This window comes from Amycolatopsis samaneae (assembly GCF_039541975.1).
Classification (GTDB): domain Bacteria; phylum Actinomycetota; class Actinomycetes; order Mycobacteriales; family Pseudonocardiaceae; genus Amycolatopsis; species Amycolatopsis samaneae.
Genome location: NZ_BAABHG010000002.1, coordinates 740,617 through 797,138 on the forward strand (window position 1 = coordinate 740,617; position 56,522 = coordinate 797,138).

At 70.9% G+C, this 56,522-nt stretch carries 52 protein-coding genes (2 of these 52 only partly in view); 24 read left to right on the forward strand and 28 right to left on the reverse strand.

The genetic code is table 11. The annotated features are described in order from the left end of the window. Positions 1-175: the start of a Xaa-Pro dipeptidyl-peptidase gene (locus ABD987_RS06725; protein WP_345388110.1), read on the reverse strand. It extends 1,634 nt beyond the left edge of the window; 175 of the gene's 1,809 nt are visible here — the first part of the coding sequence; its start codon is at positions 173-175; its stop codon lies beyond the left edge, outside the window. 90 nt (positions 176-265) lie between these two features. Between ABD987_RS06725 and ABD987_RS06730 the strand changes: the two genes are divergently transcribed. Beyond that, positions 266-1,807: a mucoidy inhibitor MuiA family protein gene (locus ABD987_RS06730; RefSeq protein WP_345388112.1), complete on the forward strand. Its 1,542-nt coding sequence runs from the start codon at positions 266-268 to the stop codon at positions 1,805-1,807. A gap of 12 nt (positions 1,808-1,819) precedes the next feature. Here ABD987_RS06730 and ABD987_RS06735 read toward each other — a convergent pair whose 3' ends face one another. Further along, complete coding sequence (locus ABD987_RS06735) at positions 1,820-2,251, reverse strand: CBS domain-containing protein (protein WP_345388114.1); 432 nt, start codon at positions 2,249-2,251, stop codon at positions 1,820-1,822. Between the two features lie 335 nt (positions 2,252-2,586). Here ABD987_RS06735 and ABD987_RS06740 point away from each other — a divergent pair, with 335 nt between their 5' ends. Next, on the forward strand, positions 2,587-3,165 hold the full coding sequence (locus tag ABD987_RS06740) for a TIGR03086 family metal-binding protein (protein WP_345388116.1): 579 nt from the start codon (positions 2,587-2,589) through the stop codon (positions 3,163-3,165). Here the strand turns inward: ABD987_RS06740 and ABD987_RS06745 are convergent. Continuing rightward, complete coding sequence (locus ABD987_RS06745) at positions 3,158-4,135, reverse strand: neutral zinc metallopeptidase (RefSeq protein ID WP_345388118.1); 978 nt, start codon at positions 4,133-4,135, stop codon at positions 3,158-3,160. The two genes, ABD987_RS06740 and ABD987_RS06745, sit on opposite strands and share 8 nt — an antisense overlap. Before the next feature lie 182 nt (positions 4,136-4,317). On the opposite strand from ABD987_RS06745, the gene ABD987_RS06750 reads away from it, so the two are divergent. After that, a complete protein-coding gene (locus tag ABD987_RS06750) occupies positions 4,318-6,330 on the forward strand; it encodes a prolyl oligopeptidase family serine peptidase (RefSeq protein ID WP_345388120.1) in 2,013 nt (670 codons plus the stop codon). Between the two features lie 271 nt (positions 6,331-6,601). Here the strand turns inward: ABD987_RS06750 and ABD987_RS06755 are convergent, their stop codons facing one another. Continuing rightward, positions 6,602-7,195 (reverse strand): TetR/AcrR family transcriptional regulator, encoded by a 594-nt coding sequence (locus tag ABD987_RS06755; RefSeq protein WP_345388122.1) that lies wholly within the window; start codon positions 7,193-7,195, stop codon positions 6,602-6,604. Positions 7,196-7,260: 65 nt separating this feature from the next. On the opposite strand from ABD987_RS06755, the gene ABD987_RS06760 reads away from it, so the two are divergent. Together ABD987_RS06760 and ABD987_RS06765 are read left to right on the forward strand one after the other, a co-directional pair. Continuing rightward, positions 7,261-7,641, forward strand: coding sequence for a nuclear transport factor 2 family protein (locus ABD987_RS06760; RefSeq protein ID WP_345388124.1), 381 nt, complete (start codon positions 7,261-7,263; stop codon positions 7,639-7,641). A gap of 63 nt (positions 7,642-7,704) precedes the next feature. Next, positions 7,705-8,130, forward strand: a complete 426-nt coding sequence (locus ABD987_RS06765) for a DUF2871 domain-containing protein (RefSeq protein WP_345388126.1) — start codon at positions 7,705-7,707, stop codon at positions 8,128-8,130. A 40-nt stretch (positions 8,131-8,170) separates the two neighbouring features. On the opposite strand, the gene ABD987_RS06770 is transcribed toward ABD987_RS06765, so the two are convergent. The 5 genes from ABD987_RS06770 to ABD987_RS06790 all read right to left on the reverse strand — a co-directional run bounded on the left by ABD987_RS06770 (position 8,171) and on the right by ABD987_RS06790 (position 15,758). Next, entirely contained in the window at positions 8,171-9,292 is a 1,122-nt protein-coding gene (locus ABD987_RS06770) for an NAD(P)/FAD-dependent oxidoreductase (RefSeq protein WP_345388128.1), read from the reverse strand. A 78-nt stretch (positions 9,293-9,370) separates the two neighbouring features. Then, positions 9,371-10,261, reverse strand: coding sequence for an RNA polymerase sigma-70 factor (locus ABD987_RS06775; RefSeq protein ID WP_345388130.1), 891 nt, complete (start codon positions 10,259-10,261; stop codon positions 9,371-9,373). A 151-nt stretch (positions 10,262-10,412) separates the two neighbouring features. Then, complete coding sequence (locus ABD987_RS06780) at positions 10,413-14,420, reverse strand: vitamin B12-dependent ribonucleotide reductase (RefSeq protein WP_345388132.1); 4,008 nt, start codon at positions 14,418-14,420, stop codon at positions 10,413-10,415. A gap of 35 nt (positions 14,421-14,455) precedes the next feature. After that, positions 14,456-14,947 carry a transcriptional regulator NrdR gene (nrdR, locus tag ABD987_RS06785; protein WP_345388134.1) on the reverse strand — a complete coding sequence of 164 codons (492 nt, stop codon included), beginning with the start codon at positions 14,945-14,947 and terminating at the stop codon, positions 14,456-14,458. A 313-nt stretch (positions 14,948-15,260) separates the two neighbouring features. Next, positions 15,261-15,758 carry a LysM peptidoglycan-binding domain-containing protein gene (locus tag ABD987_RS06790; protein ID WP_345388136.1) on the reverse strand — a complete coding sequence of 166 codons (498 nt, stop codon included), beginning with the start codon at positions 15,756-15,758 and terminating at the stop codon, positions 15,261-15,263. Positions 15,759-16,129: 371 nt separating this feature from the next. Between ABD987_RS06790 and lexA the strand changes: the two genes are divergently transcribed. Beyond that, entirely contained in the window at positions 16,130-16,789 is a 660-nt protein-coding gene (gene lexA / locus ABD987_RS06795; protein ID WP_345388294.1) for a transcriptional repressor LexA, read from the forward strand. 233 nt (positions 16,790-17,022) lie between these two features. On the opposite strand, the gene ABD987_RS06800 is transcribed toward lexA, so the two are convergent. From ABD987_RS06800 to ABD987_RS06810, 3 genes are read right to left on the reverse strand one after another with little or no spacing between them, the layout of a single operon-like run. Continuing rightward, positions 17,023-18,039 (reverse strand): hypothetical protein, encoded by a 1,017-nt coding sequence (locus ABD987_RS06800; protein WP_378273071.1) that lies wholly within the window; start codon positions 18,037-18,039, stop codon positions 17,023-17,025. A gap of 52 nt (positions 18,040-18,091) precedes the next feature. Further along, positions 18,092-19,555 (reverse strand): GTPase HflX, encoded by a 1,464-nt coding sequence (hflX, locus tag ABD987_RS06805; protein ID WP_345388138.1) that lies wholly within the window; start codon positions 19,553-19,555, stop codon positions 18,092-18,094. A 56-nt stretch (positions 19,556-19,611) separates the two neighbouring features. Further along, positions 19,612-20,112, reverse strand: a complete 501-nt coding sequence (locus ABD987_RS06810) for an ArsR/SmtB family transcription factor (RefSeq protein ID WP_345388140.1) — start codon at positions 20,110-20,112, stop codon at positions 19,612-19,614. A 74-nt stretch (positions 20,113-20,186) separates the two neighbouring features. Here ABD987_RS06810 and ABD987_RS06815 point away from each other — a divergent pair, with 74 nt between their 5' ends. Together ABD987_RS06815 and valS are read left to right on the forward strand one after the other, a co-directional pair. Then, positions 20,187-21,434, forward strand: coding sequence for an MFS transporter (locus ABD987_RS06815; RefSeq protein ID WP_345388142.1), 1,248 nt, complete (start codon positions 20,187-20,189; stop codon positions 21,432-21,434). Positions 21,435-21,482: 48 nt separating this feature from the next. Then, the gene (gene valS, locus ABD987_RS06820; protein WP_345388144.1) at positions 21,483-24,017 is read left to right on the forward strand and encodes a valine--tRNA ligase; all 2,535 of its coding nucleotides are present in this window, start codon (positions 21,483-21,485) and stop codon (positions 24,015-24,017) included. 69 nt (positions 24,018-24,086) lie between these two features. On the opposite strand, the gene dapF is transcribed toward valS, so the two are convergent. Next, the gene (gene dapF / locus ABD987_RS06825) at positions 24,087-24,914 is read right to left on the reverse strand and encodes a diaminopimelate epimerase (RefSeq protein WP_345388146.1); all 828 of its coding nucleotides are present in this window, start codon (positions 24,912-24,914) and stop codon (positions 24,087-24,089) included. A gap of 10 nt (positions 24,915-24,924) precedes the next feature. After that, entirely contained in the window at positions 24,925-25,851 is a 927-nt protein-coding gene (miaA, locus tag ABD987_RS06830) for a tRNA (adenosine(37)-N6)-dimethylallyltransferase MiaA (protein ID WP_345388149.1), read from the reverse strand. Positions 25,852-26,077: 226 nt separating this feature from the next. Between miaA and ABD987_RS06835 the strand changes: the two genes are divergently transcribed. Both ABD987_RS06835 and ABD987_RS06840 read left to right on the forward strand, forming a co-directional pair. Continuing rightward, positions 26,078-27,391: a DUF349 domain-containing protein gene (locus ABD987_RS06835; protein ID WP_345388151.1), complete on the forward strand. Its 1,314-nt coding sequence runs from the start codon at positions 26,078-26,080 to the stop codon at positions 27,389-27,391. A gap of 668 nt (positions 27,392-28,059) precedes the next feature. Then, the gene (locus tag ABD987_RS06840) at positions 28,060-28,518 is read left to right on the forward strand and encodes a hypothetical protein (RefSeq protein WP_345388153.1); all 459 of its coding nucleotides are present in this window, start codon (positions 28,060-28,062) and stop codon (positions 28,516-28,518) included. A 9-nt stretch (positions 28,519-28,527) separates the two neighbouring features. On the opposite strand, the gene ABD987_RS06845 is transcribed toward ABD987_RS06840, so the two are convergent. Next, positions 28,528-29,007, reverse strand: a complete 480-nt coding sequence (locus ABD987_RS06845; RefSeq protein ID WP_345388155.1) for an Rv2732c family membrane protein — start codon at positions 29,005-29,007, stop codon at positions 28,528-28,530. Continuing rightward, positions 29,007-30,488, reverse strand: a complete 1,482-nt coding sequence (gene miaB, locus ABD987_RS06850) for a tRNA (N6-isopentenyl adenosine(37)-C2)-methylthiotransferase MiaB (protein ID WP_345388157.1) — start codon at positions 30,486-30,488, stop codon at positions 29,007-29,009. The genes ABD987_RS06845 and miaB overlap by 1 nt, the downstream gene beginning before the upstream one ends. 123 nt (positions 30,489-30,611) lie before the next feature. Here miaB and ABD987_RS06855 point away from each other — a divergent pair, with 123 nt between their 5' ends. Next, positions 30,612-31,550: a TAXI family TRAP transporter solute-binding subunit gene (locus ABD987_RS06855; protein WP_345388298.1), complete on the forward strand. Its 939-nt coding sequence runs from the start codon at positions 30,612-30,614 to the stop codon at positions 31,548-31,550. Between the two features lie 102 nt (positions 31,551-31,652). On the opposite strand, the gene ABD987_RS06860 is transcribed toward ABD987_RS06855, so the two are convergent. Next, complete coding sequence (locus ABD987_RS06860) at positions 31,653-33,041, reverse strand: sensor histidine kinase (protein ID WP_345388159.1); 1,389 nt, start codon at positions 33,039-33,041, stop codon at positions 31,653-31,655. A gap of 4 nt (positions 33,042-33,045) precedes the next feature. Then, positions 33,046-33,708: a response regulator transcription factor gene (locus tag ABD987_RS06865; RefSeq protein WP_345388161.1), complete on the reverse strand. Its 663-nt coding sequence runs from the start codon at positions 33,706-33,708 to the stop codon at positions 33,046-33,048. 414 nt (positions 33,709-34,122) lie between these two features. Between ABD987_RS06865 and ABD987_RS06870 the strand changes: the two genes are divergently transcribed. From ABD987_RS06870 to ABD987_RS06890, 5 genes are all read left to right on the forward strand, one after another. Further along, on the forward strand, positions 34,123-34,851 hold the full coding sequence (locus ABD987_RS06870) for an amino acid ABC transporter ATP-binding protein (protein ID WP_345388300.1): 729 nt from the start codon (positions 34,123-34,125) through the stop codon (positions 34,849-34,851). 50 nt (positions 34,852-34,901) lie between these two features. Next, on the forward strand, positions 34,902-35,813 hold the full coding sequence (locus tag ABD987_RS06875; protein WP_345388163.1) for a glutamate ABC transporter substrate-binding protein: 912 nt from the start codon (positions 34,902-34,904) through the stop codon (positions 35,811-35,813). A gap of 103 nt (positions 35,814-35,916) precedes the next feature. Next, on the forward strand, positions 35,917-36,564 hold the full coding sequence (locus tag ABD987_RS06880; protein WP_345388165.1) for an amino acid ABC transporter permease: 648 nt from the start codon (positions 35,917-35,919) through the stop codon (positions 36,562-36,564). 76 nt (positions 36,565-36,640) lie between these two features. Then, a complete protein-coding gene (locus ABD987_RS06885) occupies positions 36,641-37,510 on the forward strand; it encodes an amino acid ABC transporter permease (RefSeq protein WP_345388167.1) in 870 nt (289 codons plus the stop codon). 154 nt (positions 37,511-37,664) lie between these two features. After that, the gene (locus ABD987_RS06890) at positions 37,665-38,399 is read left to right on the forward strand and encodes a class I SAM-dependent methyltransferase (RefSeq protein WP_345388169.1); all 735 of its coding nucleotides are present in this window, start codon (positions 37,665-37,667) and stop codon (positions 38,397-38,399) included. Here ABD987_RS06890 and ABD987_RS06895 read toward each other — a convergent pair. Then, positions 38,396-39,292 carry an alpha/beta hydrolase gene (locus ABD987_RS06895; RefSeq protein WP_345388171.1) on the reverse strand — a complete coding sequence of 299 codons (897 nt, stop codon included), beginning with the start codon at positions 39,290-39,292 and terminating at the stop codon, positions 38,396-38,398. The genes ABD987_RS06890 and ABD987_RS06895 overlap by 4 nt on opposite strands. Positions 39,293-39,333: 41 nt before the next feature. Between ABD987_RS06895 and ABD987_RS06900 the strand changes: the two genes are divergently transcribed. Then, positions 39,334-39,798 (forward strand): MarR family winged helix-turn-helix transcriptional regulator, encoded by a 465-nt coding sequence (locus tag ABD987_RS06900; protein ID WP_345388173.1) that lies wholly within the window; start codon positions 39,334-39,336, stop codon positions 39,796-39,798. 4 nt (positions 39,799-39,802) lie between these two features. Here ABD987_RS06900 and ABD987_RS06905 read toward each other — a convergent pair whose 3' ends face one another. From ABD987_RS06905 to ABD987_RS06925, 5 genes are all read right to left on the reverse strand, one after another. After that, positions 39,803-40,492 (reverse strand): YoaK family protein, encoded by a 690-nt coding sequence (locus ABD987_RS06905; protein ID WP_345388175.1) that lies wholly within the window; start codon positions 40,490-40,492, stop codon positions 39,803-39,805. A 68-nt stretch (positions 40,493-40,560) separates the two neighbouring features. Next, on the reverse strand, positions 40,561-41,313 hold the full coding sequence (locus ABD987_RS06910; RefSeq protein ID WP_345388177.1) for a succinate dehydrogenase/fumarate reductase iron-sulfur subunit: 753 nt from the start codon (positions 41,311-41,313) through the stop codon (positions 40,561-40,563). Then, on the reverse strand, positions 41,310-43,226 hold the full coding sequence (locus tag ABD987_RS06915; protein WP_345388179.1) for a fumarate reductase/succinate dehydrogenase flavoprotein subunit: 1,917 nt from the start codon (positions 43,224-43,226) through the stop codon (positions 41,310-41,312). The genes ABD987_RS06910 and ABD987_RS06915 overlap by 4 nt, the downstream gene beginning before the upstream one ends. Positions 43,227-43,278: 52 nt before the next feature. Further along, positions 43,279-44,097, reverse strand: a complete 819-nt coding sequence (locus ABD987_RS06920; protein ID WP_345388181.1) for a hypothetical protein — start codon at positions 44,095-44,097, stop codon at positions 43,279-43,281. Continuing rightward, the gene (locus ABD987_RS06925; RefSeq protein ID WP_345388183.1) at positions 44,094-44,381 is read right to left on the reverse strand and encodes a hypothetical protein; all 288 of its coding nucleotides are present in this window, start codon (positions 44,379-44,381) and stop codon (positions 44,094-44,096) included. Before ABD987_RS06925 ends, ABD987_RS06920 begins: the two co-directional genes overlap by 4 nt. Positions 44,382-44,638: 257 nt before the next feature. Here ABD987_RS06925 and edd point away from each other — a divergent pair, with 257 nt between their 5' ends. Further along, positions 44,639-46,522 carry a phosphogluconate dehydratase gene (edd, locus tag ABD987_RS06930; RefSeq protein WP_345388185.1) on the forward strand — a complete coding sequence of 628 codons (1,884 nt, stop codon included), beginning with the start codon at positions 44,639-44,641 and terminating at the stop codon, positions 46,520-46,522. Positions 46,523-46,607: 85 nt separating this feature from the next. Beyond that, positions 46,608-47,234 carry a bifunctional 4-hydroxy-2-oxoglutarate aldolase/2-dehydro-3-deoxy-phosphogluconate aldolase gene (gene eda, locus ABD987_RS06935; protein WP_345388187.1) on the forward strand — a complete coding sequence of 209 codons (627 nt, stop codon included), beginning with the start codon at positions 46,608-46,610 and terminating at the stop codon, positions 47,232-47,234. Positions 47,235-47,479: 245 nt separating this feature from the next. On the opposite strand, the gene ABD987_RS06940 is transcribed toward eda, so the two are convergent. The 4 genes from ABD987_RS06940 to ABD987_RS06955 form a co-directional block, all read right to left on the reverse strand. Further along, entirely contained in the window at positions 47,480-48,007 is a 528-nt protein-coding gene (locus ABD987_RS06940; protein WP_345388189.1) for a regulatory protein RecX, read from the reverse strand. 218 nt (positions 48,008-48,225) lie between these two features. After that, positions 48,226-49,266, reverse strand: coding sequence for a recombinase RecA (gene recA / locus ABD987_RS06945; RefSeq protein WP_345388191.1), 1,041 nt, complete (start codon positions 49,264-49,266; stop codon positions 48,226-48,228). Between the two features lie 225 nt (positions 49,267-49,491). Next, positions 49,492-49,686 carry a DUF3046 domain-containing protein gene (locus ABD987_RS06950; RefSeq protein WP_345388193.1) on the reverse strand — a complete coding sequence of 65 codons (195 nt, stop codon included), beginning with the start codon at positions 49,684-49,686 and terminating at the stop codon, positions 49,492-49,494. Between the two features lie 146 nt (positions 49,687-49,832). Continuing rightward, positions 49,833-51,743 carry an Hsp70 family protein gene (locus tag ABD987_RS06955; RefSeq protein ID WP_345388195.1) on the reverse strand — a complete coding sequence of 637 codons (1,911 nt, stop codon included), beginning with the start codon at positions 51,741-51,743 and terminating at the stop codon, positions 49,833-49,835. A 225-nt stretch (positions 51,744-51,968) separates the two neighbouring features. Between ABD987_RS06955 and ABD987_RS06960 the strand changes: the two genes are divergently transcribed. The 5 genes in view from ABD987_RS06960 to ABD987_RS06980 are tightly spaced (each overlapping or abutting the next) and all read left to right on the forward strand, a layout consistent with a single transcriptional unit that may run on beyond the window. Then, positions 51,969-53,231, forward strand: a complete 1,263-nt coding sequence (locus tag ABD987_RS06960) for a four-carbon acid sugar kinase family protein (RefSeq protein ID WP_345388197.1) — start codon at positions 51,969-51,971, stop codon at positions 53,229-53,231. Continuing rightward, entirely contained in the window at positions 53,228-54,253 is a 1,026-nt protein-coding gene (gene pdxA, locus ABD987_RS06965) for a 4-hydroxythreonine-4-phosphate dehydrogenase PdxA (protein WP_345388199.1), read from the forward strand. The genes ABD987_RS06960 and pdxA overlap by 4 nt, the downstream gene beginning before the upstream one ends. After that, positions 54,250-55,539 (forward strand): MFS transporter, encoded by a 1,290-nt coding sequence (locus ABD987_RS06970; RefSeq protein WP_345388201.1) that lies wholly within the window; start codon positions 54,250-54,252, stop codon positions 55,537-55,539. The genes pdxA and ABD987_RS06970 overlap by 4 nt, the downstream gene beginning before the upstream one ends. Next, complete coding sequence (locus tag ABD987_RS06975) at positions 55,511-56,326, forward strand: DeoR/GlpR family DNA-binding transcription regulator (RefSeq protein ID WP_345388203.1); 816 nt, start codon at positions 55,511-55,513, stop codon at positions 56,324-56,326. Before ABD987_RS06970 ends, ABD987_RS06975 begins: the two co-directional genes overlap by 29 nt. After that, a protein-coding gene (locus ABD987_RS06980) for an ATP-dependent helicase (protein WP_345388302.1) crosses the window boundary here: on the forward strand, positions 56,307-56,522 show its start. 4,506 nt of this gene lie beyond the right edge of the window; only the first 216 of its 4,722 coding nucleotides appear in the window; its start codon is at positions 56,307-56,309; its stop codon lies beyond the right edge, outside the window. Before ABD987_RS06975 ends, ABD987_RS06980 begins: the two co-directional genes overlap by 20 nt.

The following is a 56,522-nucleotide window of genomic DNA, read 5'->3' on the forward strand; positions in this document are numbered from 1 at the left end:
CCACCGGCGCGGTGACCCAGACGTCCTCGCGGACGACATCGGCCGGGTCGAACACCGGCTGCGCCTGGCCGTCGGAGAAGACCGGCCCCGGCGGGGCGTCGGCCAGCGCCGCCGACGGCACGAGCGGAAGGGCGAGCACGGCGGCGAACAGGACGGCGAACCGGGCGGATCTCACGAGGCCCCCAAGCCGGGAGGAGAACGGACGACGACCGTTCCGAGATTTCCGTTCCGCCCGATCCGGTGTCAAGAGACTAACGTCGGGGCCATGCCTCCCCTTTCCGCGCCGATCACCGCCGTCACCGTCTATCCGCAGCAGGCCAGGATCACCCGCCGGGGCCGCGTCGACGTCGCCGACGGGCCCCGCGCCGTCTTCGCCGGGCTGCCGGTGACGCTGACCGCCGACTCGGTCCGGGTCACCGGGTCCGGCCCCGCCCGCATCGTCGGCGTCGACGTGCGCACCGAACGCCACACCGAACCCGCCGACGCCGCCCTGCGCGAGCTGGCCGAGCGGCGGCGGGCCGCCCAGGACGCGGTCGCCGCCGCCGAGGACGAGGTGACCGCGGCGACGGTGCGGATCGAGCTGCTCACCGGCCTGGCGCGGCGCAGCGGGGGCAGCTTCGCGAAGGCGCTGGCCTCCGGCGACGCCGAACCGGGCCGCGTCGCCGAGGTCACCGGCGCGCTCGGCACGCAGCTTTCCGAGGCGTTCGGGGAAAAACGCGCCCGCGCCGCGCGGCTCGACCGGCTCCGCGAGGAGCTCGCCGCGCTCGACCGGCGGATCGGGGAGCACACCACGGAGTCCGAAAAGGACAGTACGAGCGTCGTCGTCGAGCTGGAACCGACGGCGGAGAGCGGTGAAGCGGAGCTGGAACTGTCCTATGTGGTCCACGGGGCGAGCTGGGAACCGGGATACGACATCCGGGTCGGCGAGTCCGGGGTCGCGGTGGCCTCGTTCGGCCTGGTGTCCCAGCACACCGGGGAGGACTGGCCGGAGTGCGCGCTCGCGCTCTCCACCGCCCGGCCCGCGACCGCCGTGGCCGTCCCGGAGCCGCGGCCCTGGTTCCTCGACCGGGCCAGGGAGGTCCGCCCGCTCGCCGCGTACGGCGGAGCGGCCCCCGCCGCGCCCGGCGGCTTCGAGATGAACGCGGCGAGCGCGCGGATGCCCCACCCGGTCGCCGAAGCCGAACAGGGCACTACGGCGATGACCTACCGCGTCACGCGGCCGGTCGAGATCCCGTCCGGCGCCCAGGAACACCGGACGGCGCTGGCCCGACTGGAGTTCCCCGCCGAGCTGGGATACGTCACGGCGCCGGTGCTCGCGCTGGAGGCGTCCCTGCGCGCCACCGTGGTCAACACCTCCGAGCACACCCTGCGCGCGGGCCGGGCGTCGGTCTTCCACGGCACCGAGTTCGTCGGCAGCACGCACGTCGAGGTGTGGGCTCCGGGCGAGGAACTCGAACTCGCCCTCGGTGTCGACGACCGGATCCGCGTCGAGCGCGAACTCGTCCGCCGCACCGCAGGGAAGGCCACGCTGTCCGGGCAGCGGCGGCGCGAGGCCGAATACCGCACCACGATCACGAACCACGGCCCCGCCGAGGCGGCGATCACGGTGCTCGACCAGGCGCCCGTCTCCCGGGACGACGCCATCACCGTGCGGGACGTGCGGACCACGCCCGACCCCGCCGAGACCACCCAGCTCGGCGAGTTCACCTGGCGGCTCCGGATCGCGCCCGGCGCGTCGAGCGTGCTCACCCTCGGCTATCGGGTCGACGTCGCGAAGGGCGTCGAGATCACCGGCTGGCGGGAGTAGCGGCGGGAGCCGCTAGCCCTGGGAGATGTAGGCCTGGAGTTGTTCCTGCGACTTCTCCAGCTCCTCCATCCGGTTCTTCACCACGTCGCCGATGCTGACGATGCCGGCGAGCCTGCCGCCCTCCAGTACCGGGACGTGCCGGATCCGGTGCTCGGTCATCAGCACGCTGAGACTCTCCACCGAGTCCTCCGGGCCGCAACTGGCGACCAGCCTGGTCATGATGTCGCCGACCGGGCCGCCGAGCAGCGCCGGCCCGGTGTCGTGCAGCCGCCGTACCACGTCCCGCTCGGACACGATGCCCGCGATCAGGCCGTCGGGCCCGATCACCACCATCGCGCCGACGTTGTGCTCGGCCAGTCCGGCCAGCAGTGCGGTCACAGTGGTCTCCGGCGTGACCGTCGCGACCGTGGTCCCCTTACTGCGCAGCAGATCCGCGATCCTCATGACGAATCCCTCCGGTCCGGTGAGGTGGATCACACCAGGTTAGGGCCGGATGGCTCGCGCCGAAAGTCCTGCGAATCCGGGAGAACCGTGCTAACGGGACGGCTCGCCGAGGCATCCGGCCGACCTTCGCTACCGCTCCGAATGCCCTCCGCGCAGGCGCCGTCACCCAGCGCGTCCGGTTGCCGACAGCCCTCCCCTCGCTCGACGCGGGCTCCCGCACGATCACCGCCGATGTGCTGTCGCGGCCCCGCGTCGATCTCGATCATCACGTCGTCATTCGTCGCTTCGCACGGTATCGCCCACCACCGACGGTTTCGGTGGCTAACGTCGTCCTCGTGCACACGCGTGAACTCGACCGCCGCTCCCTGCTCATCCTCGACGAACTGGTCGCCACCGCGACACCGGCCGATCTCGACCTGCCGACCCCGTGCGCGGGCTGGACGCTCGCGGACCTGCTCCGGCACCAGGTCGGCGAGAACAACGGTTTCGCGATCGCGGTCCGGCACGGCTCCGCGCCGGACTGGGACGGCGATCTCGGCGACCACGCCTACCGCGCGTACGCCGCTTCCGTCGACGCCTACCTGGCCGCCTTCGCCGACGACGCCGTCCTCGACCGGACGCTCACGATCGGCGGACTCGGCGACTACCCCGGGCACATCGCGGCCAGGATGCACCTCATCGACACCGTCGTCCACGGCTGGGACCTCGCGAAGACACTCGGCCGTCCCTACGAACCACTGCCCGAAGCGGTGCGCGACGCGCTGGAGTTCGCCGAGCGGATCCCCGCGGATCCCGAAGTCCGGCGGCAGCGGGGGACCTTCGCTCCGGTCGTCGAACTCGCCGGGGACGTCCCGGAGTTCGACCGGCTCCTCGGGCTCCTCGGCCGCTCACCCGGGTGGGAACGTCCTAACTGACGTCGGCGGCGGGAGCGGACCAGGTGTTGCAGGCGGCGGTCGTGCGGTTCTCGAACCCGGCCTTCGCCCAGGCCAGCTGGTGCTTGCGGGACCCGTGCGTATCGCTGTCCTGCGCGCGGCCGTAGTCGGCGACGGCGGCGTTCGCCATCGACACGGTGACCGATTCCCGGCCCGCGACCGCGGCCAGGAACAACGCCCCGAAACAGTTCGCCTGCAGCTCGATCCGCCGCACCTGTTCCTTGTCGGCCGCGGTTTCCTGGCGCGGCGAGGACATCCTGGCCGCGGCCGCGGCCAGGATCCCGCTCTGCCGTTGGATGTGGTGGCCGTACTCGTGGGCGATCGTGGCGATGTGCCTGGCGCGGTTGAGGTTCGCGTCGGCGAGCATCCATTCGGTGGGCGCGTAGATGGTGGTGTCGCCGCCGCAGTAGTACGCGACGGCCTCGTTCTTCGACGGCGCGTCACCGCAGGCACTGTGCGTGGGCAGGTTCAGCGACAGGATCACGGTGGCCGCCGGCTCCCCGGCCTTGTCCAGCGCGGGCTGCCAGGACTGGTCGAGGCAGGCCAGCAGCGCGCGGTAGAACGCCTCAAGCTGGGCGGGCGCGCGGCCGATGTCGGGCAGGGTGCACGGCACCGCGCCCAGCGTGACCCCGGCGGCGAGCAAGGTGTTGTCCGCCAGGCGCGGCACGGCCCGGCCGCCCGTACCGGGGCTCAGCGCGGCCCGGGTCCCCTCGGCGCCCGGCGCCGCGACGGCGCGTCCCGCGATCCGGTGCGGGCTCGCCGCGGCGATCACCGCGACGGTGATCACGAGCAGCGCGATCGCGACGACCGCGCCGGAGAACGCGCGGCGGCGGCCGTCTCGCGACGGGGGCCGCCCCGCCTCGGGCGGCCAGTACGGGGGCGGCCCGGCGGGCGGGATCAGCGGCGGACGGTCCGTCGCGGGCAGGACGGACGGTCTGTCGGCATCGGTCACGTTCTCCCCTGGCTCCCCTCGGCGGCGGCGCGGGAGCCCCGCGCACACGCTTCCCCCCTCCGGCCACGGTGCGTCACACGGAGCGGATTCCAGCATACGGACATCGGCCGGTGACCGGCTCACGAAATTAATACACCCACCCGGCGGCGGTCAGGACAGGATCCTACGGAGAGACTGTGGACATGAGTGTGGAAGATCAGTACCTCTGGTTGGAGGACGTGACCAGCGACGAAGCGCTGGACTGGGTACGCGCCCGCAACGGCGAAACGCTCGCCGAGCTGACCGCCGGCGCCCGTTTCGCGGCGATACGGGACGAAATCCGTGAGGTGCTGGACGCCGACGACCGCATCCCGTACATCCGCCGCCGCGGCGCCCACTTCTACAACTTCTGGCAGGACGCGGCCCATCCACGCGGGCTGTGGCGGCGCACCACGCTGGACGAGTACCGGCGAGGGGAACCGGACTGGGAGATCCTGCTCGACGTCGACGCGCTGGCCGAGGCCGAAGGCGAGAACTGGGTCTGGCAGGGCGCGGTCGTCCTGCGCCCGGACTATCGACTGGGGCTGGTCGAGCTGTCGCGCGGCGGTGCCGACGCGACCGTCGTCCGCGAATTCGATCTCGACGCGCGCGCGTTCGTCGAAAACGGCTTCACCGTGGCGGAAGCCAAGACCCGGATAGGCTGGATCGACGAGGACCGCGTCTATCTCGGCACCGATTTCGGGCCGGACTCGCTGACCACCTCGGGTTATCCGCGGCTGGCGAAGGAATGGCGGCGCGGCACCCCGCTGGAGGAGGCCGAGACGGTCTTCGAGGGCAAGCCGGACGACGTCTCGGTGTCTGCCTACCACGACCCGACCCCCGGCTACGAACGCGACTTCGTCTACCGATCGCTGGACTTCTACCGTTCCGAACGGCATCTGCGGACCCCCGGCGGGCTGGTCAAGGTGGACGTCCCGGACGACGCCCGCACGTCGGTGCACCGCGAATGGATGCTGGTCCAGCCCCGCTCGGCCTGGACCGTCGGGGACCAGGAGTACCCCGCGGGCTCGCTGCTGGCCATCGGGTTCGACGAGTTCATGGCGGGCGGCCGCGCCTTCACCGTGCTGTTCCGGCCCGATCCGCACACCTCGCTGGACTACTGGGCCTGGACACGCCACCACCTGCTGCTCGCCGTCCTGAAGGACGTCCGGACCGAGCTGCGCACGCTCACCCCCGGCGACGGCGCCTGGGCGGAGGAGCCACTGGCGGGCGCGCCGGATCTCGGCACCGCGGAGATCATCGACACCGAGCCCGACCTCAACGACGAGTACCTGCTGGACTCCAGCGGCTACACGCAGCCGTCGACACTGAGCTACGGCCAGGTCGGCGGCGAGGTCGAGGTGCTCCGCCGGGCACCGGAGCGCTTCGACGCCACGGGCATGACGGTGGCGCAGCACTTCGCGACCTCGCTCGACGGGACGCGGATCCCGTACTTCGTGGTGCGCCCCTCCGGCGCCGAGGACGGACCGGCGCTGCTCACCGGGTACGGCGGTTTCGAGGTGTCCCTGACCCCGGGCTACAGCGGCGTGATCGGCCGCGGCTGGCTCGCGCGCGGTGGCACCTACGTGGTCGCGAACATCCGCGGCGGCGGCGAATACGGTCCCGACTGGCACACGAGCGCGATCAAGGCCGAGCGGCACCGGGTGTACGAGGACTTCGCGGCGGTCGCGGCGGACCTCGCCGGACGCGGCATCACCACCCCGGAACGGCTCGGCATCCAGGGCGGCAGCAACGGCGGGCTGCTCATGGGGGTCATGCTGACCCGCTACCCCGAGCTGTTCGGCGCCATCGTCAGCCAGGTGCCGCTGCTGGACATGCGGCGCTACCACCGGCTGCTGGCCGGCGCGTCGTGGATGGCGGAGTACGGCGACCCCGACGACCCGGCGGAGTGGGAGTTCATCGGGAAGTACTCGCCGTACCAGAACATCCACAGTGGACGAACCTATCCGCCGTCGCTGTTCGTGACCTCGACCAGGGACGACCGGGTACATCCCGGGCACGCGCGCAAGATGGTCGCGCGGATGCGGGAGCAGGGGCACGACGTCCGCTACCACGAGAACATCGAGGGCGGCCACGGCGCGGCGGCCGACAACGAACAGCTGGCCTTCAAGTGGGCGCTGGTGCTGGAGTTCCTGTGGGAGCGGCTCGGCGGCTGATCACCAGGCGTGCCATCGCGCGCGGTGGCGGTGCCGGGCGGGCACCGGCCCGGATCCGGCCGCCGCCGTGGACCTGAGCACGACTGATCCCCACCCGTACCGGGACGGGCTCCGGTACGCGGGCGGGACGTGGTGCGCGGTGCGGGACATGGCGGCCCCCCGGTGACACCGCGGGGCGTTTCCCCGCGGAGCTCCCCGAAGCCCGCCGCTCCCGTCCGGTCGCCCGAAGTGACCTCCACGCGGCGGAGTATCCGACACCGGCCGGGTGCTGTCACCCGGGTTTCCCGGCGCCGAACACCCGCAGGACGGCGCGGTGGAGTTCGGCGAGCGCGGCGTCGGCGGTCGCCCGCCCGGCGGTGACCCGCTCCCCCGCCGCGTGGCCGAGCGCCACAGTGGCGGCGAGGAGCCAGTCCGGCGAGGGCTCCGGGTCGAATTCGCCGCTCGCCTGGCCACGCCGCACCAGGCCGGACAGCCGCGCGAGCACCGGCTCGTGCCGGGCGCGGTCGGTCTCGGCATCGACCGGGGGCAACGCCCGGAGCAGCGGGTAGCGCTCGAAACCCCGCCAGCTCACGTCGAGGAAGCGCAGCAGCGCGCCGGTGGCCGGGCCCTCGTCGAGCCGGGCCGCGTCGAGCACGGCCACGGTCTCCTCGGTGATCCGGTCGACCACGGCACGCAGCAGCGCGTCCCGCGACGGGTAGTGCGCGTAGACCGTCTGCCTGCTGACCCCGGCCGCCGCCGCGACGTCTTCCAGGCCGGCGTCCGGGCGCCGGGCGAACACGGTCATGGCGGCGGCGAGGATCGCGGCCGCGCTGCGTTCGGCGTCGGCGCGCCTGCGGCGGCCGGGGGGCGGGGTTTTCTCGGACATCCTTGTCAAGGATAGTGCCGCGCGTTAACTTTGACATCACTGTCCAAGTTAGAGGAGCAGACCCCATGGGGACCGACCATCCGACCCCGGCGCGGGACTTCGCCGGGTACCTTGAGTCCTATGTGGACGAAATGGCCTTCGGCGACGAGGACCCGGCCGTGATCGTGGACCGCTACCACACCCCCGACATCGCCTGGACCAGCGACGGGATCCGGCTCGACCGCGAAAAACTGGTCGCGCACGCCCGCCCGGTGCGCCGGAACGTGACCGGGTGCCGGGTGGAGGTGGCCGAGACACTGGTCGCCGCGGACCGGGTCGCCGCCCGCTACACCCTGCGCGCCACCACCCGCAAAGGACGCGAGACCCTGACCGAGGTCTACCTTTTCGGGTACCTCGCCCCCGACGGCAGACTGCGCCACATCGACCAGATCACCCGGACTCCCTGACCGCCCACCATCCGAAACGGACACGCGGCGCCACCACCGCCGCGTGGTGAAGACAGGAAGACAATGAAAAAGCTCTACTACTCCGTCGTCGTGTACACGGCTCTCGGCCTCATCGCCGGGCTGTACTACCGGGAACTGACCAAGGCCCACGACTTCACCGGCGACACCCAGCTTTCGGTGGTACACACCCATTTGCTGGCGCTCGGCACGCTGTTCTTCCTGATCGTCCTCGGCCTCGAAAAGCTGTTCACCCTGAGCGCCAGCAGGAAACTGTTCGCCTGGTTCTTCTGGCTCTACAACGTCGGAGTGCTGTGGACGGTCGCGTTCCTCGTCGTGCACGGGACGCTGACCGTACTGGGCAAGCAGACCGGCGCGGCGATCGCCGGGATGGCGGGACTCGGGCACATCCTGCTCACCGCGGGGCTGGTGGTGTTCCTGATCCTGCTGCACCGCGGCGTCTTTCCGCGCGCCAAGGCCGAAAAGGCCTGACCCGGCGGGCCGGGAGCACCCACTCCCGGCCCGTGCCCGATCACCGCACGGTCATCCGGGCCGCGAGGCGGGTGATCGTCTCCTTGAACCACGCCGAGACCCGCCCGGTCAGCACCGCGCGCACCGGGCTGTCGTCGGCGCGGGTGAACTGGGTGACGCCGTCGCGGCGGCCCAGGCTGATGTTCTGCCATTCGTAGCGGATCCTGGCCGGCTTCGGACGGCGCCCGGTCCGCTCGCGCGCGATGTCCCGCGCCGCGCACTGCCCCATCGGCAGCCCGGTCTGGCACGACATCCGGGTCTCGCGCCCGCCCGCGGCACGCCCGGCCGCCGCGTCGCCGACGCCGTAGACCTCCGGATGCGAAACCGACCGCAGCCGCTCGTCGACCCGCATCCTGCCGTGCCCGTCCACGGCGAACCCGGCGTCGGCGGCCAGCGCGGGCACCCGGAACCCCGCCGCCCACACCACCGCGTCGGCGGGCAGGCTCCGGCCGTCGCCGAGCAGCACCTCCTTCGGGCCGACCTTCGCGACCCGGGCCCCTTCACACAGCTCGACTCCCAGCCGCTCGAACGCGCGGCGCAGATGGCGGCGCGCACGGGCGGACAGCCAGCCACCCACCGGCGCGTCGCACACCAGCCGGACACGCAGATCCGGCCGCGCTTCGGCGATTTCGGCCGCGACCTCGATACCGGTGAGGCCGCCGCCGACCACGAGGAAATCGCTCCGCACGGGCATCGTGGCCAGCCGCGCGCCGAGCCGCGCCGCCCCCGCCGCGTCCGCGACCGTCAGCGCGTGCTCGCGAACACCCGGCACCGCGCCGGTGTCCGCGCCGGTGTCCGCGCCGCTGCCCAGCGCGTACACCAGGGTGTCGTAGCGGATGGTGTGCGGCGCGGCGTCGAGCAGCACCGTCCTGGTCCCCGGTTCGACGCCGGTCACGGTCGCCGTGACGAGGTCGATCCCGGTCCCGGCCAGCACGTCGGGCAGCCGCCACGCGCGCAGGTCCTGGCCCGTGGCGAGCTGATGCGCGCGCACCCGTTCGAAGAACCGGTCGTCTCGGTTGACCAGCGTCACCCGGACGTCTCGGCCGCGCAGCAGGCGCGCGGTCCGCTTCGCGGCGCGCAGCCCGGCGTACCCGGCACCGAGGATCACGATGCGGTGAGTCATGGATCCGTCCCCTTTCCTTTCACTACCGGGAGGACCGGCGAAGGGGGCGATCCGTGACAGCGGCGGGAGTGAGCGTCCTCACGCCCGCTGCGCGGCGACGAACGCAAGCTTGGCCGGGCTGACGACCAGCCGCACGGCGGTGACGCGGTCCTGCCCGACCTCGAGCGCGAGCACGGCCATGAGCGCGCCTCCGAGCTCGAACAGCACGGCCGGGTGGCCGTTGACCTCGGCGATCTCCGTCCGGACCACCGCGATCTCCGGCCGCCCGCCCATGCCGAGCAGGTACCGCAGCACCCGGTCCCTGCCGACGATCGGACGCCGCGCGGCGGTCACCGTGCCACCGCCGTCGGCCCAGGACACGACGTCCTCGGCGAGCAGCTTCTCCAGCCCGGCGACGTCCCCCTCCAGCGTCGCGGCGAGAAAACGTTCCACGATGCGGCGTTGCTCGTCGTTCCCGGCCGTGAACCGGGCGCGCGTGTCCGCGACGTGCCTGCGCGCGCGGAGGTGGAGCTGCCGCGAATGCGCCTCGTCGATGTCCAGGAGCTCCGCGATCTCCCGGTGCTGGTACCCGAACGCCTCCCGCAGGACGAACACCGCGCGCTCCGGCGGCGTCAGCCGCTCCAGGAGGATCAGCACCCCCATCGAGACGGAGTCACGCTGCTCGACCGTCTCAAGTGGACCGAGGGCACCCTCGCCGGTCAGCACCGGCTCCGGCAGCCACGGGCCGACGTAGCTCTCACGCCGGGCCCGCGCCGAAGTGAGCCGGTTGAGGCAGAGGTTGGTGACCACCTTCGCCAGCCAGGCCGGGAGCGCCTCGATCCGCTGCCGGTCCGCGCCGTGCCAGCGCAGGAACGCGTCCTGCACGACGTCCTCGGCCTCGGCCGCCGATCCGAGCATCCGGTACGCGAGCCCGAACAACCGCCGGCGCTGCTGCTCGAACAGCGCCGTCTCGGGCCCCGTCACCGTCACGCCCCCGATGCTAGTGCCCAGAGCCCGAGCAACTCCACGAATGTGCCGCCGCGCACGCGATCTCGGTCAGCGGTGGCTCGACCTGGTGCCGGCGGCGGGCCCCGCGCGAGATCCGGGTGCGGCGCGGCAAGCCGCACCCGGACCGCGTGGCTCAGCTGCAGCCGGAGGTGGCGCCGCAGCCTTCGCAGGCGTAGCAGGACCCGGCGGGCCGCATCTTCGTGCCGCAGGTCATGCACAGCGGAGCGTCCGCGGCCTTGCCGAGGTGCAGTTCCATCAGCTCGGTGGTGGTGTGCGCCTCCGGCTGTTCGGACTCGTCCCGGCGCGGCACGGGTGAGGAGTCCACAGTGGACCGCAGGGTTTCGAGATCGACGTTCTCGCCCGACGCCGGATAGCTGGCCTCGACCTGGGCCGACCGCTCGTCCGCGGTGAAGATGCCCAGCTGCGAACGTTTCTCGTAGGGCAGGTAGTCCAGCGCGAGGCGGCGGAACAGGTAGTCCATCACGCTGGTGGCGATCCGGATGTCCGGGTCGTCGGTCATGCCCGCCGGCTCGAAACGCAGGTTGGAGAACTTCGAAACGTAGAACTCGAGCGGGATACCGTGCTGCAGGCCCACCGAGATCGACATCGAGAACGCGTCCATCACCCCGGCCAGCGTCGACCCCTGCTTGCCGAGCTTGACGAAGATCTCGCCGAGCCCGTCGTCCGGGTACGAGCCCGCGTGCAGGTAGCCCTCCGCGCCGCCGACGGTGAACGACACCGTCTGGCTCGGCCGCTTCTTCGGCAGGCGGCGGCGCACCGGGCGGTACTCCACCACCTTCTCCGGCTCGGCCTCGGCCTTGTCCTTCTTGCCGGTGGACAGCGGCTGGCCGACCTTGCAGTTGTCACGGTAGATCGCGAGAGCCTTCAGACCGAGTTTCCAGCCCTGGAAGTAGATCTCCTCGACCTCTTCGACGGTCGCGGACTCCGGCATGTTGACCGTCTTGGAGATGGCGCCGGACAGGAACGGCTGCACCGCGGCCATCATCCGGACGTGACCCATCGGCGCGATCGACCGCTCGCCGACCGCGCAGTCGAAGACCTCGTAGTGCTCCGGCCGCAGCCCCGGCGCGTCGACGACGTGCCCGTGCTGCGCGACGTACTCCACGATCGCCTCGACCTGCTCGCCCTGGTACCCGAGCACGGTCAGCGCACGCGGCACGGTCTGGTTGACGATCTGCATCGACCCGCCGCCGACGAGCTTCTTGAACTTCACCAGCGAGAAGTCCGGCTCGATTCCGGTGGTGTCGCAGTCCATCATAAATCCAATAGTTCCGGTCGGCGCCAATACACTAGCCTGCGCGTTTCGCCAACCGTTAATCGCGCCGATTTCGATGCCGCGCTTCCATTCCTCGGTCGCGAGCGCACGCACCGCCACGTCGTTTTCGTGATAAGTACGGACCAGCTCGTTCGCGGCCGCGTGCTTGCGCATGACCCGCTGGTGCGCCTCGGCATTGCGGGCGTAACCCTCGTACGCCCCGACGACTCCGGCCAGTTCCGCCGAACGCCGATAGGAAACACCGGTCATCAGCGAGGTGATCGACGCCGCGAGTGCGCGACCACCCTCGGAATCATAGGCGTGCCCCAGCGCCATCAGCAACGCGCCAAGGTTGGCGTAGCCGATCCCGAGCTGACGGAACTTGCGGGTGGTGTCCCCGATTTCCGGAGTCGGGAAATCCGCGAAACAGATCGAGATGTCCATCGCGGTGATGACGAATTCGACGGCGCGAGCGAACAGCGGCGCGTCGAAGTTTCCGTCGCCGGTGACGAACTTGAGCAGATTCAGCGAAGCGAGATTGCAGCTGGAATTGTCCAGATGCATGTATTCGCTGCAGTTGGCCACCACGGTTCCACCCACCACATAGGAATGGTTGCGTGGCTCGGTGAGATTGAACGTGGTCTCGAAACCCTGAGACACCCGGGAAACCAGGCGCACAGACTCGTCGACCTCATAGAACCGATGCTCGGCGAGGAGGCTGCCCAGCTTGAGCGCCTTGTCCTCGTGGTCGAACCCGACCAGCTCCGCGAAGCGCTCGATATTACGGCCACTCACCCGCAGATCGAAGCACGGCCCGTCACTGCCGTACGTACGTACGGCGCTGTCCTTCGCGACATAGGCGAACGAATCGACCTTGGTGCCCGTCTGATAGATGCGCGCCTTAATACCGAGGCTCGCCAGCACTTCCTGGACGCCGATCAGCAGTTCCTCGGAGCGGCTGCCGAGTCCGACATACCTGGTACCCTTACGTACCTGGTTGACGACACACCCGTCCGCGTCGAACAAGCCGCGCAAGAACGCTGTGACGGCTTCCTCGGGGGCCTCGTAGATCGACTCGGGGACGACCTTGTCCTTGGCTTTTCCGTCGGAAACACCCAGCGCGCGCAGCATGAATTCGAAACGGGTCCGCATCGCCCGCAGCTGTACGGTTCCATTCGGCTGCACGCTGGGCTTGTACTCCACACCGGTGATGTCGGCCAGCAGCTTCCGATGGCGTGGCAGCAGTGTTTCCCGCTCCCAGTCACCAGCGTAGACGGTAACCGCGCCGGACCTGGTCACACATCCGTCGCCGACGAGCCAGCCAAGATAATGAGCCAGCTCGACATTCCACTTTTCCGGAACTGTGGCGAGTACCCTGCCCGGCGCGCGGGTCGCCGACTGGACCGCCAGCGCGGGAAGCGCGGCCGAAGCATGCGGTCGTGGCGCGTGTTCGAGCGAACGTACGACACGGTCGGCATCGGTCAGGTGCTCGGCCCGCACCCAGCCCTGGTTTTCGGTCCAGACCCGGTGGTTCGGCGTGCAGCGCAGCCGTGAGCCATCACTGAACCGCAACTCGACGATCTCGTTGGTGCCGGTGATCATGTACCGCGTCGGCCGGGTGGCGAGCACTCGCGAACGGGGATCGGCTTCGTTGGTGACATCGTTGGTGTAAACCGCGAAGGACTCGCCGAGCGATGCCCGGCGCACGAGGTCGCCGATCCGCACCAGGCCGGAGTCCGTCAGCACCCGCTGATCCCCGGGAAAGCAGGGATTGGACGCGGTGATGCGGCCGGATTCGGGGCAGGTGTGCCAGTCGTTGATCGTGCCGTCGTACTGCAGGCCGGGGTCGGCGCACTCCCACGCCGCCTCGGCCATGCCGCGGAAGAGTTTCTTCGCGTCGACCCGCTCGATCACCTCGCCGGTGAGCCGGGCACGGAGGCCGAACTGGCCCTCGGTCTCCACCGCCTGCATGAACTCGTCGGACACGCGCACCGAGTTGTTGGCGTTCTGGTACTGCACCGAGGAGATGTCCGCGCCGGAGAGGTCCATGTCGAACCCGGCGTCGCGGAGGACCTTGATCTTCTCCTCTTCCCGCGCCTTCGTCCGGACGAACTCTTCGATGTCGGGGTGGTCGACGTCGAGGACGACCATCTTCGCCGCGCGCCGGGTGGCGCCGCCGGACTTGATGGTGCCCGCGGACGCGTCGGCGCCGCGCATGAACGAGACCGGGCCGGACGCGGTGCCGCCGGAGGTGAGCAGTTCCTTGGAGGAGCGGATGCGGGACAGGTTGAGCCCGGCGCCGGAGCCGCCCTTGAAGATCAGGCCCTCCTCGCGGTACCAGTTGAGGATCGACTCCATGGTGTCGTCGACGGCGAGGATGAAGCACGCGCTGACCTGTTGCTTGGAGGCCGTGCCGACGTTGAACCACACCGGTGAGTTGAAGCTGAACACCTGGTGCAGCAACATCCAGGTCAGCTCGTGTTCGAAGATCTCGAGGTCGGCGGGCGTCGCGAAGTAGCCGTGCTCACGCCCGGCCGCGACGTAGGTACGCACTACCCGGTCGATGAGCTGCTTGAGGCTTTGCTCGCGCTGTGGCGTGCCGACCGCGCCGCGGAAGTACTTGCTGGTGACGATGTTGGTGGCGTTGACCGACCAGAACTCCGGGAACTCGACGCCCCGCTGCTCGAAGTTCACGGTGCCGTCACGCCAGTTGGTCATGACGACGTCCCGCTGCTCCCAGCCGACCTGGTCGTAGGGATGCACGCCCTCGGTGGTGAACACCCGCCGCACGGTCAGCCCGCGCGGTGCCTTCTTCTCACTGCCCTCGCCCGCCGCGGCGGCGCCTGCTCCCACGGTCTCCGTCATGGGTGTTCCCTCACTCCCGCGCGGGGGCGGTGTGGTCACCGCCCGCGCTGATCGCTTTCGTCCTGCGCAGCACGACCCGCGGTGATGGCCTCACGGAGATCCGCGATCTCCTTCTCGAAGTCCTCGACGGACGAGAAGGAGCGGTAGACGCTGGCGAACCGGAGATAGGCGACCCCGTCGAGTTCCCGCAGCGGGCCCAATATCGCCAGGCCGACCTCGTGACTCGGGATCTCCGCCAGCCCGGCCGAGCGGATCGACTCCTCCACCCGCTGCGCGAGCTGTTGCAGCGCGTCGTCGTCGACCGGCCTGCCCTGGCAGGCACGCCGGACACCCCGGACCACCTTGTCCCTGCTGAACTGCTCGGTGACGCCGGACCGCTTGACGACGGCGAGCACCATCGTCTCCGACGTCGTGAACCGCCGGCCGCACTGCGCGCACGAGCGCCGCCGCCGGATGGCCTGGCCTTCATCCACCTCTCGGGAGTCGACGACCCGAGAGTCCGCATGCCGGCAGAACGGGCACCTCATCCGCCGATCACCTTCCCCTCCGTGCCGGCCGCCCCGTTCGACGTCCTTCCCGGCTGCCACGCGCACCCGGGAACCTCGCGCACCGGGTACCCGAGTTCCGGTGTACCTGGTGATCAATTTGTGGACATCCGGTGGGTGAACACCGGCCAGCTGTGGACAACTGGCACCGAGTCTACCCCAACCTGTGGACCAACTACAGCGGTGTAACTACTACATATAGCGGTCGACCTTAGATCGCGCGAAGAAGGCCCGCAACCGCCACGACCGGGTGAAACAGGGAAATCCCCCACGACGGCGGGAAAGGCTTGACAGATCACGGCGCGGCGACCCCGGCGCCCGGCACCCCGTCGGCGACCGGCACCGTGAGCGGCAGTCCGGGAACCAGCACGGCGTCGTCCAGGCGATTGAGCTCCTTGATGCGCGCGACAACCGCGCCAGTGTCGCTCGACGGCGCGAAACGCTCGGCGAGACTCGACAGCGTGTCACCCCGTTCGACCGACACCGCAGCGGTCCGCGCGGGCACCGCCGCGCCGGGCGCACCGTGCGCGAAAAGACCCAATCCGGTGATCGCGAGGCAACTCGCCCCGGCGAGCGCGGCGAGCCACGGCCACCGGATCACCCGGCGCCGGGGTGTCGCGCAGCCGACCGGCACCGCCCGCCTGCCCGCCACCACCCGCGCCCGCGTCGGCGGGCGCAGCGCCTCCGCGCGCCGGACCCGCACCGCCCTCACGGGCGGCGATCCCGCCTCGACCGGCCGGACCGTCCTCTGCTCGACCCGGCGTTCAACCCGGCGTTCGGCCAGAATGGACATCCCGGAACCTCCTCAAACCCTGCGTCGACCTGCCGTCCGGCCCGAACCAGGCCGCTGAGCACCGGCTATCGGCTCGAACCGAACAGGCGTTCTATCGAACGCCCGTGCGAAGGTCTACCACCCCGCACCGACAAAATCGAGAGGGACACGGCGTGTCTGTCGAACAGATGTTTGAAATCGTCGCTGCCGCGGGCTAACGTCGGTGACCAGGGCATCTGCCGGGCAGGTGCCGCCGGTGAGCGCGCCCGCGACCGTGGGCGCCGCCGGCCGAGACGTGGGCAAGTCTGGGAGGCGACGCAGTGGCAAAGAAGGACGCGGCGACGGACGGCAAGACGGGAGGTTCACGGGCGAACACGGCGAAGGTCCGCCCCCTGCCCGAGGTCTACGACGTGGACGACGCGCTGACCGTGCGCCAGCAGCAGGTGCTGGACGTGATCCGGACCTGGGTGAGCAAGTTCGGCTACCCGCCGAGCGTGCGGGAGATCGGCGAAGCGGTCGGGCTGACCTCGACCTCCTCGGTGTCGCACCAGCTGCGCGCGCTGCAGCGCAAGGGATATCTGCGCCGGGACGCGAACCGGCCGAGGGCCGTCGGGGTGCTGGCCTCCACCGACGACAACCCGATGGGCATCGACATGGACCAGCAGCCGTCCGTGCCGAAGGCGGCCTACGTCCCGCTGGTCGGCCGGATCGCCGCCGGTGGCCCGGTGCTCGCCGAGCAGGCCATCGAGGACGTCTTCCCGCTGCCGAGGGAGATCGTCGGCGAGGGCGAGCTGTTCCTGCTCAAGGTCACCGGCGACTCGATGGTCGACGCGGCCATCACCGACGGGGACTGGGTGGTGGTCCGGCAGCAGCCGACCGCCGACAACGGCGAGATCGTGGCCGCGATGATCGACGGCGAGGCCACCGTCAAGACGTTCAAGCGCAAGGGCGGGCACATCTGGCTGATGCCGCACAACGAGGCGTACGAGCCGATCCCCGGTGACGACGCCACGGTGCTGGGCAAGGTGGTCGCGGTGCTGCGGCGGCTCTGAGCGGGGCGAGTGGGGTGAGGTGTGTTCACGGAAAGCGCGAACCCCCAGCCCCGCTCAGGTGTCTTGTGGGGGTGCAACCCCCACACCCCGCCCGGGGCAAGCCCCGGACCCCCGCGAGCCGGGTATGAGCCTGGTCAGCAAAGCGGCTCGCGGAACAGGTGACCAGTCCTCAGACGAGCGCCTCCCCCTTGCATCTCCCCCAGCAGCGGGATCCGCGCCGGTTCGCGGGCTGGTCAGCGGCGTCGGCGGCGCAGGCCGCTGACGCCGAGCCAGCCGGCCAGCACGATCACCACCGCGATCCCGGCGGCGGGAAGGACGGGGAGCCCGGCCCCGCTCGCTTCCCCGCCGGGACTGCCGGTGGTCCCCGCCGCCGGGGCCGCGGCGGCGCCGCGCGCCGCCAGCGCGGCCGCGCCCCGCACCGCCCGGATCGGCTGCCCGATCCCCTCACCGCCGGAAAGCAGCGTGCCGTCGGGTTCGAAGGCGAGCGCCTCCCCCTGCTTCTCCCCCGGTAACGGGATCCGCACCGGCGCGTGCCGCAGCGCGGCCGCGACGTCGCCGTCCGGCGCGGCGTAGAGGTAGGCGTCGGTGTAGGTACGCAGGGCGATCACCGTTCCGTCCACAGTGGACGCCGCGCCGGTGATGAGCGCGGACCCGAACGCGCCGACCGGCCCGCCCGGGGTGTCGGTGCTCTTGACCTCGAGCGAGCCCACCTTCTCCAGCGGGGTCGGCCCCGGGCTCGCGAGCGGCCCCGTTGGCCGGTACACCTTCGAGGCGCCGAGCACGTCCTTGGTGATCACGTACGGCGTGCCGGAGCGGTCGAGCAGCAGCGCCTCGGCGTCGTGCGGACCGTCGGGATAGGTGAGCCGATGCAGCGTGACCGTGCCGCGCGGGCTCAGCGCGTGCAGCGCGACGGTCGTGCGCACGCCGCGGTTGTCACCGGTGTCCGCCAGCCACAGGGTGCCGTCCGCGGCGCGGGCGAGGTCCTCGACGTCGTAGGGGTCGGTAGCCTCGGTGCGGACCTCGCGGACCGCGCAGTCCCGGCCGAGCACGAACACCTCGACGCGCTCACCGCCGTCGTTGACGCCGTACCACCGTTCGCCGTCGGAGACCAGCCCGGACAGTTCGTCGACCCGCGGATCGGTGACGGTGCACAGGGTTTCCGGCGCGGGTGGCGGCTCCGCCGCGGCGGGCCCGGTGAGCGCCGTGCCCAGCAGCAGCACCGTCACCGCGGTCGTCACCACTGTCCGCACCCGCCACCTCCGTACTGTGCGATCACCTTGACCGCACAGTACGGAGGACGCGCTAGACGTGCGAAACGTTGGTTTCGTACTGCCGGAGCGTCGCGGCCAGGTCCGGGTGGACGCGGACGCGCAGGCGGGTGCCGTCCTGGACGTGCTCCTCCTCCAGAACCTCGCCGTCGGCGTGGGCGCGGGCGACGAGCTCGCCGCGGGTGTAGGGCACCAGTGCCTCGATCACCACCTGCGGCCGGGGCAGCCGGTCCGCGAGTTCCGCCGCGAGTTCGGCGATCCCGGCGCCGGTACGCGCGGAGACCTGCAGCGAGCCCGGCAGGGCGTGCCGCAGCCGGGCGAGGGTGACCTCGTCGGCGGAGTCCGTCTTGTTGACCACCAGCAGCTCCGGCGGCAGCGGTTCCTTGCGCTGCCGGGTGATCTCGGCGAGCACCTCGCGCACGGCACTGACCTGATCCTCGGGAGCGGGGTCGGCGCCGTCGACGACGTGCAGCAGCAGATCGGCGTCGGCGGCCTCCTCCAGCGTCGAGCGGAACGCGTCCACCAGCTGGTGCGGGAGGTGCCGCACGAACCCGACGGTGTCGGTCAGGGTGAAGGTGCGCCCGTCCGCGGTCTGGCTGCGGCGGGTGGTCGGGTCCAGGGTCGCGAACAGCGCGTCCTCGACCAGCACCCCCGCCCCGGTCAGTGCGTTGAGCAGACTCGACTTCCCGGCGTTGGTGTAGCCGACGATCGCCACGCTCGGCACCTCGTTGGCCACCCGCCTGCCGCGCTTGGTCTCGCGGATGGTGTCCATCGCGGCGATCTCGCGCCGCAGCTTGGAAACGCGCTTGTTGATCCGCCTGCGGTCGGTCTCCAGCTTGGTCTCACCGGGACCGCGCAGGCCGACGCCGCCGTTCGCGCCGCCGGCACGGCCACCGGCCTGCCGGGACAGCGAGGCACCCCACCCGCGCAGCCGCGGGATCAGGTACTGCAGCTGGGCCAGCTCGACCTGGGCCTTGCCCTCCTTGGAGCGGGCGTGCTGGGCGAAGATGTCGAGGATCAGCGCGGTCCGGTCGATGACCTTGACCCGCACCTTCTCCTCCAGCTGCCGCAGCTGGCCCGGCGAGAGCTCACCGTCGCAGATGACGGTGTCCGCGCCGGTGGAGCCGACGATGTCCCGCAGCTCGCGGACCTTGCCGGAGCCGATGTAGGTCGCCGGGTCGGGCCGGGTGCGGCGCTGGACGAGCCCCTCCAGCACCTCGGAACCGGCCGTCTCGGCCAGCCGCGCCAGTTCGGCGAGGGAGGCCTCGGACTGCTCCGCGGTGCCTTCGGTCCACACGCCGACCAGGACGACCCGTTCGAGCCGCAGCTGGCGGTATTCGACCTCGGTGACGTCGTCGAGCTCGGTGGACAGCCCCGCCACGCGGCGCAGGGACGCGCGGTCCTCGAGTTCCAGCTCACCGGTGGACGGATCCACGTCGGAAAAATCGGTGTCGTAGTAGTCCGTGTCGTTGTGGTCTGCGTGTGTCTGTTCTGTCATCGTGCCTCGATTGTCCCACGGTTGCCCGCGAGTGCCGAACGGATTAGCCGACGAAATCAGCCGCTGGGGTAGGTCGAGAGGTACACGGCCGTGCTTCGCGCACCCGACTCCGGTGCCCGCACCCGGTACTCCTCCAGCAGGTCGTGGAGGCGCCGTTCCAGCTCGGCGCGCTGCTCGGGTGTCACCTGGACGACCAGCCGCGTCTGGTTGACGTCCGCGAAGCCGACGTCGGCGATCTCGGCCAGGTACGCCTCGAGCATCGCCTGGTCGATGGCGTGGTCGCCATGCGAGTCCAGGTGCCAGGACAGCCCGGTCGACAGGTACGGGATCTCCTTGGCGCCGCGGGCACCCCGCCGGGGTTCCTGCGGCGCGAGGAAACCGGTTTCGACCAGCTTGCGGACGTGGTGCAGCGTCGTCGCCGGGTCCCGGCCCAGCCGCCGCGCCAGCTCCTGGTTGGTCAACGCCTCCGCGAAGGTCAACCGGATGATCCTCAGCCGTATTCCGGACGCGAGCGCGTTCGCCTCGGCCTCGGTCGCGCGCCGCCGCTTGTCAGACACGGCGACCAGCCTAGAGAACCACCCGGCGACCTCAGTGATTGACACTCTCCAATCACTCGGTGGAGACTGGCGCGGTGCGAGGGGACTCACTTTTCTTCCATCCGGACTTCCGCAGGCTGTGGGCCGGGGACGCGGCGAGCCAGGTCGGCAGTTTCGTCGGCACGACGGCCGTGCCGCTGCTCGCGGCGACGACGCTGGCCGCGTCCCCGTTCCAGATGGGACTGCTCACCACGGCCCAGACGCTGGGGTTCCTGGTGATCGGCCTGCCCGCGGGGGTGTGGGTGGACCGGCTGCGCCGCCGGCGGCTGATGCTCACCGCGGACCTGATCAGGGCCGCACTGCTGCTCAGCGTCCCGCTCGCCTGGTGGGCCGGGGTGCTGACGCTGGCCCAGCTGCTCGTCGTCGTGCTGCTGACCGGCATCGCGACGGTGTTCTTCGACGTGGCCTACCAGTCCTATCTGCCCTCGCTGGTCGGCCGCGAACACCTGGTGGAGGGCAACTCGAAGCTCCAGGCGACGCAGTCGGTCGCGCAGGTCGCGGGCCCGAGCGTGGCGGGCTGGCTCGTGCAGCTCGCGGGCGCGGCGAACACCGTCCTGCTCACCGGGCTCGGCTACCTCTCCTCGGTACTGTGCCTGCTGCGGATCCGCACCCCGGACAGACTTCCGGAGCACGCGGAGCGGCCGCGCCTGCTGCCCCAGATCGCCGAGGGCATGCGGTTCGTGTTCACCGACGCGGCCCTGCGCGCCAGTGTGGCGTGCACCGCGAGCGCGAACCTCTTCGGCGGTGTCTTCACCGCGGTCGAGGTGGTCTTCTTCACCCGGACCGTCGGGCTTTCCCCCGGTGTGGTCGGCACGCTGCTCGCCGCGGGCGGGATCGGCGGCATCCTCGGTGCGCTGTTTTCCGGGGCGGTGATCAGGAAGCTCGGGCAGATGCGGGCGATCTGGCTCGTACCGCTGCTCACCTGGCCCGCGCAGCTGCTGATCCCGCTCACCGCACCCGGCTGGCGGATCGGGCTGGCCGTGGCCGGGCTCGTGATCGCCGGGTTCGGCTTCATCGTCTACAACGTCTGCCAGGTCAGCTACCGGCAGGCCATCTGCCCGGACCGGTTGCTCGGCCGGATGAACGCCAGCGTCCGGTTCGTGGTGTGGGGCACGCTGCCGCTCGGCGGGCTGCTCGGCGGCGCGCTGGGCGAGCTGATCGGACTGCGGGGCACGATGTGGGTCGCGGTGGCCGGGGAGGCGGCCGCGGGCCTGTGGGTCGCCTGCTCCCCGCTGCGCCGGATGCGCGAACTACCGAAGCCCGCCGAAGAAATCGCCGTCTGAGGCGGAAATTCGGAGGCGGGGTGCCCGGGACGCGGCTACCGTCTTCGCATGAATCCCACGTTCCCGGCGAAGAGCCCCCACATCCCGGACAAGGTCGGTGTCGACGGTCTTGAGGGGAAATGGGCGCCGGTATGGGAATCCTCGGGCATCCACCGCTTCGACCGTACGAAGACCCGCGACGAGGTCTACGCGATCGACACCCCGCCGCTGACCGCGAGCGGGTCCCTCCACATCGGACACGTCTTCTCCTACACGCACACCGACGTCGTCGCGCGGCACCAGCGGATGCGCGGGCGCGAGGTGTTCTACCCGATCGGCTGGGACGACAACGGCCTGCCGACCGAACGCCGCGTGCAGAACCACTTCGGCGTCCGGTGCGAGCCTTCGCTGCCGTACGACCCCGGTTTCCGGCCGCCGGAGCGGCCCGGCAGGACTGCGGTCGCGTGTTCCCGGCGCAACTTCGTCGAGCTGTGCCAGCAACTTTCCGAGAGCGACGAGAAGGTGTTCGAGGACGTCTGGCGCCGCATCGGGCTTTCGGTGGACTGGGCGACGGCGTACCAGACGATCGGTGCCGACACCCGGGTCGTCTCGCAGCGCGCCTTCCTGCGCAACCTGGCCCGCGGCGAGGCGTACCGGGCCGAGGCGCCGACCCTGTGGGACGTCACGTTCCGCACCGCGGTGGCGCAGGCCGAACTGGAGGACCGCGAACGGCCCGGCGCGTTCCACGACCTCGTGTTCCGCGACGGTGACGGTGCCGAGGTGATCGTCTCGACGACCCGGCCCGAACTGCTGCCCGCGTGCGTCGCGGTGGTCGCGCATCCCGAGGACGAGCGTTTCGCCCCGTTGTTCGGGAAGACCGTGCGCACACCGGTGTTCGGCGTCGAGGTGCCCGTGCTGGCACACCACCTCGCGGATCCCGCGAAGGGCAGCGGGCTCGCGATGGTGTGCACGTTCGGCGACACCACCGACGTCACGTGGTGGCGCGCGCTGCGGCTGGACACGCGCCCGGTGCTCGGGCGGGACGGCCGTTTCCTCGCCGAGGCCCCGCCCGGTGTCGCGCCGGAGACCTACGCGCCGCTCGCCGGGCTGACCGTCCACACCGGACGGCAGGTGCTCGTCGGCCTGCTGCGCGACGCCGGCGCGCTGCGAGGCGAACCCCGCCCGGTCACGCACGCGGTCAAGTTCTACGAAAAGGGCGACAAACCGCTGGAGATCGTCACCAGCCGCCAGTGGTACCTGACCAACGGCGCGCGCGACGAGGATCTGCGGGCCCGGCTGCTCGCGCGCGGCCGGGAGCTGCGGTGGGTGCCCGAGCATATGCGTATCCGCTACGAAAGCTGGGTCGAAGGACTCACCGGGGACTGGCTGCTCAGCCGTCAGCGGTTCTTCGGCGTGCCGATCCCGGTCTGGTACGCGCTGGACGACCACGGGGAGCGCGGCGAGGTGCTGGTGCCCGCCGACGACGCCCTGCCGGTCGATCCGAGCACCGACGTCCCGCCCGGGTACTCCGAGGGGCAGCGCGGCGTCCCCGGCGGATTCGCCGGGGAGACCGACGTCATGGACACCTGGGCGACCTCCTCGCTGACTCCGCAGATCGCCGGGCGCTGGAGCCTCGACGAGGACCTGTTCACCCGGGTGTTCCCCTACGACCTGCGTCCGCAGGCGCACGAGATCATCCGGACCTGGCTGTTCTCCACGACGGTCCGCGCGGAGCTGGAGCAGGACGTGCTGCCCTGGCGCGCCGCGGTGATCTCGGGCTGGGTGCTCGACCCCGACCGCAAGAAGATGTCGAAGTCGCGCGGCACCGTGGTCACCCCGGCCGACCTGCTCGCCCGGTTCGGCGCGGACGCGGTCCGGTACTGGGCGGCGAGCGCGCGGCCCGGGGTGGACACGGCGGTGGACGAGGGGCAGATGAAGGTGGGGCGGCGGCTGGCCACGAAGCTGCTCAACGCCAGCCGGTTCGTGCTCGGGTTCGGCGTCGCCGACGGAGCCGCCGGGGCCACCGAGCCGCTGGACCTCGCGCTGCTCGCCGAGCTGTCCACTGTGGTCACCACGGCGACGGCCGCGTTCGACGAACTCGACCACGCGCGGGCGCTCCAGGTGACCGAGACGTTCTTCTGGACGTTCTGCGACGACTACGTCGAGCTGGTGAAGGGCCGCGCCTACGGCGACCGGGGCGACGCGGGCGCGCGGTCCGCGCGGAGCACGCTGGCCACCGCGCTTTCGGTGGTACTGCGCCTGTTCGCGCCGTTCCTGCCGTTCACCACCGAGGAGGTGTGGTCGTGGTGGCGGGAGGGTTCGGTGCACCGGGCGCCGTGGCCGTCCGCCGACACCACGCCCGGTGAGCCCGGGCTGCTGACGCTCGCGGGCCGGGTGATCGGCGCGGTGCGCCGGGCGAAGACGGAGGCCAGGGTGTCCATGCGGTCCGGCGTCGCGCTGCTGACCGTGGCCGGGCCCGCCGGGGACCTCGGCCGGTTCCGGCTGATCGAGCCCGACATCCGGACAGCAGGCGTCATCGCCGAGGTCGCCACCCGGGACGGCGCGGAGCTGGCCGTCGAGGTGACGGTGTCGCGGCCGGACTGAGCGGGGTCGAACGCCCCAATGTGGCATTGGGTGCGCTGGACGCACCGAACGCCACATTGGGGCGCTTGGTCAAGCGTCGAGACCGGCCCACCAGACCGCGTCGAGCTCGCCGCGCGCGACGATCTCGGCGGGACCGCTCAGTGTCGAGCTCCCTCGCTCCACGGTGACCTCGACGCGGCCGCCGGGGATGTCCACAGTGGAGGACCCGGTGTCGGCGCCGGCCAGGTGCAGCGCGGCGGCCACCGCGGCCACCGTGCCGGTGCCGCAGGCGCGGGTCTCCCCCACGCCGCGCTCGTGCACGCGCATCCGCAGCGCGCCCTCGCCGAGCCGGTTGACGAACTCCAGGTTCACGCCCGAGGGGAAGACATCGTGGTCGAAGTCGGGCTGCTCACGCAGGTCCAGCCCGGCGACGTCGTCCTCGGTCACGGACACCAGGTGCGGGTTGCCGACGTCGACGGCGACGCCGGAGAACGGACGGCCCGCGACCACGGTCACCGAGGTCCCGGTGATCGTCGCGGGTCCCATGTGGACGGTGACGGAACGGTCCGGGCGCACCAGCACCGGCCGGTCGCCCGCCCGGGTGCCGACGACGAACTCGCCCTCGGCGGCCAGGCCGGACTCGACCAGGTACCGCGCGAATACCCGCACGCCGTTGCCGCACATCTCGGCGATCGACCCGTCCGCGTTGCGGTAGTCCATGAACCACTCGCCGCCGGACTCCACGCCCAGCGCCTCGGCCCGGACGACGCGGAGCACGCCGTCGGCGCCGAGCCCGCGACGGCGGTCGCACAGCGCCGCGACGTTCGCCTCGGTCAGTTCCAGGCGGCCGTCCGGGTCGGGGAGCAGCACGAAGTCGTTCTGCGTGCCGTGTCCCTTGAGGAATTCGATGCCGCCCATGGGGTCAAGGTTACTGGGCGAGCGCGTCGAGCACGCGCGCGGCCAGCCCCGGATCGGCGCCGTCGTACCAGCCGATGCGCCCGTCACGCCGGAACCAGGACCGCTGCCTGCGCACGAACCGGCGGGTCGCCCGCGCGGTCGCCTCGGCGGCCCCGGCGAGGTCCCCGTCGCCGTCGAGCGCGGCGATCACCTGCTGGTAGCCCAGCGCCCGTGACGCGGTCTTCCCCGCGCGCAGCCCGCGGTACAGCAGCGCGCGGACCTCGTCGGCCAGCCCGGCCTCGAACATCCGCTCCACCCGCTCGTCGACACGCCCGTCCAGTTCGTCCGCCTCGCGGTCGACCCCGATCAGCACGGCGCCGTAGCGGGCGGGACCGGGCTTCGGCAGGTTCGCCGAGAACGGGGCGCCGGTGATCTCGATGACCTCCAGCGCGCGCACGATCCGGCGGGTGTTGGTCGGCAGGATGGCGGCCGCGGCGACCGGGTCCTTCTCCCGCAGCCGCGTGTACAGCGTGTCCGTGCCGCGCTCGGCGGCCTCGGCGTCCAGCCGCCCCCGCACGGCCGGGTCGGTACCGGGAAAGCGCAGGTCGTCGAGCACGGCCTGGACGTACAGACCGGAGCCCCCCACCAGTACGGGCACCCGGCCCGCCGCCATGAGTTCCTCGATCACCCGCCGGGCGTCGCGCTGATAGGCCGCGACGGACGCCGTCTCGGTCACGTCCAGCACGTCGAGCAGGTGATGCGGGACGCCGCGGCGTTCCGTTTCGGACGCCTTCGCGGTGCCGATGTCCATCCCCCGGTAGAGCTGCATGGCGTCGGCGTTGACGACCTCGCCGCCCAGGGCGAGTGCCAGCTCGACGGCCAGCGCGGTCTTGCCGGTCGCCGTCGGGCCGACCACCGCCACCGGGTGAACCACGGAGCTGTTCGCTGCGCCAACCATGCTGGCCGACGTTACCGGTGCGGTGTGGAAGGGCCGACAGAGTGCGTCCTTCGGAAGTAGGATCACTGCCTTCGGACAGTTCGGCCGAGTACCACGAACGAGGCTGAGCTGCTTGAATGCCCGCATGGGGCCGATGCCCCACACGGACCGCGTAACCGCATTACCCGGCCCCGCCGCACGGCGGGGCGCCCGCGCGAGCGGGCGTACAGGCGATAAGGAGCCTGCGATGGCCCAGGAGAACACGTCCACCGGTACCCCGGCGCCCCACCCGATGCCGCACGCGCACGGCGGCGGTCATCCCGCCCCGCCGGTGCCCCCCGCCGAGCCGACTCCGGACAAGTGGGGCCGGGTCGACGAGGAGGGCACCGTTTACGTCGTCACGGCCGAGGGAGAGCGCGCGGTCGGGGTCTGGCAGGCCGGGAGCCCGGACGAGGGCCTGCTCCACTACGCGCGGCGGTTCGACGACGTGCGCACCGAGATCGAGCTGCTCGAGACGCGGCTGGGCTCCGGCGCCGGCGACCCGAAGCACGCGCACGCCAGCGCCGTCCAGCTGCGGGACGGGCTGGCCGAGGCCGCCGTCGTCGGCGACCTGGCCGCGCTCGCCGCGCGGATCGACTACGTCATCAAGCACGCCGAAAAGGCACTGGCCAGCGCGAAGCAGGAACGCGAAGAGGCACGCGCCGCCGCGGTCGCGCGCAAGCAGACGCTCGCCGAGGAGGCCGAGAAGATCGCCGCCGACTCCACCCAGTGGAAGGTCGCCGGGGACCGGCTGCGGACGATCCTCGACGAGTGGAAGACCATCAAGGGCGTCGACCGCAAAACCGACGACGAGCTGTGGCGCCGCTTCTCCAAGGCCCGCGAGTCGTTCAACCGGCGCCGGGGCTCGCACTTCGCCGAGCTCGACAAGCAGCGGGCCAGCGCCAAGAACCGCAAGGAAGAGCTGATCGCCGAGGCCGAGGAGATCGCCGACTCCGAGGACTGGGGCGAGACCGCGGGCCGCTACAAGCAGCTCATGACCGAGTGGAAGGCCGCGGGCCGCGCGCCGAAGGACAGCGACGAGGCGCTGTGGCAGCGGTTCCGCGCCGCGCAGGACAAGTTCTTCGCGCGCCGCTCCGCGGTGTTCTCCGAGCGGGACGCCGAATTCGCCACGAACGCCACCCGCAAGGAGGAGCTGCTCGCCGAGGCCGAGAAGATCGACGCGTCGGCCAACCTCGACGCCGCCAAGAGCGCGCTGCGCCGGATCCAGGAGCAGTGGGACGAGATCGGCAAGGTCCCGCGCGAGCGGATCCGCGAGCTGGACGGGCGGCTCAAGGCCGTCCAGGACGCGGTCAAGTCCGCCGAGGACAGCAAATGGCGCCGCACCGACCCGGAGGCACAGGCCAGGGCCGCGCAGTTCCGCGAGCGCGTCGAACAGTTCGAATCCCAGGCGGCCAAGGCCCGCGCCGCCGGCGACGAACGCCGCGCCAAGAAGGCCGACGAACAGGCCGCGCAGTGGCGCGAATGGCTGGAAGCCGCCGAAGCCGCCGTCGCGGATCGGTAACTCGCCGAAGGTCCGTGAAGGCCTCCTTCACAGCGTTGAGCGCTGTGAAGGAGGCCTTCACGGCTTTTGCCCGTCTGGGGCCACGCTGCTCGGTGGTCATGCGCCCCAATGTGGCGTTCGGTGCGTGGAATCGGGGCCGGACGCGGAGCGTCTCCGTTGAGGGTGGCGGTGGGGGCAAGGGCGGAGCACCCAATGCCACATTGGGGTTTTCTCAGTAGGGGCGGGCGTGTTGGTGTCGGGGTGCGCTGAAGGACGCCTTCGGTGCACTGAGCGCACCGAAGGCGTCCTTCAGCACGGTCAACGCACTGAAAGCGTCCTTCAGCACCCTGCTCGCCCCGCCAAACGCCACCAGCGTCGCTTACCGTCCCCAACGCACCGCCCGGGACGCGGGCTCCGACTGTGACCATGTCGCGAATGTCGCATCGCCGACGTTCAGTGTCGCGAATGTCGCATTCGTGACACCGTCCCGAACGACGCGTCCGGAACGTGCGCACACCACCCTTAATGAGAAAACCTCATGGGGGCGCTCGACCCCGCGAGAGAATGACGGGGTAAACCGCTGGTCCCGGGTTATCGCACGGTGAAAACACCACCCGAAGGGGGCCATCGGGTGACTCGTCCGTGCGGTTCCCGACGCTCGTCCGCCCCGCCGGTGGTCTGCTGTGATCATGACCAGACCGTCGCTGTCCCGCACCGGGCGTGTGCTGTCCGCCCTCGTGCTCTGCTGCCTCGTCGCCGGGCTCGCCCCGGCCACCGCCACCGCCACCGCCGCCCCGGCACCGGCCCCGTCCTCGGCCACACTGGCCAAGGGCAAGGTGAAGGTCGACGCCAAGCTCGACAAGGCCAAGGTCAAGAAGGGCGAAAAGGTCAAGCTCAACGGCAAGCTCAGTGTCGAGGCACCGGCAGGGAGGGACACCGTCACCGGCGACGAGCCGCTGATCGTGCAGCAACAGGTCAGCGCGGGCGCGTGGGTCGACATCGCGACCTCGTCGTGCCGCCCGAACGGCGGCTTCAGCCTGAGCCTGAGCTTCACCGTCAGCGCGTCGCTCTCGCTGCGCGTCTACCACCCCGAGACGACCATCTACGCGAGCGCGTACTCCAGTGTGTTCGCGCTCGTGGTGATCTGACCCGCGAAGTCAGGAACGCGAGAACGCGGTACGCATCCATTGCACCGCGAGGCAGATCGTCGCGAGCCAGGCGACGATCATGCCGATCCCCGGTCCCCCACCGGTCGCGCCGGTGGCGTGCGAGGACTGCTGCGACCAGATGGCCAGCAGCCCGTCCACCGACGCGAACCAGCCGCCCGCGGCGCACACCCAGGTCAGCCACCAGCGCCGGGTGGCGAGGGTGAGCGCGGAGGCGAACACCCCGATCCCGGTCGAGGTCGCGGCGAACAGCTGCGGGACACCGCCGCCGCGCCCGACCAGCACCTCCCAGCCGGCGACCCCGCCGACCCACGGCAGGATCTGGCCGACCAGCAGTACGAACACGAACACCGAGATGGTGAATCCGCGACGACCGAGCTCGACCGTCCGCGCCGCGCGCTCGCCGACCTCGTCGATCTCGGCGGCCAGGTCCTTCATTTCGGCGGAGGTCCCGCCGTTCGGTTCGGTCATCACAACGCACATCCGCTCGCCTCGGCGGGCAGGGCCGCCGGCGCGCCGAAGCCCGGCAGTCCCAGCGTCACGCCGCTGGTTTTCGGCCGGTTCCCGGCCTCGGAGTTGTCCCCCGCCCTGGTCCGCCGGTGACTCAGCACGTCACCGTCGGCGACCAGGTGGTGTGGCGCGCCGTAGGTGACCACGGCCTCCACGACGTCGCCGGGCCGCACCGCGCGGTCGATCGCCGGACCCGACGGCGTGAAGTGCACCAGCCTGCCGTCGCGGGCCCGCCCGCTCATCCGGTGCGTCTCGGCGTCCTTGCGCCCTTCGCCCTGTGCCACCAGCAACTCGACCGTGCGGCCGACCAGCTTGGTGTTCTCCTCCCAGGCGATCGCGTTCTGCAGTTCGACGAGGCGGTCGTAGCGCTCCTGCACGACGGCCTTCGGCAGCTGGTCCGCCATCGTCGCGGCGGGCGTACCCGGCCGCTTCGAGTACTGGAAGGTGAACGCGCTGGAGAACCGCGACTCGCGCACGACGTCCAAAGTGGCCTGGAAGTCCTCTTCGGTCTCGCCGGGGAAGCCGACGATGATGTCGGTGGTGATGGCCGCGTCCGGCATCGCCTCGCGCACCCGCTCCAGGATCTTCAGGTACCGCGCCGACCGGTAGGAACGCTTCATCTCGCGCAGCACCCGGTCCGAACCGGACTGCAGCGGCATGTGCAGCTGGTGGCACACGTTCGGGGTCTCGGCCATCGCGTCGATGACGTCGTCGGTGAACGCGGCCGGATGCGGCGAGGTGAACCGCACCCGCTCCAGGCCGTCGATCCCGCCGCAGGCACGCAGCAGCTTGCCGAACGCCAGCCGGTCCCCGAACTCGACGCCGTAGGAGTTGACGTTCTGCCCGAGCAGCGTCACCTCCAGCACGCCCTCGGCGACCAGTGCCCCGACCTCGGCCAGCACCTCGCCGGGACGGCGGTCGCGTTCCTTGCCCCGCAACGCGGGCACGATGCAGAAGGTGCAGGTGTTGTTGCAGCCGACGGAAACCGACACCCAGCCCGAGTAGGCGGAGTCGCGGCGCGCGGGCAGCGTGGAGGGGAAGGTCTCCAGCGACTCGAGGATCTCGACCTCGGCCTTCGCGTTGTGCCGGGCGCGCTCCAGCAGCACCGGCAGCGAGCCGATGTTGTGCGTGCCGAACACGACGTCCACCCACGGGGCCCGCTCGACGATCTCGCCGCGATCCTTCTGCGCGAGGCAGCCGCCGACGGCGATCTGCAGGTCCGGATTCGCGGTCTTGCGCGGCCGGAGGTGGCCGAGGGTGCCGTAGAGCTTGTTGTCCGCGTTCTCCCGGACCGCGCAGGTGTTGAACACGATCAGGTCAGGCTCGCCGTCGGCGCTCGCGGGCAGGTAACCGGCCTCCTCGAGCTGCCCGGCGAGCCGCTCCGAGTCGTGCACGTTCATCTGGCAGCCGAAGGTACGGATCTGGTAGGTACGCGCGCTCATCTCACCGTCGAGAGTACGCGTGGGCCCGGAGGGGGAGTGGACATACCCTGGCGAAGCCCCCGTTCGCTCCCCCGGCCGGGGGCGGGTGTCCCGCACCACGCTGTCTGGCACGATCGGCCCGTGATGGTGCGGTGGCGTGCGCGCGGGGTGACGGCGGTGGTGACGGCCGTACTCGCCTGCTGCGCGCTGCTGGCGGGCTGCGGCCCGGACTTCGGCGGGCTGCCGCGGCTGCGCCTGGCCGCGGGCAACCCCGGCGGTGTCTACGACCAGCTCGCCCAGCCGCTGGCGAACGCGTGGGGGAACGATCTCGCCGTCGCCCGGCCCGAGATCCAGCAGACCGGCGGCTCGCCGGAAAACGTCGACCGGGTACTGACCGGCCGGGCCGACGTCGCGTTCGCCGCGGCCGACGTCGCCGTGGACCGCGCCGCCAAGAACCCGGGCAAGCTCTGCGCGCTCGCCCGTATCCACGACGACTACCTGCACGTCGTGGTCCGAGCCGACTCGCCGATCAGGTCGGTGGCCGATCTGCACGACCGCCGGATCGCGGTCGGGTCCCCCGAGTCCGGTGTCGCGTTCATCGCCTCGGCGCTGCTCCAGGTCGCCGGTCTGGACCCGAAGAAGGTGCGGCAGCTCGGCCTCACCGATTCCCTGGACGCGCTGGCCCGCGAGGACATCGACGCGTTCTTCTGGTCCGGCGGGCTGCCCACGCCGGCGATCGCGGAACGCGCGCACGCGAGCGGGCTCCGGCTGCTCGACATCCACGACCTGCTGCCGCCGATGCACGCGCGCAGCGCCGTCTACGGCACCGCGACGATCCCCGCGAGCGTCTACGCCCAGCCGGGCCCGGTGACCACGCTGGTGGTGCCGAACTTCCTGGTGGTGCCCGCGTCGATGCCCGACGACGTCGCCGAGGCGCTCGTCCGCAGCCTCTTCGGCGCCCGGCAGCGGCTGGCCGAGGCGAACCAGGCCGCGCTGTCGATCGACGTGCACCCCGGGATCGAAACCGCGCCACTGCCGCTGCACCCCGGCGCGCTGCGGTACTACCGCGGTCTCAAGTCCTGACGGCGCTCATAAGTCCGTGAATGCCACATCGAGGGACTCTGATTCCCTCGATGTGGCATTCACGGACCTGGCGGCCGGGCACGCGGACCGGCACGGCGCCGGTCAAGCAGCGATCGGGAAGCTCATCGAGACGCGCAGGCCCCCGCCGTCGGGGAGATCCAGCTTCAGCTCGCCGTTCGCCAGCGCCACGATCTCGTTCACGATCGCCAGCCCGAGTCCCGATCCGGGGACGTTCTGGTGGGCGCTGCTGCGCCAGAACCGGTCCAGCGCCCGCTCCAGCTCGTCCGGGCGCAGGCCGGGACCGTGATCGCGGACGGCGAGCGTGACGCGGTCGCCGTCCCGCCGTACGGAGACCCGGACCTCGGTGCCCGGCCCGGTGAACTTGAGCGCGTTGTCCAGCAGCGCGTCCAGCACCACTTCGACACCGCGCGGCGGGACGAGCACGCGGAGCGCCTCCCCCGTCCCCTCCGTCTCCAGCCGGACCTCCCGCGCGGCGGCGACCACGGCCCAGTCGGCCGCCCGGTCCTCGACGGCCTCGTCCACCCGCACCGGAACCAGCTCGCCCCCGGACGCCTCCGCCCTGGCCATCGACAGCAGCCCGTCGAGGATCTGGTGCAGCCGACCGGCGTCCACCACGGCGGCCTCCAGATCGGCGGCCGCCGGGTCGTCGTCCACGTGACCGTCGAGGTTGCCGAGCCGGATCTTCAACGCCGTCAACGGGTTTCGCAGCTGATGCGAGGCGTCGGCGACGAAGGCGCGTTGCGCGGCCAGTGCCTCCGACACGCTGGCCGCCATCCGGTCGAACGAGCGGCCGAGCTGCCGCAGTTCGGGCGGCCCGCCGCTCTCCCCCACCGGCGGGGCGTCCCGGCCGCTGACCACGGCGGCGACCAGCTCGCCCGTCGCCTCGTCCAGCCGGTGCACCGGGCGCAGGATCCACCGCACGACCGGGATCGCGACCAGCAGGGCGAGCCCGAACGCGAGCGCGCCACCCGCGACGAGCAGCAGCCACAGCCACACGACCTGGGTGCGCGCGCGATCGGTGGCCGACACGGTGACGACGGCTCCGCGCACCTCGCCGTCGATGAGGATCGGCTCGGCCAGCACCAGCGGCTCGGTCCGCCACGGCGTCAGCAGGGCACCGAGCTCGGCCCGCCGCCCGGCGAGCGCGTCCTGCACCGGGCCCGCGTAGGCGCCGCGGTCGGCCGGGCGGCCGCCGAGCGAGGAGACCACCTGCCTGCCGTCCTGGTTGAACACCAGCACCTGGACGCCGTAGACCTCGGTGTAGCGGCGCAGCTGGGGTTCGAGCTGGTTGGGCCGGTTGTCCAGCAGTGGCCGTTGCGCCAGCGAGGCGAACCGGGAGGTGTCGGTCAGCCGGTCGAGGAACAGCTCCTGTTGCACACTGGCCGCGCTGCTGAGCGCGAGCGGGATGCCGAGCCCGAACACGAGCAGCGCGACGAGGGTCAGCACGATGCCCTGCAGCCGGACCCGCATCCGGTCAGCCCCGCCCGGAGCCGAGCCGGTAGCCGACGCCCCGGACGGTCTCGATCAGCGCCGGCCTGCCGAGCTTGGTGCGCAGGGTCGCGACGTGGACGTCGAGGGAGCGGCTCTCCGCGGGACCGCGGTGCCCCCACACCTCGGTCAGCACGTGCTCGCGAGAGCAGACCGCCCCGCGCGCGCCGACCACCAGCGCGAGTACCTGGAACTCCTTGCGGGACAAGGCGACCGGCTCCCCGGCGACGAGCACCTCGTGCCGCGCGAGGTCCACGCTGACGTCACCGAGCTCGACGACGGCGCTCGTGCCGGACTCCCCGCGCCGCCGCCGGACCGCCTCCACGCGGGCGAGCAGTTCCTCGACGTCGTAGGGCTTGACCAGGTAGTCGTCGGCGCCCGCGCGCAGGCCCGCGATCCGGTCGTCGACTTCGCCCCGGGCGGACACCACGATCACCGCGACGTCGCTGACCGCGCGGATCCGGCGGCACAGCACCACGCCGTCGATGTCGGGCAGCCCCAGGTCGAGCAGGACGACGTCCACCTCGGCCACCCGGTCGAGCACGCCGACGCCGGACGCGAGCCGGGTTATCGACAGTCCCCGCCGGGTCAGCGCCGGGATCAGCGCACCCGACACCCGGTCGTCGTCCTCCACGAGCAGCACCCGCACCCGCCGACCTCCCTGCTACTCCGCCCGGTGGTAGCCGGGAACTCTAGTCTGAGGCGTGACGGGCTTACACTCGCGCAGCCGCTCGTCACGCCGAGCGGGTGCGGGTGTCCCGCAGGACCCGGCCGTGCCGACTTCGGGGCCCACGCGGACCACCCCCGTCGTCACGCCGCGTGACCGATCGGATGTGACCCCGGTAACGCGCTTCCCCGCCTCCGACTAGGCTGAGCAGCGCCGGGCGCTCGGGCAACGACGGGTATCGATACGCACTTGAAACCCTAAGTATTGCTCAAGCCGTCTTTACAAAACGTCCGGCGGCGGTAGGTTTCCGGCCAACGCGTGGTGATCCATGCCGCACTGCCGGGACTAGGCGAGAGAAATTCTGGAGGCCAGATGACCACGGACGTGGCGACGCCGATGATCAAGGCGGCCGCCGTGAACAAGTACTTCGGCGATCTGCACGTGCTCAGGGAGATCAACCTCGAGGTACCGCGCGGACAGGTCGTCGTGGTGCTCGGGCCGTCCGGGTCGGGCAAGTCGACGCTGTGCCGCGCGATCAACCGGCTGGAACCCATCAACTCCGGCGAGATCGCCGTCGACGGGGTGCCGCTGCCCGCCGAGGGCAAGGCCCTCGCCGCGCTGCGCGCCGACGTCGGCATGGTCTTCCAGTCGTTCAACCTGTTCGCGCACAAGACGATCGTCGAGAACGTCATGCTCGCGCCGGTGAAGGTCCGCAAGACCAACGCCACCGAAGCGCGCAAGACGGCGATGGAACTGCTCGACCGCGTCGGCATCGCCAACCAGGCCGACAAGTACCCGGCGCAGCTTTCCGGCGGTCAGCAGCAGCGCGTGGCGATCGCCCGAGCGCTGGCGATGCGGCCCAAGGTGATGCTGTTCGACGAGCCGACCTCGGCGCTGGACCCGGAAATGGTCCAGGAGGTGCTCGACGTGATGACCGGGCTCGCCAAGGACGGGATGACCATGCTCGTGGTCACCCACGAGATGGGCTTCGCCCGCCGTGCCGCGAACCGCGTGCTCTTCATGGCGGACGGCGAGATCGTCGAGGACACCACCCCGGACGAGTTCTTCACCAAGCCGAAGAGCGACCGGGCCAAGGACTTCCTCGGCAAGATCCTGACCCACTAGCACCGCGGCGCGCCCGTGCCGTGCCGACCAGAGATACAGGAGAGAGTTACATGAGGATCCGCGCCCTCACGGCGGTAGTGCTCGTCGGCGGTCTTGGTCTCACCCTGGCCGCCTGCGGCAAGGAAGGCACGCCCGCCTCGCCGGGTGGTTCCAACGCCGCCGCGCTGCCGACCTACACCGTCGCGCAGAACGTCGACGTCGCGGGCTCGCCGGTCTTCGCGAGGATCAAGGCCGCCGGCGCGCTGACCGTCGGCGCCAAGGACGACCAGCCCGGCCTCGGCAGCAAGGACGCCACCACCGGCAAGTTCGCGGGCTTCGACATCGAGATCGCGAAGCTGGTCTCGGCGGGTCTGGGCATCGACCCGGAGAAGATCACCTTCAAGACCGTCGACTCCGGCGCGCGTGAGCAGTCGATCGCCAACGGCGACGTCAACTACTACGTCGGCACCTACACGATCAACGACAAGCGCAAGCAGCAGGTGGGCTTCGGCGGGCCGTACTACCAGGCCGGCCAGGACCTGCTGGTGCGCAAGGACGACAGCTCGATCACCGGCCCGGAGACGTTGAAGGGCAAGAAGGTCTGCTCGGTCACCGGGTCCACCCCGATCCAGCGGGTCCGCGAGCAGAAGCTCACCGAGCCGGGCGGCAGCATCGTCGAGTTCCAGAAGTACTCGCAGTGCGTGGAGAAGCTGCAGTCCAAGGAGGTCGACGCGGTCACGACCGACGACGCGATCCTCAAGGGCTTCGCCGCGCAGGAGCCGGACAAGATGAAGGTCGTCGGCAAGCCGTTCTCGAAGGAGCCCTACGGCATCGGCCTGAACAAGGACGACAAGGCGCTGCGCGACAAGATCGACGACATCCTCCAGAAGGCCATCGACGACGGCACCTGGAAGAAGATCTACGACGCCACCCTGGGCAAGTCCGGCTCGGCCGCGACGCCGCCCGCCATCGAGCGCTACTGACCTCGTACGCGGCCGGTGAACCTCGCACGGTTCACCGGCCGCGCCACGTGTCCACCGTCCACCGTCCACCACAACCGTCGGTCACAGCAGCGGGGAAGGCTCCATGAACGTCCTGCTCGACAACCTGGATCTCTACGGTCCCTTTTTTCTCACCACCATCGAGCTGTTCGCGCTGGCGGCGGTCGGCAGCCTGATCCTGGGCACCCTCCTCGCCATGCTGCGGGTCAGCCCGGTGCCGGTGTTCCGGGGTATGGGCGCCACCTACGTCACGGTGGTCCGAAACACGCCATTGACGCTCGTGTTCGCGTTCTTCGTCTTCGCCTATCCCCTGCTGGAAATCGTCAAACTGAACTTCTTCACCGCCGCGGTGGTCTCGCTGACGCTGTACACCTCGGCGTTCATCTGCGAGGTCGTGCGCTCGGGCATCAACACCGTCCCGGTCGGCCAGGCCGAGGCGGGACGCGCGCTGGGGCTGAAGTTCGGCCAGATCCTGGGCTCGGTGATCCTGCCGCAGGCCCTGCGCTCGGTGGTACCGCCGCTGATCAGCACCCTGATCGCGTTGCTGAAGAACACCACCATCGCGGCCGGTTTCTCGGTCGCCGAAGCCGGCGCGATCCGCGCGTACCTCTCCGATCGGGGTGAGAACCAGATGGTCGGCCTGCTCTGGGTCGCGCTCGGGTTCATCATCCTGGTCGCCGTCCTGTCCCTGATCCAGCGGAGCCTGGAGAAGCGCTGGAGCGTGGCGCGATGAGCGAAGCTTGCGAGCGAATCATGGAAATCATGCGCCAAAAGGAATCCAACACTGTCTCGCGGAGCGAGGCGATCGCATGAGCAATGTTCTCTTCGATGTCCCCGGGCCGAAGGCCAGGGCGCGGCACCGGCTCTACACCGTCCTCGGCGCACTGGTGATCGTGGCGCTGCTCGCGTTCGTGATCTACCGGTTCGCCGACACCGGCCAGTTCGACGGCCGCAAGTGGGAGTGGCTGCAGTACACGAAGGTCCAGGAGGACCTGCTCACCGCCGTCGGCTGGACGCTGAAGGCGTTCGCGCTGGCCGCGGTCCTCGCCATCGTGTTCGGCGCGGTGTTCGCCGCCGGGCGGTTGTCCGACCACGCCTGGATCCGCGGGATCTGCACCTTCGTGGTCGAGTTCTTCCGCGCGATCCCCGCGCTGATCCTGATGTTCCTGTTCTATTTCGGGCTCCCCGCGCTCGGCGTGCCGATGACGCCGTTCCTCGGTGTGGTGCTCGGCCTGACGCTGTACAACGGTTCCGTGCTCGCCGAGGTCTTCCGTGCGGGTATCCAGTCCCTTCCGAAGGGACAGAGCGAAGCCGCGTACGCGCTGGGCATGCGCAAGACCCAGGTGATGTTCACCGTCCTGCTGCCCCAGGCGCTGCGCGCGATGCTGCCGACGATCATCAGCCAGCTGGTGGTGCTGCTCAAGGACACCGCGCTCGGCTTCATCATCACCTTCCAGGAACTGCTGTACTACGCGCGCTACATCGGCTCGCAGGGCGAGTTCGGCCGTCCGATCGTGCCGTCGACGATCGTCGCGACCGTCATCTACGTGACGATGTGCCTGCTGCTGACCGCCCTCGCGACGTATCTGGAGCGACGCAACCGGCGCAGCAAGAAACACATCGATACCGGTGAGAAGGCCAAGCAGGTCGTGCTCACCAATGACGCGGGTAGCGTCTAGCCGTTGTGGTCCTCCTGGTGCCCCGTTGCCCACGGCAACGGGGCACCGGTGTTTTTCCCACCGTCCCACCGGGACGATCCGCCACCCGCACCTGTCGCCACGCGGGTCCGGTCGCTAGCGTCGGACCCGGACCCCTCGCGGGAGGAGCGGCCGGATGCCGGACCAGTACGACGTCCTCAACGCGCGTTACGAAGAGGTCAAACGCATCCCCATCGGGCTCGCCGAAACCGCCACGGTGCTGGCGGCCCTGCCCGACCCGGCCGGGAGGTCGGTACTGGACGTCGGCTGCGGGACGGGGTTCTACCCCCGGCTGTTCCGCCGGGCCGGGGCGGGCCGGGTGATCGGCGTCGACGCGTCGCGGGAGATGATCGCGCACGCGCAGCGCGCCGAGGAGCGCGACCCGTACGGGATCTCCTACGAGGCGCTCGACGCGCGGACGCTGCCGGTGCTCGGCACGTTCGACATCGTCACGTCGATCTGGCTGCTCGGCTACGCGGAGCACGAGGCGGAACTCGACGCCATGCTCGCCGGGATGACGGCGAACCTGCGTCCCGACGGGACGCTGGTCGTGTTGTTCCCGAATCCCGAAGCCGACTGGGAAACCCTCGCCGGGTACGCGCGGTACGGCCTGCACGTCGTCCCGTCCGGCGAGGTGGGCGGCCGGACCCGCACCACCGTGCACGTCGACACCGATCCGCCGTTCGAGTTCGAATCCTTCTTCTGGCCGCCCGGTGTGGTCGAAGCCGCGCTCGGCCGGGCGGGACTGACCGGCCTGCGGCGGCAGCCCGTGACGGTGCCGCCCGACGCCGCGGCCGAACGCGGCGAACAGTTCTGGCGGACCGTACGGGAAATGCCGACCTTCGCCGTCTACCGCGGGGTCCGCGGCTAGGACCGCACGTGCTGGGAGAGAAAGAAAGCCGCGCGGTCCAGCGCCTGGTCCGCCTCGTCCAGCACACCGGTGAAGGACTGGAACACGTGCGGCACGTCGGCGACGACGTCGAGGATCACGTCCACCCCGGCCTCGCGGGCGCGCGCGGCGAGGCGCGTGGAGTCGTCCAGGATCATCTCGTTCGTCCCCACCTGCAGCAGCAGGGGCGGGAAGCCGGTGAGGTCGGCGAACACCGCCGGGCTGAGCAAGGGATGGCGCGGGTCCTGGCCCGCGAGGTACATCGCCCCGGTGTGCGCCATGCCTTCCCTGCTGAGCAGCGGGTCGGCCTCCGCCTTGGTTTCCATGCTCTCGCCGGTCCTGGTCTGGTCCAGGCCCGGGGAGAACGCCACGATCGCGGCGGGCAGGGGCAGCCCGGCGTCGCGCGCGGCGAGGCAGGTGGAGACGCACAGGCCACCCCCGGCGGAGTCACCGGCGAACGCGATGGCCGCGGGATCCGCGCCGCCGTCGAGCAGGGCGCGGTAGGCGTTCAGGCAGTCGTCGACCGCGGCCGGGAACGGGTGCTCGGGCGCCAGCCGGTAGTCCACCGAGAACGCCGTGTACCCGGACCGGACCACCAGGCTCCCCGTCAGCGACATCGCCGTGTCGGGCGAGCCGTACACGAAACCGCCACCGTGGAAATACAGGATGGTCCCGGCCGTGCCGTCGGCGGCCGGTTCGACGCGCACCGCGGGCCGGTCGCCGAGCGTCGTGGCGGTGACCCGGATCCCCTCCGGGATGGCCATCCCCGCCATCAGCGCCCGAAACCCGGCGCGGATCTCCTCCACCGAGCGCGGCCCTTCCGGCCGGGGCTGCCGCAGCATCGCGTCGATCTTCGCCCGCTGTTCCCTGCTCATCCTCGCTCCTCCCAAAAGTATATTCCGGTACAGTATATGCCATGGCATCTAACTCCGGTGACGAGCGCACCGACCTCCCCGGGTTCTTCGCCGATCTCGTCCGCTGCGAAACGCGGCTCTACAACGACCTCAACGACCGCCTTCGCGCCCGGCACGGGATCGTCACCTCGCAGTTCGAGTTCCTGCGTTACCTCCGTGACCACCCGGGCTGCCGGGTGGCCGACGTGGCGGGCGAGTTCGCCGTCGGGATCGGCGCGACCAGCAAGGGGATCGACCGCTTGGAGAAGCAGGGGTGGGCGGCCCGGCAGCCGAACCCGGCGGATCGCCGGTCCTCGCTGCTCGCACTGACCGGCGAGGGCCGGAAGCTGACCGACGCGGCGGAGCGCACCTTCACCGCGCGGCTGACCGAACTGCTCGGAGACGTCCCGGGCCCGGCCGTGGCACAGGTGTTCTCGCGACTGCGTGCCGCGCTGGAACGCGACCGGATCGGCATGCCGACAGGCTGACTTCCTACGCCGCGTCGTCGTCCCCGCGAAGACGCAGGACGACGGAGACCGTCACGATCAGCGCCAGCGCGAGAGCGAGTGCGGCCCAGGTCGCGACGTGCAGCTGGAGCAGTCCGCCGGCGAAGGCGCCGAGCAGGATCGCGCCGATCGCCGTCAGCTTCCGTCCCTGCCGGGATCCCCTGCCCACGAAGGATTTCGCGTCGGCGGCGAGCCCGGTCACGGTCCGGGTGAACACCGTCGTCTGCAGATCGGCCAGCCCCAGCTCGCGCGCGGCCGCGTTCTGCAGCCCCATGGCGAGCCCGAGCAGCACGATGAGCGTCTCGGTGACGGGGCGTCCGGAGCCGCCGAAGACCGCCGAGCACACCACCGCCAGCGTCACCGGGATCGCCTGGATCATCGTGGCCCGGCGCAGCAACGTCCGGCCGCGCACCCGCCGCGCCAGCCCTCCCCCGGCGAACGCCCCGGCGAGGAACGCCGCGATCGCCGTGAGCGAGGGCAGGATCGAATGCCCGACCTGCCCGGCCGCGGCGAAGCCAAAGAACACGAGGTTCCCGGTCATGTTCGCCACGAAGACGTTGCCGAGCCCGAGGAAGCTGACCGCGTCGACGACCCCGCTCACCACGGTCAGCGTCACCAGCAGGAGGACCAGGTCACGGGGTTCGGCGGGTTCTCCGGCGGGGTTCGTCGCGGGCACCCGCGCAGTACACCATCATCGGCCGCCGATCTCCCGTCGAACCGGGGTGGGCACCTCCCGGACGGCACTCACCGGTCGCGGCGGAAGAGCTTGTTCCCCAGCCACACGATCGGGTCGTACTTGCGGTCGGCCACGCGTTCCTTCATCGGGATGAGCGCGTTGTCGGTGATGTGGATGCCTTCCGGGCACACGTCACTGCAGCACTTGGTGATGTTGCAGTAGCCGAGCCCGTGCTCCTCCTGCGCCGCGTCCCGCCGGTCGGCGACGTCGAGTGGATGCATCTCCAGCTCGGCGATCCGCATCAGGTACCGGGGCCCGGCGAAGGCCTCCTTGTTCTCCTCGTGGTCCCGCACGACGTGACAGGTGTTCTGGCACAGGAAGCACTCGATGCACTTGCGGAACTCCTGCGACCGCTCGACGTCGACCTGCTTCATCCGGTAGTCCCCCGGTTTCAGGTCCGCCGGCGGCGTGAACGACGGGATCTCGCGGGCCTTGGCGTAGTTGAACGACACGTCGGTCACCAGGTCCCTGATCACCGGGAAGGTCCGCATCGGCGTGACCGTGATGACCTCGTCCTCGGTGAACGTCGACATCCGGGTCATGCACAGCAGCCGGGGACGGCCGTTGATCTCCGCCGAGCACGAACCGCACTTGCCCGCCTTGCAGTTCCAGCGCACGGCGAGGTCGGAAGCCTGGGTGGCCTGCAGGCGGTGGATGATGTCGAGGACGACCTCGCCCTCGTTCACCTCCACCGTGAAGTCCTGCAACTCCCCGCCGTCCGCGTCACCGCGCCAGACCCGGAAGCTCGCCTTGTAACTCACGCTTGCCTCCCCGGGTGCTCCTGAAGTTCTTCGTCGGTGTAGTACTTCCCGAGCTCGCCGAACTCGAAAAGTTCCAGCAGGTCCTGCCGCAGCGGCAGCTGGGGCCGCACGACGACGTCCACGTCGGGTACCACCGGGTTCTCCCCCGGCGCGGCCGAGCAGACCAGGAGCTTGTTGCGCCACTGCGGGTCCATGCCGGGATGGTCGTCCCGGGTGTGCCCGCCCCGGCTTTCCGTGCGCATCAGCGCGGCCCGCGCGACGCACTCGCTGACCAGCAGCATGTTCCGCAGGTCGACCGCCAGGTGCCAGCCGGGGTTGAACTGCCGGTGTCCCTCGACGGTGACCCGGCCGATCCGCCGCCGGATCTCGGCGAGCTTGGCCAGCGCCTGCTCGATCTCGCCCGCCTTGCGGATGATCCCGACCAGGTCGTTCATCGACTGCTGTAACTCGGTGTGCAGGCTGTACGGGTTCTCCACCTGCCCTTCGGCAGGCGGGTCGAACGGCGCCAGCGCCATCTTCGCCGCGGCGTCCACATCGGACCGCGCCACCTCCGGCCGGTCGGCCAGTCCGTCCACATAGGACGCCGCGCCGAGGCCGGCCCTGCGGCCGAACACCAGCAGGTCCGACAGCGAGTTCCCGCCGAGCCGGTTGGAACCGTGCATCCCGCCCGAGCACTCGCCCGCCGCGAACAGGCCGGGCACGCTCGCCGCCGCGGTGTCCGGGTCGACCTCGATCCCGCCCATCACGTAGTGGCAGGTCGGGCCGACCTCCATCGGCTCCTTGGTGATGTCGACGTCGGCGAGTTCCTTGAACTGGTGGTACATCGACGGCAGCCGCCTGCGGATCTCCTCGGCGGGCAGCCTGCTCGCGATGTCGAGGAACACGCCGCCGTGCGGGGAACCCCGCTCCGCCTTGACCTCCGAGTTGATCGCGCGGGCGACCTCGTCGCGGGGCAGCAGGTCCGGGGTGCGGCGGTTGTTCTCCTGGTCGGTGTACCAGCGGTCGGCCTCGTCCTCGCTGTCGGCGTACTGGCCCTTGAACACCTCCGGCACGTACTCGAACATGAACCGCTTGCCGTCGGAGTTCTTGAGCACGCCACCGTCACCGCGGACACCCTCGGTGACCAGGATGCCCTTCACGCTCGGCGGCCAGACCATCCCGGTGGGATGGAACTGGACGAACTCCATGTTGATCAGCTTCGCGCCCGCGCGCAGGGCCAGCGCGTGCCCGTCGCCGGTGTACTCCCACGAGTTCGACGTCACCTTGAACGACTTGCCGATCCCGCCGGTCGCGAGGACCACCGCGGGCGCCTCGAACAGGATGAACCGGCCGCTCTCGCGCCAGTAGCCGAACGCGCCCGCGATGCGGCCGTCGTCGGTGAGCAGTTCGGTGACGGTGCACTCGGCGAAGACCTTGATCCGCGCCTCGTGGTCACCGTGCTCGGCGAAGTCCTCCTGTTGCAGCGAAACGATCTTCTGCTGCATCGTGCGGATCAGTTCGAGCCCGGTGCGGTCCCCGACGTGCGCCAGGCGGGGATAGGTGTGCCCGCCGAAGTTGCGCTGGCTGATCCGCCCGTCCGCGGTGCGGTCGAACAGCGCGCCGTAGGTCTCCAGCTCCCAGACCCGGTCCGGTGCCTCCTTGGCGTGCAGTTCGGCCATCCGCCAGTTGTTGAGGAACTTCCCGCCGCGCATGGTGTCGCGGAAGTGGACCTGCCAGTTGTCGTTGTCGTTGACATTGCCCATCGACGCCGCGCAGCCACCCTCGGCCATCACGGTGTGTGCCTTGCCGAACAGGGACTTGCACACCACCGCGACGCTGAAACCGCGTTCCCGCGCTTCGATCACCGCGCGCAGACCGGCGCCACCGGCACCGATCACCACCACGTCGTAGCTGTGCCGTTCGACCTCGGTCATGTAAGTGATTCACCTCGGGGACTGGAAGCCGTTGTCTTGGGGAAAGCCCGCGCTAGTTGACGAAACGCAGATCGGCGATCGCGCCGCTCGCCACGAGCATCACGTAGAAGTCGGTCAGCACGAGCGTGCCGAGCGTCGTCCACGCGAGCGTCATGTGCCGCGTGTTCAGCTTCGTCACCTGGGTCCAGATCCAGTACCGGACCGGGTGGCGGGAGAAGTGCTTGAGCCGCCCGCCGGTGACGTGCCGGCACGAATGGCAGGACAGCGTGTAGGCCCACAGCAGGATCACGTTGCCGAGCAGGATGATGTTGCCGAGACCGAAACCGAACCCGCCGGTCTTCCCGTGGAAGGCCGTGATCGCGTCGTAGGTGTTGACCAGCGAGACGACCACCGCGACGTAGAAGAAGTAGCGGTGCACGTTCTGGATGATCAACGGCAGCCGGGTCTCGCCGGTGTACTTCGCGTGCGGCTCGGCGACCGCGCAGGCGGGCGGGGAGAACCACACCGAGCGGTAGTAGGCCTTGCGGTAGTAGTAGCAGGTGAGCCGGAAGCCGAGCAGGAACGGCAGCACGAGGAAACCGAGCGGGATCCAGCCCGGCAGATCCCCGAACCAGTGTCCGAAGTGGCTCGATCCCTCCACACACGACGTCGAAACGCACGGCGAGTAGAAGGGCGTCAGGTAGTGGTACTCCGGCACCCAGTACGCCGTGCGCACGAACGCCCGGACCGTCGCGTAGCCGATGAAGGTGGCCAGCCCCAGCACGGTGAGCAGGGGCGAGAGCCACCACCGGTCGGTGCGCAGCGTCCGGTCGGCGATCGAGGCGCGCGAGGACGAACGGACGCCGACGCCGTCACGGGCGGGGGCGCTCACCGCTGGTCGCGCTTGTAGCCACCGACACCCTCGTCATCGGCGCCCTGCCACAGCGCCGGGTCGTAGGGCGTGTCCGGGACCGGGACGCGTTCGACGGGTTTCGCCTGCGTGGGCACGGAGGCCTGGGCGCCGTCGAGATCCGCGCTGTCGATGTCGAGCCGCTCCACGTCGTTGGCGAGGCGGCGGACCGCGGAGGCGTCGCCGTAACGGGACCGCAGCGCGCCGACGCACTGCCGCAACTGACCGATCGTTCGCCGGAGTTCGGCGAGCTCTGTGGTGGACATCGGTAGCCTCCCGGGTTCGGTGGGCCGACAGAGCCGGAGGCGATCAACTCGCCATTACCCGACTCTGCCGCGTGTTGTGCAGTGTGACAAGTAGCACACTAGCTACCGCGGACGTGATCGAGGTCACCCGGGGTCGTCTTCTGTATCGATTTTGATCCGACGTTCCCGCCGGGGTACTGTGGCCACTGTCACGACCCAGAGGCGCCAGCGCTGCCGTCCCGCGGACCACGTCCACCACCAGTGATCCGGAGCCGGACATGAGCTCTCCCCGCCAGCCCCTCAACGACACCGTCGCCGCCGTCACCCAGCGCATCGCCGAACGCGGCGCGGCGACCCGTTCCGCCTATCTCGACCGGATGGCCGCCGCCCACCGGGAAGGCCCGGTCCGCCGCGGCCTGGCGTGCAGCAACCTCGCGCACGGCTTCGCCGCGATGGAGGGTGCCGACAAGGAGGCACTGCGCGCGGCACGGGCGCCCGGCGTGGCGATCGTGTCCTCCTACAACGACATGCTCTCGGCGCACCAGCCGTTGCAGGAGTACCCGGCCTGGCTGAAGAAGTCCGTGCGCCGCGCGGGTGGCGTCGCCCAGTTCGCCGGCGGGGTGCCCGCGATGTGCGACGGGATCACCCAGGGCCGCGCCGGGATGGAGCTGTCGCTGTTCAGCCGCGAGGTGATCGCGATGGCGACGGCGATCGCGCTCTCCCACGACATGTTCGACGCGGCGCTGCTGCTCGGCGTGTGCGACAAGATCGTGCCGGGCCTGCTGATCGGCGCGCTGTCGTTCGGGCACCTCCCGGCGGTGCTCGTGCCGGCCGGTCCGATGAACTCCGGTCTGCCGAACAAGGAAAAGGCGCGTGTCCGCCAGCTCTACGCCGAGGGCCGCGCGAGCAGGGAAGACCTGCTCGACGCCGAGGCCGCGTCGTATCACTCGGCGGGCACCTGCACCTTCTACGGCACCGCGAACTCGAACCAGATGGTCGTCGAGGTGATGGGCCTGCACCTGCCGGGCGCGAGCTTCGTCCCGCCGAACACGCCGCTGCGGCAAGCGCTTACCGAAGAGGCGGGACGCCGCGTCGTTGCCCTGTCGCGCGGGGCGTCGTACACGCCGGTTTCCCGTGTGCTGGACGAAAAGGCGTTCGTCAACGGCATGATCGCGCTGCTGGCCACCGGCGGGTCGACCAACCACACCCTGCACCTGGTCGCGATCGCCGCGGCCGCGGGCATCCAGCTCACCTGGGACGACTTCTCCGAGCTGTCGGCGGTCGTCCCGCTGCTGGCGCGGGTGTACCCGAACGGCGCCGCGGACATCAACCACTTCCACGCCGCGGGCGGGATCCAGTTCCTGGTGGGCACGCTGCTCGACGCCGGGCTGCTGCACGAGGACGTGCACACGGTCGCCGGATTCGGGCTGCACCGCTACCGGCAGGAGCCGATCCTGTCCGACGGCGAGCTGGTGTGGCGCGACGTGCCGGCCCGCAGCCTCGACGAGGATGTGCTGCGCCCGGTCTGGCGGCCCTTCGCGGCCGACGGCGGGCTGCGGATGGTCGAGGGCAACCTCGGCCGGGCGGTGATCAAGGTGTCGGCGGTGGCGCCCGAGCACCGCGTCGTCCAGGCCCCGGCCCGGGTGTTCACCGGCCAGGAGGCGTTCACGGCCGCGTTCGAGGCCGGTGAGCTGGACCGCGACGTCGTGGTGGTGATCCGGCAGCAGGGCCCGCGTGCCAACGGCATGCCGGAGCTGCACGGGCTCACCCCGGCACTCGGGGTGCTGATGGACCGGGGGCACCAGGTCGCCCTGCTCACCGACGGGCGGATGTCCGGCGCCTCGGGGAAGATCCCGGCGGCGATCCAGGTGACGCCGGAGGCGGCGGCGGGCGGCCCGATCGCCCGGATCGCCGACGGCGACGTCGTCCGGCTCGACGCCCGCGCGGGCACGCTGGACGTGCTGGTGGCCGAGGCGGAGCTCGCCGCGCGCGAGCTGGCCGACGCCCCGCCGTCGGAGGCGTCGTGGCTCGGCACCGGCCGCGAGCTGTTCGGCGCGCTGCGCCGTGCCGTCGGCCCCGCCGACCAGGGCGCGAGCGTGTTCGGGCCGCTCACTCCCGAGCACTTCGGCATGCCGACGCACGCCGGGGTCCCCACGCCCTAGGAGCCGGTACGTCCGGCGAGGCAAGATAGGGCGGCGCGCCCGTGTTCCCGGGCGCGCCCGAAAACGTGAATCTGGAGGTTGGTCAGTGACCACCGGTGCGGACCTGCTCGAACTGTCCCCCGTGATGCCCGTCGTGGTGATCGACGACGTCGAGGACGCGGTGCCCACCGCGCGGGCGCTGCTGGCGGGCGGGATCGGGGTGATCGAGCTGACCCTGCGCACCCCGGTGGCGCTCGCCGCGATCGCGCGGGTCGCCACCGAGGTGCCGGAGATCGTGATCGGCGCGGGCACGGTCACCTCGCCCGCCCACGCGAAGGAGGCCGCCGGCGCGGGCGCGAAGTTCCTCGTCACCCCGGGCACCACGGACGCGGTGCTGGACGCCGCGTTCGCGACCGGGCTGCCGTTCCTGCCTGGGGCGAGCACGGTGTCGGAGGCGATGCGGCTGGCCGAGCGCGGGCTGACCGCGCTGAAGTTCTTCCCCGCGGAGGCCAGCGGTGGTGCCGCCTACCTGAAGTCGGTCGCCGGTCCGCTGCCCGGGCTGCGGTTCTGCCCGACTGGCGGGATCACCGCGGCGACGGCGCCGGACTACCTGGCGCTGCCGAACGTCGGCTGCATCGGCGGCTCGTGGCTCACCCCGAAGAAGTCCTTGGCGGACAAGGACTTCGCGACGGTGGAGCGGCTCGCCGCCGAAGCGGCCGCGCTGGCCCGCTAGGGGCGGGGCTCTCTGTCGCGAACGCGCCGTTGGGGACGCTCACCGTCTCCAACGCGTCGTTCGGGACGCGGCTGGTCCCGCTCCGCCGGGCCCGGCGGCCGCGGATATGCACTGAAAGCGTCCTTCAGCACGGCCAGCGCACTGAAAGCGTCCTTCAGCGCAGCCAGCGCACCGAAGGCGTCCTTCAGCGCACGCCCGGCGGAGGCGCGACCGTGCCCTTCCTGGCGGGCAGCGGGAGGCGCCGGTCAGTCCGGGACGACGTCGTCGAGCATGCTCGCCTCCGCGCCGTACTCGCGGAGTTCGTCCCGGATCACCGTGTAGGCCAGGCCCTGGGGGTATCCCTTGCGGGCGAGGAAGCCGAGGAGCCTGCGGATCGCGGTCTGCTCGTCGACGTTGCCGAGTGAGCCGAGGCGTTTGCGGACCAGTTCCCTGGCGCGCTGTTCCTCGGTTTCCCGGTCGACCACCTCCGCTGCCTGCGCGGCGATCTCCCCGTCGACGCCCTTGCGCCGGAGTTCGGCCACCAGCGCGGTACGTGACAGCCCCTGGTTCGCCTGCCGGGACTTGACCCACAGCTCGGCGAACTCGGCGTCGTTGACCAGCCCCGCCTTGTCGAGCTTGCCGAGCAGGGTCTCGCTGGTCTCCTCGTCGAACCCCTTGCGCTTCAGCGTCTGCCGGAGCTCCTCCTGCGTGCGAGGACGAGCGGCCAGGAGATCGAAACAGATCTCCTTGGCCTTCTTCCACCGCTCCTCCGCGGACAACTCCATAGGGTCCACTTTGGACACCCTACCCACGAAAACCCTGTCCTCTCATGGCACTAAAGGCACGGCGACTTCACCAACCATGGCGACCTCACCACGAAACGCGACCACCACCGGGGTCCAGGGGGCTCGCCCCCTGGCGGGGGTTTGGGGGTTCGCCCCCCAAAGGACACAACGAATGACCCGGCGAGGTGAGCGCGTTCCGCGAACAGACCTCACCCACCCCACCCGGGTCAGAAGTCGACCGGCGCGGGTACCGCTTCGGCGTCGAGCTGCGGGCCGATGCCGAGCTTTTCCTTGATCCGCTTCTCGATCTCGTTCGCGATGTCCGGGTTCTCGCGCAGGAACTTCCGCGCGTTCTCCTTGCCCTGGCCGAGCTGGTCGCCCTCGTAGGTGTACCAGGCGCCGGACTTACGCACGATGCCCTGGTCGACGCCCATGTCGATGAGCGAACCCTCGCGGGAGATGCCCTGGCCGTAGAGCACGTCGAACTCGGCCTGCTTGAAGGGCGGGGCCACCTTGTTCTTGACGACCTTGACCCGGGTGCGGCTGCCGACCGGCTCGCCACCGTCCTTGAGCGTCTCGATCCGCCGGATGTCCAGGCGCACGGAGGCGTAGAACTTCAGCGCCTTACCACCGGTGGTGGTCTCCGGGGAGCCGAACATGACGCCGATCTTCTCGCGGAGCTGGTTGATGAAGATGGCCGTGGTGCCGGAGTTGCTCATCGCACCGGTCATCTTGCGCAGCGCCTGGCTCATCAGGCGGGCCTGGAGGCCGACGTGGGAGTCGCCCATCTCGCCCTCGATCTCGGCGCGCGGCACGAGCGCGGCGACCGAGTCGATGACCAGGATGTCCAGCGCGCCGGAGCGGATCAGCATGTCCGCGATCTCCAGGGCCTGCTCACCGGTGTCCGGCTGGGAGACCAGCAGCGCGTCGGTGTCCACGCCGAGTGCCTTGGCGTACTCCGGGTCGAGCGCGTGCTCCGCGTCGATGAACGCCGCGATGCCGCCGTTGCGCTGCGCGTTGGCCACCGCGTGCAGGGCGACCGTGGTCTTACCGGAGGACTCCGGGCCGTAGACCTCGATGACCCGGCCGCGGGGCAGCCCGCCGATGCCGAGGGCGACGTCGAGGGCGATCGCACCGGTGGGGATCGCGGCGATGGGCGCGCGGCCCTCGTCGCCGAGGCGCATGACGGAGCCCTTGCCGTACTGCTTGTCGATCTGCGCAAGGGCGAGCTCGAGGGCCTTGTCCTTGTCGGGTGCTGCTGGTGCCATGAAGTCCACCTCGCTGGTTGGAGCCTGTCGGGGCTGTTCAGTTCTGTTGTCGGGTCCGACGCTACGGGTGGGGACCGACAATTCCAGGCGCGACGCCCGATCTGTGGATAGCTGGTCCCGTTGTGGACAACACCCTAGACGAACACGTGTTCGAGGTCGGCAGCGACACACCCTTCGGCGGGGGTTTTCCTCCGATCCGTGCCCGCGGGCACGGACAAGCGCAGGTCAGCGCCGTTCCGGCGGGACGTCGAAGGCGGCGCAGACCTCGCGCCAGATCTCCTTGGCCGAGGTCCCCTCGGCCAGGGCCTGTTCGACGGTCCGGCCGCCGAGCCCGCTGAACACGTGATCCTTGGACAGGGTCTCGGCGCGGCCGGGCCCGAACTCCTCGGCCATCAGCCGCCGGAAAACCGTGATACGCATCGGCTCGATCCTAGGCGCAGCCCCGGCGCCTCCCCGGAGCGCCCCAATGTGGCATTGGGTGCGTTGGACGCACCCAATGTGGCGTTCGGTGCGTTGAGCGCACCGAACGCCACATTGGGGCGCTTGAGCCGCTGCCGAAGCCGGAGCTAGTCGCCGGGCTGGACGCTCTTCTCGAAGTAGTCGGCCAGCGTGCCCGCGGTGACGGCGGCGCCCTGATCGGAGTTGAGCTGGTAGATGAACCCGGCCAGCGGCCGGTCGCCCACCGAGAACACCAGCACCGCCGACGTCTTCCCGGCGGCCGAGGAGTACCGGCCCTTGAGCCCGTTGCCCGCCCAGTCCGCCTCGATCCGGTCACCGCCGGCCGAGGTCAGCAGCTGGTCGGTGTACTGCTTGAGCTTCTCCGCCGAATCGCTCTGCACGTAGGTCACCTGGGTGCCCGCGCGGCCCGGTGCCGAGCAGGTCGCCGCCGGGCCGAGGCTCTGGGCCGGCGCGGCGGGGCCGTTGCCCATGCCGGGCTTGCAGTCCCCGGTGTCGCCGATCTTCCCGGTGAGCTGGCGCAGGCAGCCGGTGAGGCCGGTAGCGTCGGCCTGCCCCGGGGTCCTGCACTGGTCGGCGGTGTAGGTGGTCGTCGACGGCGAGGCGAGGAAGTACACCAGCCCGCCCGCGAGCAGCACGGCCACCGCCGCGATCGCGATCCCGATGGTCAGCTTCTTCTTGTTCGCGGCCTTGCCGTCGCCCTTGCTCTCGCCCTTGTCCGCGAGCGAGTACGTCGGGAAGTTCGACGGCGCGGGCTGCGGGGACGCCTGCTGCGCGGGCCCGCCGGGCGGGAAGTTCGGCGGCGGGTACCCGCCCTGCTGTCCCGGATATCCCTGCTGCCCGGCGTAGGCGGGCGGTGGCGCGTACGGGCCGCTCGGCGGGGCGATCTGGTGCGCCCCGGTCCCGTTCGCGGCGACCTGGCCGTCGACGTTCTGGGTGCGCATGGACAACCCGTCGCGGGCGACGTGCTGGGCGCCCAGCGCGACCGCGGTCTCGGGCTGGTCGAGGCTGCCGGGGACGACGCCGAGCTTCTCCGCGATCATCGAGCCCACCAGCGGCAGCCTGCTCGACCCGCCGACCAGGTAGATCCCGGCGAGCCGGTCCGGGGAGAGCCCGGAACTGCGCAGGGTCCGCGCCATCAGCTCGACACTGCGCAGCATCGCCGGGCGCACCAGGCCCTCCAGCTCGCCGCGGGTGACCAGGACGTCGGAGAACGGCTCGGGCATCGGGACCTCGGTCTGCGGGTGCCGCGACAACGCCTCCTTCGCCGCCTTGACGTCCTCCTGCAGCGCGCGCCGGGTCCGCCGGTCCGCGGTGGACTCCGGGCGCAGCAGCCGCTGCCAGCGCTGCGGGTCCGAATGCGACACCTCCCGCCCGACGTGCACCATCAGCGCCTGGTCGACGTCGAGGCCGCCGAGGTCGGGGAGGCCGTCCTCGGCGAGCACGGTGTACCCGGTCTGCGTGGCACCGACGACCGCGACGTCGAAGGTGCCCGCGCCGAGGTCGTAGACCGCGAGCGCCTGCCCCGGCGCCAGCGCCTTGCCGGGGAACGAGGCGAAGTGCGCGGCGGCGGCCACCGGCTCGGGCACCAGCAGCACGTTCCCGCCGATCCCGGCGAGCCGGGCCGCCGAGAGCAGGACGTTGCGGCGCACCGGCCCCCACTGCGCGGGGTGGGTCAGCCGGACTTCGTCGGGCTGCTCGCCGCCGAGCTGCCGCGTGGTCTCCTCCAGCACGCGCCGCAGGATCGCGGCCAGCGCCTCAGTGACCGGCACGACGTCGGTACCGAGCAGCAGCGTCTGTTCGTCGATACGCCGCTTGGGGTTGGGCTCGAAGCGGGTCGGGTCGAGGCGGGCCCGGCGTTCGGCGTCGCGGCCGACCATGATCGTGCCCTCTTCGGTGGCGAAGATCGCCGACGGCATGTTGGCCGAGCCGTCCACCTCGACGACCCGCGGCGGCATGCCGTGCGCCGACAGCACCGCGACGGTGTTGGACGTCCCGAGGTCCACCGACAGGATCCGCACGTTCACTCCCCTTACCCAGCTCAGCACCCGTCCCAGTACGACCGGAAGGACGGTCGCGGGCGCTGGCGGTGATGCTCCCATGGGGACGGTCACGGTGCGTGCGGACCCGGCAAACTCGCCTTCACCTTGACGGACAGGTCACCCTCGGCGCAGGATGTCTGCGCAGTACGCGCAACAGAGTTGCGCAGACTGCGCAACTTCACTGCCGAAGTCCCGGGAGCCGCCGTGCCGAAACTGCTCGTCCTCGGCGACGACCTGACCGGCAGCAACGCCACCGGCGCGCTGTACGCGCGCTTCGGTCTCCGCGCGGTTTCGGTGAGCGCGCCACTCACTCCGTCCTCCCCGTGCGTGCGCGCCGACAGCGGGATCGACGCGCTGGTGGTCAATCTCGGCACCCGGCACGCCGACCCGGCGCGGGCCATGGCCGCCGTGCGCGCCGCGATCGAGCTGGCCGGGCCGGTGGAGCTGACCGTCAAACGCGTCGACACCACCCTGCGCGGCAACGTCGGCGCCGAAACCGAGGCCGTCCTCGACGCGGCCCCGGCCGCCCGTGCCCTGGTCGTGCCCGCCTTTCCCGACGCGGGCCGGGTCACTCTCGGCGGCCTGCACCTCGTCGACGGCAAGCCGCTCGCGGAAAGCCCGGCGGCCCGCGACCCGCTGACCCCGGTGCGCTCGTCCCGGATCCGCACCCTGCTCGGCCCGGCGGGCGGGCGCACGGTCACCGAGCTCTCGCTGGACGTCGTCGAGTCCGGAGTGGACGGTGTGGCCGGCGCGCTGCGCGAAGCGGGCGAAATCGTCGTGTGCGACGCGACCACGAACCGGCACTTGAGCACGATCGCGCGGGCGGCCGCGCGGCTGACCACCGAGGACGGGACGCGCTGGGTTTCGGTGGACTCCGGCCCGTTCGGCGTCCGGCTCGCCGCGGCGCTGGGCCTGGCGCCCGGGCGCGGCGAGGTCCCGCCGGTGCTCGCCGTGGTCGGCAGCATCACCGCGCGGACGCGGGACCAGCTGACCGAAACCGAGCAGGTGCTGGACGCGCGCTACGTCGACGTCTCCTCCGATCGCCCGGATCCCGGGGAGATCGCCGACGGCGTCGGCGCGCTGCTCGCCGCCGGGCACCGCGTCGTCGGCATCCGCGCGGTCCCGCCCGCGCCCGGTGTCCCGGCGGATCCGGTGGTCGCGGCCCGGCTCCCGGCCGTGCTGGCCGAGGCGGCCCGGCTGGCGCTGGCCCGGCACCCCGTCGGCGCGCTGTACGCCAGCGGCGGCGACATCGCCGTCGAGGTCACCAAGGCGCTGGGCGCGGACGGCTTCGAGATCGACACCGAGATCCTTCCGCTCGCCGTCGCCGGGCGGCTGGTCGGCGGGCCGTTCGCCGGGCTCCCGTTCGCCACCAAGGGCGGCCTGATCGGCGACGCCGCCGCGGCCGTGCAGTGCCTCGAACACCTCAACTACGTCCTCGCCACCCACCCCGGAAGGAAACCGTCTTGAGCGAGAAACCCATCCTGGCCGTCACCCTGGGCGACCCCGCCGGTATCGGACCGGAGATCACCGCCCGCACGCTGGCCGAACCGGAGTCCGGACAGCTCGCGCGCGGTCTCGCCGTCGGCGACGCTCCGGTGCTGCGCCGCGCGGTCTCCCTGCTGGGGCTGGATGTCGAGGTCAATCCGGTGTCCACTGTGGAGGAAGCACGGTTCGAACCCGGTGTCATCGACGTCCTCGACCTCGGCATCGTGACTGAGGACCTGCCCTGGGGCGAGGTGAACGCGACGGCGGGTGCCTCCGCCGTCGCCGCGATCGAAGCCGCGACGAAGGCCGCGCTGAACGGCGAGGTCGCGGCGGTCGTGACCTCGCCGATCAACAAGGAAGCCATCTGGGCCGCCGGGTCGAAACACCTGGGCCACACCGAGATGCTCGGCGAGCTGACCGGCTCGACCAGGTTCAACACGATGTTCTGGGTCGCCGGGCTGAAGATCTTCTTCGCCACCAGGCATCTCTCCCTGCGCGAGGCGATCGAGAAGATCACCAAGGACAACATCGAGCACGCGATCCGCGAGGCATACACGGCGCTGGAGGTCTTCGGCGCGGACAAGCCGACGCTGGCCGTCGCGGCGCTGAACCCGCACGGCGGCGAAAACGGGAAGTTCGGCGACGAGGAGATCGTCGCGATCGCCCCCGCGGTCGAGGCCGCGCGCGCCGACGGGTTGGACGTCGTCGGCCCGATCCCGGCGGATTCCGTGTTCCACCAAGGACTTCAGGGCCGCTTCGCCGGGGTGCTCTCGCTGTACCACGACCAGGGACACATCGCCTCGAAGACCTACGACTTCGACGGGACGGTGTCGGTCACCGTCGGCCTGCCGATCCTGCGCACCTCGGTCGACCACGGCACGGCGTTCGACATCGCCGGCACCGGGAAGGCCTCGCACGGCACGATGCGCGCGGCGTTCCGCGCCGCGGTCGAGCTCGCGCCGTACGCGCCGAAACTGCCCGACATCTACCCTCCGACCCGATGACCACCGTGATTCCCCGCAAGCGCTGGGCGTACGTCATCCCGGTCGCCGTGGTCATGTACATGCTGGCCTACCTCGACCGCACCAACGTCGCGGTGATCCTGCCCTACATCGGCTCCGACTTTCCCCTGTCCGCCAGTGCGAAGGGGCTGGCCAGCGGCATCTTCTTCCTCGGCTACCTGGTACTCCAGATCCCCGCCGCGGTACTCGCCGCGAAGTGGAGCGCCCGCAAGACCGTGGTGCTGCTGATGATCCTGTGGGCACTGGCCGCGGTGCTGTGCGGGCTCGTGCGGACCGAGACGCAGCTGCATCTCGCGCGGTTGCTGCTCGGCCTGTTCGAGGGCGGGGTGTGGCCCGCGGTGCTGATCCTGCTGGCGTCGTGGTTCCCGCAGGCCGAACGGGCGCGCGCGAACGCGCTGTGGATGAGCTGCCTGCCGATCTCGGCGATCCTGATGTCGCCGCTGTCCGGGTTCATGCTCGATCACATGTCCTGGCGCTGGGTGTTCGTCCTGCAGGGGCTGCCTCCGCTGCTGTGGGCGATCGTCTGGTGGTTCACGGTGGCCGACCGGCCTTCGCAGGCACGCTGGATCTCCCGCGAGGAACGGGATCACCTCGAAACGACGCTCGCCGCCGAGGAGGCCGCGAAGCCGTCCGTGGCGAAGCAGGGCTACCGGCAGGCGCTGCGGAACAGGTCGGTGCTGCTGCTCATCGGCGTCTACTTCTTCTGGATCACCGGCTTCTACGGCTTCAGCCTGTGGCTCCCGTCGGTGGTGAAGACGATGACGGGCGGATCGGCGACCGCGGTCGGCTTCCTGTCGGCGATCCCGTACGTGCTCGCGCTGGTGGCGATGCTGGGCTGCGCGCTGTGGTCGGACCGCACCGGCAACCGGCGGCTGGCGATCACCGTGCCCCTGCTGGTCGCGATCGCGGGACTGCTGCTGGGCAATCTCGCGCACTGGCCGCCGGTGGTGCAGTTCGTGCTGCTGTGCGTGGTCGCGGCCGGGGTGTACATGCCGTACGGGCCGTTCTGGGCGGTACCGAGCCAGGTTCTCGGGATCGAGGTCGTCGCGGTGGCGATGGGCGTGATCAACGCGCTGGGCAACCTCGGCGGGTTCGCCGGGCCGTACCTGGTCGGCTGGCTGACCGACGTCACCGGCGCCGCGACCACCGGGTTCGTCGTGCTCGCCGCGTTCCTCGCGGTGGCCGCGGCACTGGCGTACTTCGGGCTGCGGCCCGGATCCCGCGCGGAAGAGGTGATCGATGTCCCAGCCGCGGCCGACCACTCGTGACCGGCGCGCGATGCTGCTCGACGCCGTCCGCGACGGCTCGTGCGGCATCGCGGAGCTGGCCGAGGAGTTCGGGGTCTCGGCCTCCACGATCCGGCGTGACCTCGCCTCCCTCGCCGGGGCGGGGCACGTCGTGCGGACCTACGGCGGCGCGCTCGAAGCCGGGCACGGGCTGGAGCGCAGCCTGCGGGAAAAGGACGCGAGCAACGCGGACGCGAAGGACGCGATCGCGCGCGAAGCCGCCGCGCTCGTCCAGGACGGCGAGATGGTGCTGCTCGACGCCGGGACGACGACCGGCCGGGTCGCCCGGCATCTCGCGCACCGCGAAGGACTCACAGTCGTCACCAACGGGGTGACGGTCATCCGCGCCCTCGCCGATTTCGACGGGATCGACCTCATCGTGCTGGGCGGGCGGCTGCGGCATCCGAACGAGGCGCTCCTCGGCGAGAGCGTGCTCGCCCAGCTGCGGCACTTCTCACCGGATCGGGTGTTCCTCGGCGCGGACGGCGTCGTCGCCGGGCGCGGGCTGTGCTGCCCGTCGCTGGAGCAGTCGCAGGTCAAGCACGCGATGCTGCACGCGGCGGAGTCGGCATACGTGCTGGCCGACCACTCCAAGCTCGGGCAGGCGCCGTTCTCGTACTGGGCACCACTCGATCGGGAGTTTTCGCTGGTCACCGACGCGTCGGCCGGGGATCTCGCGACGCCGTTCGCCAGGAGCGGAACGGTGCGGACGGCGGGCGGTGCGGAAACTGTCGGGGGTGCCGCGCAAGATGGAGGACGTGGCAGGTGACGTGCTCGACCTCTTCTCCCCCGCGACCAGCGCCTGGTTCGCGGGGGCCTTCGCCGCGCCCACCGCGGCGCAGCAGGTGGCGTGGCGGGCCGCGCACGCCGGGGAGCACGCGCTGGTCGTCGCGCCGACCGGGTCCGGCAAGACGCTGTCGGCCTTCCTCTGGGCACTCGACAGGCTGTCCGTGGAGCCGCCGCCC

Bases quoted from the DNA above. Each gene is read 5' to 3' on its own strand.
- ABD987_RS06730 (WP_345388112.1), top strand. From the start codon at position 266: ATGCCTCCCCTTTCCGCGCCGATCACCGCCGTCACCGTCTATCCGCAG.
- ABD987_RS06735 (WP_345388114.1), bottom strand. From the start codon at position 2,251: ATGAGGATCGCGGATCTGCTGCGCAGTAAGGGGACCACGGTCGCGACG.
- ABD987_RS06750 (WP_345388120.1), top strand. From the start codon at position 4,318: ATGAGTGTGGAAGATCAGTACCTCTGGTTGGAGGACGTGACCAGCGAC.
- ABD987_RS06755 (WP_345388122.1), bottom strand. From the start codon at position 7,195: ATGTCCGAGAAAACCCCGCCCCCCGGCCGCCGCAGGCGCGCCGACGCC.
- ABD987_RS06760 (WP_345388124.1), top strand. From the start codon at position 7,261: ATGGGGACCGACCATCCGACCCCGGCGCGGGACTTCGCCGGGTACCTT.
- ABD987_RS06765 (WP_345388126.1), top strand. From the start codon at position 7,705: ATGAAAAAGCTCTACTACTCCGTCGTCGTGTACACGGCTCTCGGCCTC.
- ABD987_RS06770 (WP_345388128.1), bottom strand. From the start codon at position 9,292: ATGACTCACCGCATCGTGATCCTCGGTGCCGGGTACGCCGGGCTGCGC.
- ABD987_RS06780 (WP_345388132.1), bottom strand. From the start codon at position 14,420: ATGACGGAGACCGTGGGAGCAGGCGCCGCCGCGGCGGGCGAGGGCAGT.
- nrdR (WP_345388134.1), bottom strand. From the start codon at position 14,947: ATGAGGTGCCCGTTCTGCCGGCATGCGGACTCTCGGGTCGTCGACTCC.
- ABD987_RS06790 (WP_345388136.1), bottom strand. From the start codon at position 15,758: ATGTCCATTCTGGCCGAACGCCGGGTTGAACGCCGGGTCGAGCAGAGG.
- hflX (WP_345388138.1), bottom strand. From the start codon at position 19,555: ATGACAGAACAGACACACGCAGACCACAACGACACGGACTACTACGAC.
- valS (WP_345388144.1), top strand. From the start codon at position 21,483: ATGAATCCCACGTTCCCGGCGAAGAGCCCCCACATCCCGGACAAGGTC.
- dapF (WP_345388146.1), bottom strand. From the start codon at position 24,914: ATGGGCGGCATCGAATTCCTCAAGGGACACGGCACGCAGAACGACTTC.
- miaA (WP_345388149.1), bottom strand. From the start codon at position 25,851: ATGGTTGGCGCAGCGAACAGCTCCGTGGTTCACCCGGTGGCGGTGGTC.
- ABD987_RS06835 (WP_345388151.1), top strand. From the start codon at position 26,078: ATGGCCCAGGAGAACACGTCCACCGGTACCCCGGCGCCCCACCCGATG.
- ABD987_RS06840 (WP_345388153.1), top strand. From the start codon at position 28,060: ATGACCAGACCGTCGCTGTCCCGCACCGGGCGTGTGCTGTCCGCCCTC.
- ABD987_RS06845 (WP_345388155.1), bottom strand. From the start codon at position 29,007: ATGACCGAACCGAACGGCGGGACCTCCGCCGAAATGAAGGACCTGGCC.
- miaB (WP_345388157.1), bottom strand. From the start codon at position 30,488: ATGAGCGCGCGTACCTACCAGATCCGTACCTTCGGCTGCCAGATGAAC.
- ABD987_RS06855 (WP_345388298.1), top strand. From the start codon at position 30,612: ATGGTGCGGTGGCGTGCGCGCGGGGTGACGGCGGTGGTGACGGCCGTA.
- ABD987_RS06860 (WP_345388159.1), bottom strand. From the start codon at position 33,041: ATGCGGGTCCGGCTGCAGGGCATCGTGCTGACCCTCGTCGCGCTGCTC.
- ABD987_RS06870 (WP_345388300.1), top strand. From the start codon at position 34,123: ATGATCAAGGCGGCCGCCGTGAACAAGTACTTCGGCGATCTGCACGTG.
- ABD987_RS06875 (WP_345388163.1), top strand. From the start codon at position 34,902: ATGAGGATCCGCGCCCTCACGGCGGTAGTGCTCGTCGGCGGTCTTGGT.
- ABD987_RS06880 (WP_345388165.1), top strand. From the start codon at position 35,917: ATGAACGTCCTGCTCGACAACCTGGATCTCTACGGTCCCTTTTTTCTC.
- ABD987_RS06885 (WP_345388167.1), top strand. From the start codon at position 36,641: ATGAGCAATGTTCTCTTCGATGTCCCCGGGCCGAAGGCCAGGGCGCGG.
- ABD987_RS06890 (WP_345388169.1), top strand. From the start codon at position 37,665: ATGCCGGACCAGTACGACGTCCTCAACGCGCGTTACGAAGAGGTCAAA.
- ABD987_RS06895 (WP_345388171.1), bottom strand. From the start codon at position 39,292: ATGAGCAGGGAACAGCGGGCGAAGATCGACGCGATGCTGCGGCAGCCC.
- ABD987_RS06900 (WP_345388173.1), top strand. From the start codon at position 39,334: ATGGCATCTAACTCCGGTGACGAGCGCACCGACCTCCCCGGGTTCTTC.
- ABD987_RS06915 (WP_345388179.1), bottom strand. From the start codon at position 43,226: ATGACCGAGGTCGAACGGCACAGCTACGACGTGGTGGTGATCGGTGCC.
- ABD987_RS06925 (WP_345388183.1), bottom strand. From the start codon at position 44,381: ATGTCCACCACAGAGCTCGCCGAACTCCGGCGAACGATCGGTCAGTTG.
- edd (WP_345388185.1), top strand. From the start codon at position 44,639: ATGAGCTCTCCCCGCCAGCCCCTCAACGACACCGTCGCCGCCGTCACC.
- recA (WP_345388191.1), bottom strand. From the start codon at position 49,266: ATGGCACCAGCAGCACCCGACAAGGACAAGGCCCTCGAGCTCGCCCTT.
- ABD987_RS06950 (WP_345388193.1), bottom strand. From the start codon at position 49,686: ATGCGTATCACGGTTTTCCGGCGGCTGATGGCCGAGGAGTTCGGGCCC.
- ABD987_RS06970 (WP_345388201.1), top strand. From the start codon at position 54,250: ATGACCACCGTGATTCCCCGCAAGCGCTGGGCGTACGTCATCCCGGTC.
- ABD987_RS06975 (WP_345388203.1), top strand. From the start codon at position 55,511: ATGTCCCAGCCGCGGCCGACCACTCGTGACCGGCGCGCGATGCTGCTC.